The organism is Pantoea sp. App145 (assembly GCF_047947045.1).
Classification (GTDB): domain Bacteria; phylum Pseudomonadota; class Gammaproteobacteria; order Enterobacterales; family Enterobacteriaceae; genus Pantoea.
In genome coordinates this window covers 4,091,065-4,145,551 of sequence record NZ_CP133290.1, presented here as the reverse complement: position 1 = coordinate 4,145,551, position 54,487 = coordinate 4,091,065, and the positions used below count along the sequence as shown (strand labels likewise).

58 protein-coding genes, 7 tRNA genes and 2 pseudogenes (2 of these 67 running past the window's edge) are annotated in these 54,487 nt (G+C 54.4%); 30 read left to right on the top strand and 37 right to left on the bottom strand.

Translation table 11 applies throughout. The annotated features are described in order from the left end of the window. The 3 genes from fadJ to RCF31_RS19205 all read right to left on the bottom strand — a co-directional run. Positions 1-1,285: the 5' portion of a fatty acid oxidation complex subunit alpha FadJ gene (gene fadJ, locus RCF31_RS19215; RefSeq protein WP_416411994.1), read on the bottom strand. 845 nt of this gene lie to the left of the window's left edge; 1,285 of the gene's 2,130 nt are visible here — the first part of the coding sequence; its start codon is at positions 1,283-1,285; its stop codon lies beyond the left edge, outside the window. After that, complete coding sequence (fadI, locus tag RCF31_RS19210; RefSeq protein ID WP_416411993.1) at positions 1,285-2,595, bottom strand: acetyl-CoA C-acyltransferase FadI; 1,311 nt, start codon at positions 2,593-2,595, stop codon at positions 1,285-1,287. Before fadI ends, fadJ begins: the two co-directional genes overlap by 1 nt. A 171-nt stretch (positions 2,596-2,766) precedes the next feature. Beyond that, the gene (locus RCF31_RS19205; protein ID WP_299449188.1) at positions 2,767-3,063 is read right to left on the bottom strand and encodes a YfcZ/YiiS family protein; all 297 of its coding nucleotides are present in this window, start codon (positions 3,061-3,063) and stop codon (positions 2,767-2,769) included. A 357-nt stretch (positions 3,064-3,420) separates the two neighbouring features. Here RCF31_RS19205 and fadL point away from each other — a divergent pair, with 357 nt between their 5' ends. After that, positions 3,421-4,701, top strand: coding sequence for a long-chain fatty acid transporter FadL (fadL, locus tag RCF31_RS19200; protein WP_299449186.1), 1,281 nt, complete (start codon positions 3,421-3,423; stop codon positions 4,699-4,701). A 66-nt stretch (positions 4,702-4,767) separates the two neighbouring features. Here fadL and mlaA read toward each other — a convergent pair whose 3' ends face one another. Genes mlaA through ccmA form a run of 10 tightly spaced genes read right to left on the bottom strand, consistent with a single transcriptional unit; the run spans position 4,768 to position 12,527 of the window. After that, entirely contained in the window at positions 4,768-5,535 is a 768-nt protein-coding gene (gene mlaA / locus RCF31_RS19195) for a phospholipid-binding lipoprotein MlaA (protein ID WP_299449183.1), read from the bottom strand. Positions 5,536-5,570: 35 nt separating this feature from the next. Continuing rightward, positions 5,571-6,785 (bottom strand): c-type cytochrome biogenesis protein CcmI, encoded by a 1,215-nt coding sequence (ccmI, locus tag RCF31_RS19190; protein ID WP_416411992.1) that lies wholly within the window; start codon positions 6,783-6,785, stop codon positions 5,571-5,573. Then, positions 6,785-7,240, bottom strand: a complete 456-nt coding sequence (locus RCF31_RS19185; protein WP_084876180.1) for a cytochrome c-type biogenesis protein — start codon at positions 7,238-7,240, stop codon at positions 6,785-6,787. Before RCF31_RS19185 ends, ccmI begins: the two co-directional genes overlap by 1 nt. After that, complete coding sequence (locus RCF31_RS19180) at positions 7,237-7,794, bottom strand: DsbE family thiol:disulfide interchange protein (protein WP_299449175.1); 558 nt, start codon at positions 7,792-7,794, stop codon at positions 7,237-7,239. The genes RCF31_RS19185 and RCF31_RS19180 overlap by 4 nt, the downstream gene beginning before the upstream one ends. Next, a complete protein-coding gene (locus RCF31_RS19175) occupies positions 7,791-9,749 on the bottom strand; it encodes a heme lyase CcmF/NrfE family subunit (protein WP_299449173.1) in 1,959 nt (652 codons plus the stop codon). The genes RCF31_RS19180 and RCF31_RS19175 overlap by 4 nt, the downstream gene beginning before the upstream one ends. Further along, the gene (gene ccmE / locus RCF31_RS19170; RefSeq protein WP_299449172.1) at positions 9,746-10,231 is read right to left on the bottom strand and encodes a cytochrome c maturation protein CcmE; all 486 of its coding nucleotides are present in this window, start codon (positions 10,229-10,231) and stop codon (positions 9,746-9,748) included. The genes RCF31_RS19175 and ccmE overlap by 4 nt, the downstream gene beginning before the upstream one ends. Beyond that, positions 10,228-10,461 carry a heme exporter protein CcmD gene (gene ccmD / locus RCF31_RS19165; protein WP_084876184.1) on the bottom strand — a complete coding sequence of 78 codons (234 nt, stop codon included), beginning with the start codon at positions 10,459-10,461 and terminating at the stop codon, positions 10,228-10,230. Before ccmD ends, ccmE begins: the two co-directional genes overlap by 4 nt. Then, positions 10,458-11,198, bottom strand: a complete 741-nt coding sequence (locus RCF31_RS19160; RefSeq protein ID WP_416411991.1) for a heme ABC transporter permease — start codon at positions 11,196-11,198, stop codon at positions 10,458-10,460. Before RCF31_RS19160 ends, ccmD begins: the two co-directional genes overlap by 4 nt. 55 nt (positions 11,199-11,253) lie before the next feature. Further along, positions 11,254-11,913: a heme exporter protein CcmB gene (gene ccmB / locus RCF31_RS19155; protein WP_299449225.1), complete on the bottom strand. Its 660-nt coding sequence runs from the start codon at positions 11,911-11,913 to the stop codon at positions 11,254-11,256. Further along, a complete protein-coding gene (gene ccmA / locus RCF31_RS19150) occupies positions 11,913-12,527 on the bottom strand; it encodes a cytochrome c biogenesis heme-transporting ATPase CcmA (RefSeq protein WP_416411990.1) in 615 nt (204 codons plus the stop codon). Before ccmA ends, ccmB begins: the two co-directional genes overlap by 1 nt. 244 nt (positions 12,528-12,771) lie before the next feature. Here ccmA and RCF31_RS19145 point away from each other — a divergent pair, with 244 nt between their 5' ends. Next, positions 12,772-13,674 carry a formate/nitrite transporter family protein gene (locus tag RCF31_RS19145; protein ID WP_416411989.1) on the top strand — a complete coding sequence of 301 codons (903 nt, stop codon included), beginning with the start codon at positions 12,772-12,774 and terminating at the stop codon, positions 13,672-13,674. A gap of 87 nt (positions 13,675-13,761) precedes the next feature. Continuing rightward, a tRNA-Arg gene (locus RCF31_RS19140) sits at positions 13,762-13,836 on the top strand. Positions 13,837-14,003: 167 nt separating this feature from the next. Here the strand turns inward: RCF31_RS19140 and RCF31_RS19135 are convergent. Both RCF31_RS19135 and RCF31_RS19130 read right to left on the bottom strand, forming a co-directional pair. Then, positions 14,004-14,192, bottom strand: a complete 189-nt coding sequence (locus RCF31_RS19135) for a hypothetical protein (RefSeq protein WP_084876187.1) — start codon at positions 14,190-14,192, stop codon at positions 14,004-14,006. Positions 14,193-14,393: 201 nt separating this feature from the next. Beyond that, on the bottom strand, positions 14,394-15,263 hold the full coding sequence (locus RCF31_RS19130; RefSeq protein ID WP_299455214.1) for a helix-turn-helix domain-containing protein: 870 nt from the start codon (positions 15,261-15,263) through the stop codon (positions 14,394-14,396). 180 nt (positions 15,264-15,443) lie between these two features. Here RCF31_RS19130 and RCF31_RS19125 point away from each other — a divergent pair, with 180 nt between their 5' ends. After that, positions 15,444-16,343 carry a DMT family transporter gene (locus RCF31_RS19125; protein WP_416411988.1) on the top strand — a complete coding sequence of 300 codons (900 nt, stop codon included), beginning with the start codon at positions 15,444-15,446 and terminating at the stop codon, positions 16,341-16,343. Between the two features lie 38 nt (positions 16,344-16,381). On the opposite strand, the gene RCF31_RS19120 is transcribed toward RCF31_RS19125, so the two are convergent. Further along, positions 16,382-16,621 (bottom strand): hypothetical protein, encoded by a 240-nt coding sequence (locus tag RCF31_RS19120; protein WP_416411987.1) that lies wholly within the window; start codon positions 16,619-16,621, stop codon positions 16,382-16,384. 269 nt (positions 16,622-16,890) lie between these two features. Here RCF31_RS19120 and RCF31_RS19115 point away from each other — a divergent pair, with 269 nt between their 5' ends. Then, positions 16,891-18,108, top strand: a complete 1,218-nt coding sequence (locus RCF31_RS19115; RefSeq protein WP_299455207.1) for an MFS transporter — start codon at positions 16,891-16,893, stop codon at positions 18,106-18,108. Between the two features lie 43 nt (positions 18,109-18,151). Here the strand turns inward: RCF31_RS19115 and RCF31_RS19110 are convergent, their stop codons facing one another. After that, the gene (locus tag RCF31_RS19110; RefSeq protein ID WP_416411986.1) at positions 18,152-19,030 is read right to left on the bottom strand and encodes an SMP-30/gluconolactonase/LRE family protein; all 879 of its coding nucleotides are present in this window, start codon (positions 19,028-19,030) and stop codon (positions 18,152-18,154) included. Between the two features lie 285 nt (positions 19,031-19,315). Between RCF31_RS19110 and RCF31_RS19105 the strand changes: the two genes are divergently transcribed. Continuing rightward, complete coding sequence (locus RCF31_RS19105) at positions 19,316-19,471, top strand: hypothetical protein (RefSeq protein WP_299455202.1); 156 nt, start codon at positions 19,316-19,318, stop codon at positions 19,469-19,471. 66 nt (positions 19,472-19,537) lie between these two features. On the opposite strand, the gene RCF31_RS19100 is transcribed toward RCF31_RS19105, so the two are convergent. Continuing rightward, on the bottom strand, positions 19,538-19,819 hold the full coding sequence (locus tag RCF31_RS19100) for a lipoprotein (RefSeq protein ID WP_299455200.1): 282 nt from the start codon (positions 19,817-19,819) through the stop codon (positions 19,538-19,540). Positions 19,820-19,850: 31 nt separating this feature from the next. Here RCF31_RS19100 and RCF31_RS19095 point away from each other — a divergent pair, with 31 nt between their 5' ends. Then, positions 19,851-20,012 carry a hypothetical protein gene (locus RCF31_RS19095; RefSeq protein WP_416411985.1) on the top strand — a complete coding sequence of 54 codons (162 nt, stop codon included), beginning with the start codon at positions 19,851-19,853 and terminating at the stop codon, positions 20,010-20,012. 58 nt (positions 20,013-20,070) lie between these two features. Here RCF31_RS19095 and RCF31_RS19090 read toward each other — a convergent pair whose 3' ends face one another. From RCF31_RS19090 to RCF31_RS19080, 3 genes are read right to left on the bottom strand one after another with little or no spacing between them, the layout of a single operon-like run. Then, entirely contained in the window at positions 20,071-20,874 is an 804-nt protein-coding gene (locus RCF31_RS19090) for a hypothetical protein (protein WP_416411984.1), read from the bottom strand. Between the two features lie 10 nt (positions 20,875-20,884). After that, positions 20,885-21,337: a universal stress protein gene (locus RCF31_RS19085; RefSeq protein WP_313682246.1), complete on the bottom strand. Its 453-nt coding sequence runs from the start codon at positions 21,335-21,337 to the stop codon at positions 20,885-20,887. A gap of 6 nt (positions 21,338-21,343) precedes the next feature. After that, entirely contained in the window at positions 21,344-22,129 is a 786-nt protein-coding gene (locus RCF31_RS19080) for an IclR family transcriptional regulator (RefSeq protein WP_416411983.1), read from the bottom strand. A gap of 146 nt (positions 22,130-22,275) precedes the next feature. Between RCF31_RS19080 and RCF31_RS19075 the strand changes: the two genes are divergently transcribed. The 3 genes from RCF31_RS19075 (at position 22,276) to ypdK (ending at position 25,184) form a co-directional block, all read left to right on the top strand. Further along, complete coding sequence (locus RCF31_RS19075) at positions 22,276-23,877, top strand: MFS transporter (protein WP_299455187.1); 1,602 nt, start codon at positions 22,276-22,278, stop codon at positions 23,875-23,877. A gap of 5 nt (positions 23,878-23,882) precedes the next feature. Next, the gene (locus RCF31_RS19070) at positions 23,883-24,911 is read left to right on the top strand and encodes an HlyD family secretion protein (RefSeq protein WP_416411982.1); all 1,029 of its coding nucleotides are present in this window, start codon (positions 23,883-23,885) and stop codon (positions 24,909-24,911) included. A gap of 201 nt (positions 24,912-25,112) precedes the next feature. After that, complete coding sequence (gene ypdK / locus RCF31_RS19065) at positions 25,113-25,184, top strand: membrane protein YpdK (RefSeq protein ID WP_128178783.1); 72 nt, start codon at positions 25,113-25,115, stop codon at positions 25,182-25,184. 54 nt (positions 25,185-25,238) lie between these two features. Here ypdK and alaC read toward each other — a convergent pair whose 3' ends face one another. Next, on the bottom strand, positions 25,239-26,471 hold the full coding sequence (gene alaC, locus RCF31_RS19060) for an alanine transaminase (protein ID WP_084876196.1): 1,233 nt from the start codon (positions 26,469-26,471) through the stop codon (positions 25,239-25,241). Positions 26,472-26,589: 118 nt separating this feature from the next. Continuing rightward, the gene (locus RCF31_RS19055) at positions 26,590-27,114 is read right to left on the bottom strand and encodes a GNAT family N-acetyltransferase (protein ID WP_416411981.1); all 525 of its coding nucleotides are present in this window, start codon (positions 27,112-27,114) and stop codon (positions 26,590-26,592) included. 256 nt (positions 27,115-27,370) lie between these two features. Here RCF31_RS19055 and RCF31_RS19050 point away from each other — a divergent pair, with 256 nt between their 5' ends. Together RCF31_RS19050 and RCF31_RS19045 are read left to right on the top strand one after the other, a co-directional pair. Continuing rightward, entirely contained in the window at positions 27,371-29,059 is a 1,689-nt protein-coding gene (locus RCF31_RS19050) for a sensor histidine kinase (protein ID WP_299455268.1), read from the top strand. Then, on the top strand, positions 29,056-29,784 hold the full coding sequence (locus RCF31_RS19045) for a LytR/AlgR family response regulator transcription factor (RefSeq protein WP_084876199.1): 729 nt from the start codon (positions 29,056-29,058) through the stop codon (positions 29,782-29,784). The genes RCF31_RS19050 and RCF31_RS19045 overlap by 4 nt, the downstream gene beginning before the upstream one ends. Before the next feature lie 37 nt (positions 29,785-29,821). Here RCF31_RS19045 and glk read toward each other — a convergent pair whose 3' ends face one another. Continuing rightward, positions 29,822-30,787 carry a glucokinase gene (gene glk, locus RCF31_RS19040; RefSeq protein WP_084876200.1) on the bottom strand — a complete coding sequence of 322 codons (966 nt, stop codon included), beginning with the start codon at positions 30,785-30,787 and terminating at the stop codon, positions 29,822-29,824. Positions 30,788-30,949: 162 nt separating this feature from the next. After that, on the bottom strand, positions 30,950-32,602 hold the full coding sequence (locus RCF31_RS19035) for an alpha-keto acid decarboxylase family protein (protein WP_416411980.1): 1,653 nt from the start codon (positions 32,600-32,602) through the stop codon (positions 30,950-30,952). Between the two features lie 210 nt (positions 32,603-32,812). On the opposite strand from RCF31_RS19035, the gene mgrA reads away from it, so the two are divergent. Next, entirely contained in the window at positions 32,813-33,802 is a 990-nt protein-coding gene (gene mgrA, locus RCF31_RS19030; RefSeq protein ID WP_416411979.1) for an L-glyceraldehyde 3-phosphate reductase, read from the top strand. Positions 33,803-33,961: 159 nt separating this feature from the next. After that, positions 33,962-34,303 (top strand): DUF2502 domain-containing protein, encoded by a 342-nt coding sequence (locus tag RCF31_RS19025; RefSeq protein WP_416411978.1) that lies wholly within the window; start codon positions 33,962-33,964, stop codon positions 34,301-34,303. A gap of 32 nt (positions 34,304-34,335) precedes the next feature. Here RCF31_RS19025 and RCF31_RS19020 read toward each other — a convergent pair whose 3' ends face one another. Beyond that, entirely contained in the window at positions 34,336-35,577 is a 1,242-nt protein-coding gene (locus tag RCF31_RS19020) for an Nramp family divalent metal transporter (protein WP_313682228.1), read from the bottom strand. A gap of 372 nt (positions 35,578-35,949) precedes the next feature. On the opposite strand from RCF31_RS19020, the gene RCF31_RS19015 reads away from it, so the two are divergent. From RCF31_RS19015 to RCF31_RS18995, 5 genes are all read left to right on the top strand, one after another. Then, positions 35,950-37,140 carry a NupC/NupG family nucleoside CNT transporter gene (locus RCF31_RS19015; RefSeq protein WP_013509976.1) on the top strand — a complete coding sequence of 397 codons (1,191 nt, stop codon included), beginning with the start codon at positions 35,950-35,952 and terminating at the stop codon, positions 37,138-37,140. 193 nt (positions 37,141-37,333) lie between these two features. Beyond that, a complete protein-coding gene (locus RCF31_RS19010; RefSeq protein WP_416411976.1) occupies positions 37,334-38,422 on the top strand; it encodes an LLM class flavin-dependent oxidoreductase in 1,089 nt (362 codons plus the stop codon). Then, positions 38,422-39,402: an ABC transporter substrate-binding protein gene (locus RCF31_RS19005; RefSeq protein WP_416411974.1), complete on the top strand. Its 981-nt coding sequence runs from the start codon at positions 38,422-38,424 to the stop codon at positions 39,400-39,402. Before RCF31_RS19010 ends, RCF31_RS19005 begins: the two co-directional genes overlap by 1 nt. Next, positions 39,399-39,989, top strand: coding sequence for a cysteine dioxygenase (locus RCF31_RS19000; protein ID WP_416411973.1), 591 nt, complete (start codon positions 39,399-39,401; stop codon positions 39,987-39,989). Before RCF31_RS19005 ends, RCF31_RS19000 begins: the two co-directional genes overlap by 4 nt. Beyond that, positions 39,982-41,589 (top strand): rhodanese homology domain-containing protein, encoded by a 1,608-nt coding sequence (locus RCF31_RS18995; protein WP_416411971.1) that lies wholly within the window; start codon positions 39,982-39,984, stop codon positions 41,587-41,589. The genes RCF31_RS19000 and RCF31_RS18995 overlap by 8 nt, the downstream gene beginning before the upstream one ends. Positions 41,590-41,675: 86 nt before the next feature. Here the strand turns inward: RCF31_RS18995 and RCF31_RS18990 are convergent, their stop codons facing one another. Both RCF31_RS18990 and RCF31_RS18985 read right to left on the bottom strand, forming a co-directional pair. Continuing rightward, positions 41,676-42,011 carry a DUF1493 family protein gene (locus tag RCF31_RS18990; protein WP_416413296.1) on the bottom strand — a complete coding sequence of 112 codons (336 nt, stop codon included), beginning with the start codon at positions 42,009-42,011 and terminating at the stop codon, positions 41,676-41,678. Between the two features lie 5 nt (positions 42,012-42,016). Next, a pseudogene (locus RCF31_RS18985) lies at positions 42,017-42,100 on the bottom strand (STM2901 family protein); the annotation flags it as partial. Between RCF31_RS18985 and RCF31_RS18980 the strand changes: the two are divergent. Then, positions 42,098-42,210 (top strand): annotated as a pseudogene (locus RCF31_RS18980) (GNAT family N-acetyltransferase); the annotation flags it as partial. The pseudogenes RCF31_RS18985 and RCF31_RS18980 overlap by 3 nt on opposite strands. A 26-nt stretch (positions 42,211-42,236) precedes the next feature. Here RCF31_RS18980 and RCF31_RS18975 read toward each other — a convergent pair. The 4 genes from RCF31_RS18975 to RCF31_RS18960 form a co-directional block, all read right to left on the bottom strand. Then, positions 42,237-42,551: a DUF1493 family protein gene (locus RCF31_RS18975; RefSeq protein ID WP_416411970.1), complete on the bottom strand. Its 315-nt coding sequence runs from the start codon at positions 42,549-42,551 to the stop codon at positions 42,237-42,239. Continuing rightward, positions 42,551-43,012 carry an STM2901 family protein gene (locus RCF31_RS18970; protein ID WP_416411969.1) on the bottom strand — a complete coding sequence of 154 codons (462 nt, stop codon included), beginning with the start codon at positions 43,010-43,012 and terminating at the stop codon, positions 42,551-42,553. The genes RCF31_RS18975 and RCF31_RS18970 overlap by 1 nt, the downstream gene beginning before the upstream one ends. A 249-nt stretch (positions 43,013-43,261) precedes the next feature. After that, positions 43,262-43,337: transfer RNA gene (locus RCF31_RS18965), tRNA-Ala, on the bottom strand. A 45-nt stretch (positions 43,338-43,382) separates the two neighbouring features. After that, positions 43,383-43,458 (bottom strand) — tRNA-Ala (locus tag RCF31_RS18960). Positions 43,459-43,796: 338 nt separating this feature from the next. Between RCF31_RS18960 and RCF31_RS18955 the strand changes: the two genes are divergently transcribed. Together RCF31_RS18955 and RCF31_RS18950 are read left to right on the top strand one after the other, a co-directional pair. Next, positions 43,797-44,585 (top strand): formate/nitrite transporter family protein, encoded by a 789-nt coding sequence (locus RCF31_RS18955; RefSeq protein ID WP_299455151.1) that lies wholly within the window; start codon positions 43,797-43,799, stop codon positions 44,583-44,585. 111 nt (positions 44,586-44,696) lie between these two features. Further along, positions 44,697-45,050, top strand: coding sequence for a YfeC-like transcriptional regulator (locus RCF31_RS18950; RefSeq protein WP_084876212.1), 354 nt, complete (start codon positions 44,697-44,699; stop codon positions 45,048-45,050). A gap of 60 nt (positions 45,051-45,110) precedes the next feature. On the opposite strand, the gene gltX is transcribed toward RCF31_RS18950, so the two are convergent. After that, positions 45,111-46,532, bottom strand: a complete 1,422-nt coding sequence (gene gltX, locus RCF31_RS18945; RefSeq protein ID WP_299455147.1) for a glutamate--tRNA ligase — start codon at positions 46,530-46,532, stop codon at positions 45,111-45,113. A gap of 273 nt (positions 46,533-46,805) precedes the next feature. On the opposite strand from gltX, the gene RCF31_RS18940 reads away from it, so the two are divergent. The 5 genes from RCF31_RS18940 (at position 46,806) to RCF31_RS18920 (ending at position 47,697) form a co-directional block, all read left to right on the top strand. Next, positions 46,806-46,881, top strand: a tRNA-Val gene (locus RCF31_RS18940). A gap of 38 nt (positions 46,882-46,919) precedes the next feature. Continuing rightward, a tRNA-Val gene (locus tag RCF31_RS18935) sits at positions 46,920-46,995 on the top strand. Positions 46,996-47,036: 41 nt separating this feature from the next. Further along, positions 47,037-47,112: transfer RNA gene (locus RCF31_RS18930), tRNA-Val, on the top strand. A gap of 4 nt (positions 47,113-47,116) precedes the next feature. After that, positions 47,117-47,192, top strand: a tRNA-Lys gene (locus RCF31_RS18925). Between the two features lie 154 nt (positions 47,193-47,346). Continuing rightward, positions 47,347-47,697 (top strand): FlxA-like family protein, encoded by a 351-nt coding sequence (locus tag RCF31_RS18920; RefSeq protein ID WP_299455144.1) that lies wholly within the window; start codon positions 47,347-47,349, stop codon positions 47,695-47,697. Here RCF31_RS18920 and RCF31_RS18915 read toward each other — a convergent pair. Beyond that, positions 47,694-48,614 (bottom strand): LysR family transcriptional regulator, encoded by a 921-nt coding sequence (locus RCF31_RS18915; protein WP_299455142.1) that lies wholly within the window; start codon positions 48,612-48,614, stop codon positions 47,694-47,696. The two genes, RCF31_RS18920 and RCF31_RS18915, sit on opposite strands and share 4 nt — an antisense overlap. 99 nt (positions 48,615-48,713) lie before the next feature. Between RCF31_RS18915 and RCF31_RS18910 the strand changes: the two genes are divergently transcribed. Further along, positions 48,714-49,718, top strand: a complete 1,005-nt coding sequence (locus RCF31_RS18910) for a bile acid:sodium symporter family protein (protein WP_313689474.1) — start codon at positions 48,714-48,716, stop codon at positions 49,716-49,718. A 30-nt stretch (positions 49,719-49,748) separates the two neighbouring features. Here the strand turns inward: RCF31_RS18910 and RCF31_RS18905 are convergent, their stop codons facing one another. The 3 genes from RCF31_RS18905 to zipA form a co-directional block, all read right to left on the bottom strand. After that, positions 49,749-49,967, bottom strand: coding sequence for a DUF3820 family protein (locus RCF31_RS18905; protein ID WP_084876217.1), 219 nt, complete (start codon positions 49,965-49,967; stop codon positions 49,749-49,751). Between the two features lies 1 nt (position 49,968). Beyond that, complete coding sequence (gene ligA / locus RCF31_RS18900) at positions 49,969-51,987, bottom strand: NAD-dependent DNA ligase LigA (RefSeq protein ID WP_416411967.1); 2,019 nt, start codon at positions 51,985-51,987, stop codon at positions 49,969-49,971. Positions 51,988-52,061: 74 nt separating this feature from the next. Beyond that, positions 52,062-53,042: a cell division protein ZipA gene (gene zipA, locus RCF31_RS18895; protein ID WP_416411966.1), complete on the bottom strand. Its 981-nt coding sequence runs from the start codon at positions 53,040-53,042 to the stop codon at positions 52,062-52,064. A gap of 228 nt (positions 53,043-53,270) precedes the next feature. On the opposite strand from zipA, the gene cysZ reads away from it, so the two are divergent. Both cysZ and cysK read left to right on the top strand, forming a co-directional pair. Next, the gene (gene cysZ, locus RCF31_RS18890) at positions 53,271-54,029 is read left to right on the top strand and encodes a sulfate transporter CysZ (RefSeq protein WP_416411964.1); all 759 of its coding nucleotides are present in this window, start codon (positions 53,271-53,273) and stop codon (positions 54,027-54,029) included. A 140-nt stretch (positions 54,030-54,169) separates the two neighbouring features. Further along, positions 54,170-54,487 carry the 5' portion of a cysteine synthase A gene (cysK, locus tag RCF31_RS18885; RefSeq protein WP_299455125.1) on the top strand. It continues 654 nt past the right edge of the window, so only the first 318 of its 972 coding nucleotides appear in the window; its start codon is at positions 54,170-54,172; the stop codon falls past the right edge of the window.

Below are 54,487 nucleotides of genomic sequence, written 5' to 3'. Positions count from 1 at the left end.
CAATCGGCAGCGATGAGGTGTTAGACGCAAAAATGGTATGTGGCTGACAATGGTTTTCAATGTCCGCCACCATTTGCTGCTTCAGCGTCAAATCTTCAAATACCGCCTCAATCACCAGCTCGCGCCGGGCGAAGCCCTGATAATCCTGGCTGCCGCTGATTAACGCCATCTGCTGCTGGCGCTGCGCAGCATTGATCTGCCGACGCTTCAGGCGTTGAGTCAGTCGATCCCAGCTGTACTGCAACGCATGGTTGATGCCGCTGAGATTAATATCGCGGATGCGTACCGGCAATCCGGCATTCAGCGCCGTTACGCTGGCAATGCCCCCGCCCATCAGGCCGCCGCCTAATACGCCGATATGCGTTAACTCACGCGGCGTGGCGGCGGCAAAAGCCTCTTTCTTCATCGCCGTGGAGGCAAAAAACAGGCTGCGTAGCGCGGCGGATTCGCGGGTCATCGCCAGCTGACCAAAAGCTCGCGCCTCTGCTTCGTGACCGGCACTGCTGCCCTGCTCCAGCCCGATACGTACCACCTGCAAAATACGATCGGCAGCCGGATAGTTGCCGTGGGTTTTGCTGTCGGTTTGACGTTTTGCCAGCGCGAACAACAGATGCCTGGCGATCGGCCCCTGCATCAGCCGGTCGCGGCAGGGTAGCGTTCGCAGCGTCTTTTTACCCTGCAGTATCCTTGCTACGGCCGTTTCCAGCAGAATAGCTTGTGGCACCGCATCATCCACGATCCCCAGCTTCAATGCCTGTTTTGCCCGCAATTGTTTACCGGTCAGGATCAACGGTAGCGCCTGCTGCACACCAATCAGCCGTGGCAGCCGCTGCGTGCCTCCGGAGCCAGGCAGTAAGCCCAGCTGGACTTCCGGCAGGCCGAGACGGGTTTTATCATCCAGCGAACAGATACGCGCGTCGCATGCCAGCGCCAGTTCGAGACCGCCGCCGAGACAGGCACCATGGATCGCCGCCACCACCGGAAAAGGCAGCGCGGCAATATTCGCCATCACTTCCTGCCCCTGACGCGCCAGCGCTTCAGCTTCTTCGGCGGTAGTACAACGATCAATCATGCTGATATCCGCCCCGGCGATAAAGTTATCGCGCTTGCCGGAAATCAATACCAGCCCGGCCAGCTGTGGGTCACGCCGTGCTTCAGCCAGCACCGCCATAATCTGCGGGACAAACTCTGCCTTCAGGGTGTTCATCTTTTCACCCGGCACATCGATGGTGATTACGCCGATATGGTCGAGGCGCATGTGCAGGTGGAATGCGGAATCACTCATTATTCGGCCTCCAGTACCATAGCTGTCCCTAATCCACCCGCTGCGCAGGCGGTAACCAGCCCCAGCCCGCCACCACGCCGCCGCAGTTCCTGCAAGGTTTGGGTGATCATGCGCGCACCGGTAGCCGCAAAGGGATGTCCATAGGCGATCGACCCGCCCAGCACGTTGAATCGTTCTTCATTCACTTCACCGAGGGCGTGTGGGCGGTTGAGCACCTCGCGCGCGAAACGCTCATCATTGAACATTTTCAGATTCGCCAGCGTCTGTGCCGCGAAGGCTTCATGCATGTCAATCAGAGTGAGATCGTTCAGGCTCACACCCGCACGTTCCAGCGCCAGCGGCGAAGCATAAGCCGGTCCCAGCAGCATATCCTGCCAGACATCAATGGCGCTGAAGGCGTAGCTGCGCAGGTAGCCAAGCGGCGTGATGCCCAGCTCACGGGCACGACCTTCACGCATCAGGATCACCGCCGCCGCGCCATCGGTCAGCGGCGTGCTGTTAGCTGCCGTCACCGTACCGTGACGACGATCGAATGCCGGACGCAATCGGGCATAATCAGCCGCGCTGGCGTTGAAGCGTACATTGTTATCCTGTTCGACCGGCGCTTTCCACGGCGGCACAAAGGCGGGCATCACTTCCTGCACCAGCACACCCGATTCCCACGCACGCGCAGCACGTTGGTGTGAACGCAGGGCTAACGCATCCTGCTGTTCACGGGTAATGCCATGGGTTTTTGCCATCTGTTCTGCGGTATCCCCCATGCGCAGACCAGTGGAATACTCCGCGACAGCGGGTGGCACCGGCAGCAGGTCACGTGGACGCAGACGGCGCAAAATCTGTAATTTCTGGCTGAAGCGACGCGCTTTGTTGAGATCGACCAATGCGCGCGCCAGGGTTTTGCTGACGCCAATCGGCAATACGGATGAGGAATCAGCACCGCCAGCGATCCCGGCATCGATGCTGCCCGCCATCAGGCTTTCCGCCACATTTGCCACTGCCTGGAAGCTGGTAGCGCAGGCACGGCTGACGCTGTAAGCATCGGTGTGCACGCTCAGGCCGCTGCTCAGCACGATTTCACGAGCGATATTCGGGGCCTCCGGCATCTGCACCACCTGGCCAAACACCAGTTGATCGATGACGTCCACCGGCAGTTCACTGCGCGCCATGAGTTCACTCACCACCATCCTTCCCAGCTCCAGCGCCGGAATGCCATGAAAATCACTCGCCTGGCGGGCAAAAGGAGTACGAAGACCGTGGGTTATGGCGATGCGTTCGCCCTGACGCGTCAGCAGCGGCTGCGCTTTGCTCATCGACTGTCACCTGTGCTATTTGACCGGGGCGTCATTGCCCAAAGAGGTCTGACCTGATCATCAGTGTTAACCAGGAGCGCGTAAGTCGCCAATATGCAGAGAGAAAAAGTGCGAGGAGAAACACGAAATTGAAAAACGCTGCCGGAAGGGTGTCCGGCAGACGAGGGAGGATTAACGCAGACCGAGCTGGAAGATCAACGCTTCTGCCTGGCAGGCAAAGGTGAAATCGATATTCAGACGCACACCGGCGGCTTCTTCATCAAAGCGTGCGCGGATATCACAGGGTTCGGATTCAACCTGGCGCGCCCGGTCACTCAAATGTTTGAGCATGACTTCCGCCGCGTGACGGTCAGCAAACAATCCAGACCAGCTGGCAGCGCAGTCGGTGTTATCCATGACGGTGCCAACATCCACACAGCAGCAGGCAGCTGTTTCGTTCGCACTACAGTTTTTAATGGCATCAGTCATCGTCTTCTCCTGATGATAAAACAGACAAAAAGGGATTATTTCTGCCTCAAAGTGTACGCCTGATACCTCACCATCGCCACGCACAGTCTGCTAAGTGACGAATATCACACTACAAATTGATCCAGAACAAATTTGACTCGCTATGCTCAAAGCTGATGGCAAAGATTTTGTTAAGCAGATCTGATTTTATCGATCAAACTGGAAATATTTTAAAAACAATATTGCAACAATGACACAGGTCCGACCTATACTCGTCGCACTGGTCTGATATGTGTCTTTGTCGTCAGTCCCTACAATCCGCCGTCCCTTGTTACGCGATGTAACAACGTTCAATAATAATCATATGAGGTTGTGGTCATGAACCATAAGAACCTGTTTGCAAAGTCGGCTGTGGCAGCTGCAGTGGCGCTCGTCTCTTCTCATGTTTATGCTGCGGGCTTTCAACTTAACGAATTTTCAGCAATTGGATTAGGTCGTGCATATTCGGGTGAAGGAGCAATGGGGGATACCGCCGCCTCCGCCAGCCGTAACCCGGCAACGATGGCATTGATGGATCGTCCTTCCTTCTCCATCGGCGCGGTTTATATTGATCCTGACGTCAATATCAGCGGCACCAGCCCTACCGGCCGCAGCCTTGATGCAAAAAATATCGCCCCTAATCAGTGGGTCCCCAATATCCATTATGTCCATCCGATTAATGATCAATGGTGGGTTGGAGCATCTGTTACCTCCAATTATGGATTGGCAACCGAATTTAATGACGGTTACACCGCAGGGGCTTATGGCGGCACTACCGATCTGACTACCGGTAATTTTAACCTCAGTACCGCCTATCGTCTGAATGAACACTTCAGCTTCGGTGTCGGTTTTGATGCGGTCTATGCAAAAGCGAAAATCGAACGTTACGCCGGTGAATCAGGCGCGGCACTCGGTATTCCGGCCGATACGCAAATCGCCCGCCTGAAAGGCAACGAATGGGGCTATGGCTGGAATGCCGGTATTTTGTACGAAGTGGATAAAAATAACCGCTTTGGCTTTACCTATCGCTCAGAAGTGAAAATCGACTTCGACGGCGAATATAAAAGCAACCTGCCAACCTATATCAACCCGATTAACCAGGCACTGGGTTTAGGTCTGCCGTATGCGACAGGCGGTTCGACCATTCCAGGTTCTCTGACACTGAATCTGCCGGAAATGTGGGAAGTATCGGGCTGGCATAAAGTCGCGCCACAATGGGCAGTGCACTACAGCCTGACCTATACCAGCTGGAGCCAGTTCCAGGCGCTGGACGCCACTAATAATGGCCAGACCCTGTTCTACAAAAACGAAGGTTTCCGCGATGCCTACCGTATCGCACTGGGTACGACCTACTTCTATGACGATAACTGGACCTTCCGTGCCGGTATCGCCTTCGATGATAGCCCGGTTCCAGCTGAAAACCGCTCCATCTCTATCCCGGACCAGGATCGCCTGTGGCTGAGCGCCGGTGCATCTTATGCGTTCAATCAGGATGCTTCGGTGGATGTAGGGGTTTCTTACATGCACGGTCAGAACGTCACCATTCAGGAAGGGAACTACACCTTCAGATCTGAAGGTAAGGCGATGTTGTATGGCGCGAACTTTAACTACAAGTTCTAATCATGATGTTTGAGGGCAAAAGCGCCCGGCAAATAAAAAAGCGGCTATTGCAGCCGCTTTTTTTATTTATTGCGCATCAATCTCGTTGAGATCACCCTGAATCGCTTTCGCGTTCGGGTTCTCTTCCGGCTTCAGCTTACCGCCACTGGCAAGGAAATCATTGCGCTGGAAATAAGCGTTACGCACAAACGCATAAGGATCCTGCTGCTGACGCAGGATGGCGTCGGAATCAAGCAACTGGGCACGGGTCTCGACCCCTTCCAGCGTCCATTTCCCGATCGACATCGGCCAGGTGAGCCAGCTTAGCACCGGATAGAGGGTATCAACATAATCCCCCCCATCCTGGCGTAAAGTAAAGCTGCCGTAAGCAGGCAGTTCTACATAAGGCCCATAACCCACGCCATAGCGACCCAGCGTGCTGCCAAAGCGATGCGGTTCTTCACGCGCCAGCTCCGGATTCGCTTTACCTGCCACATCGATAAAACCACCCAACCCTAACGTGGTGTTCAGGAAGAAACGCGTAAAGTGGATCATCGCGCGACGCGGCTCGCCAGTCAGAAAGGCGTTGAGCATGCTCGCCGGTTCGTCGAGGTTGCCGAGGAAATTACTCAGCCCGGTACGCGCAGGTACTGGCACATAATCGCGCCAGGCCACCGCTACCGGACGCACCACATAAGGATCCAGCACGTTGTAGTTGAAGTTAAACATCGTGCGGTTAAAGCCTTCAAACGGATCGCTGCGCTGCGCAGTTTGATCGTTGTCAGCCGGTTTGGAACTGGCACATCCCACCAGCAATACACTGGCCAGCGCCAGACCGGTCAGGCGGTAATTCATTCTTATCTCCCTGTGCGTGAAAATGGTGTATCGCTTCAGGGCTGCTGCTGATTAATTTCCACAGCAAGTTGCTGATGACCATCCCAGGGAGTAACCGCGCTTAAACCAAACCAATCGCCAGGCTGGGGATTGGCGCTACCATCGCGCGAAATACGTACCCGGATCTGCACCTGATGCTGCGCCGACAATAAACGGTCTGGCATCATAGCGTTACTGTCATCAAGCGTGAGCGATAACGGGAAATGGCTGAGCGGAAAACGCTTCACAGCCACAGGCACCGGTGATACACCGTCAGTAACAGAAATATACATCACTCCGCCCTGCGGCAACATTTTTTCTGCCTGCGGATTTAAACTCACCGTCAATGCCAGATGGGTATTTTGCTGTCCTGCGTCGGTTTTCGCTTGTTCAATACTGCGCTCGATCATCGCGATGCGCTTATCTCCTGCCGGTAACAGTTTCAGCATCATCTGCCAGGCACCAATCGCCTCGTCATACTGCTGCTGTTCGAAGGCGTTAAATGCCAGCAAACTCAGGGTACGCACGTTGCTGTGATCGCGTTTCAGCATGTCACGCAGCAACATGCTGGCCTGACGATTATCCTGCGGATCGCTGGAGCGCGTCAGCACCTCGGCATAATCCTGTTGCAGTTCCAGATTATTCGGAGCCAACTGCAGCGCCCGTTCGAACGCCTGACTGGCATCGCTGGCATTGTTAAGCACCATGCCGAGGCGGCCCAGCATGGTCCAGTCATTCAGGTTTTGCGGGTCAGACTGCAGTGAAGTACGCAGCCCCAGTTGCAGTCGCGCCAGTTCTTCCATGGTCAGCGGTTTGGCCTGCGGGTCCATCACGCGCGCGCGCAGCGCCGGATATTCCTGCTGTACCGATGTCCAGCCCGCCAGCTGCGCTAGCCCGCCGGTTTTCAGATACATTCCCAGCGACACCACCACCAGCAATCCCACCCCCGGCAACAGAATCCAGCGGCTGCTTTGCTGGTTGCGCGCGGCTTCCTGCTGTTGCGGAACATCGGTCAGCAAGGTTTGTTGCAGCTCGCGTACCATTTCCGGACGCTCTGCTACCACACCTTCCTCTTCATCCCGCTCCAGCTCACGCAGGCGCTGCTGATAAAAGTCAGTATTCAGACGATCGCGATCGCCATTGCTGGCCACGCGCTGACGCCAGCCCGCGCTGAGAAACAGCGCGCAAGCCGCAGCCAGTAAAATAATCAGGGTAATCCAGAATCCACTCATTACGACTTCCCGTCACGCTTCAAAATCGCCGCAAGGCGCTGTTGTTCGTTTTCATCCAGTTCGCTGCGCGTTTTACGCTGGCGACTGCGCAGGATAATGATCAGGCCGCCCAGCACCACAAACAGTGCCGGTCCAACCCACAAGATCAGGGTCGATGGCGTGACCGGGGGTTCATAGGTCACGAAGTTGCCATAGCGCGCCACCATATAATTGATGATTTGCTGTCGGCTCTGACCCTGCTTCATCAATTCGTACACTTTCAGGCGCATATCCGCCGCAATCATGGCGTTAGAATCGGCAATACTGTTGTTCTGGCATTTCGGGCAGCGCAGCGAACCGGTCAGGTCGCGGTACTGCTCCTCCTGCTGTACCGAATCGAACTGGTAAGTATCGATGGCTGCCCACAGGCTGGTGCTCAGCAGCACCCCCGCGAGCAAAAGAAGCAGCCGTTTCACGCGCCCGCCTCCTTGCTGTATTTATCCCACAGCGGTTTCACTTCCTGCTGCCAGACGCGATCGTTCATGTCGCCCGCGTGGCGATAGCGAATAATGCCTTTACCATCAATCAGGAAGGTTTCCGGTGCACCATAGACGCCTAAATCCAGACCGAGCATGCCATCCCCGTCATACAGGCTGAGGGCGTAAGGATTGCCCAGCGTATTCAGCCAGGTCACGGCTTTGGTGCGGTCGTCTTTATAATTAAGGCCCACCACGCGAATGCCTTTTTCCGCCAGCGTGTTGAGGTATTCATGCTCGGCGCGACAGGTTGGGCACCAGGTGGCCCAGACGTTAAGCAGAATCGGCTTGCCATCGGTCAGAACCTGCTGGCTGTAGATTTTGCCCGGCTTGTCGAGCGCTTCCAGCTTAAATACCGGCACCGGTTTACCGATCAGTGCAGATTCCAGTAACGTCGGGTCGTCACCGTTGGCGTTGCGCGACAACTGCCACAGCAACGCCGCCGCCAACAGCAGAAACAATACCAGCGGAATAAAAAGGATCTTCTTGTTCATGCCTGCTCCTCCCGTGGCGCTTTTTTGCGCGAACGATAACGCGGATCGAGCAGACACAGCAGGCCACCCACCGCCATAAACACGCCGCCGAACCAAATCCAGCGCACGAACGGTTTGTAATAAATACGCACCGCCCAGGAGCCATCATCCAGCTCTTCTCCTAACGCGGCGTAGAGATCGCGGGTAAAGCCGCCGCTGATCGCTGCTTCGGTCATCATGGTACGCGCCGCCGTATAGAAGCGTTTTTCCGCATGCAGCACAGCTTCCGGTTTGCCATCACGGGTCACGTCGATAATCGCCACGCCACCGCTGTAGTTCGGGCCCTGCAGGTTGTGAACATCGCGGAAAATAAAGTGATAATTATGGATATCAACATTATCGCCAGACTTCATGCGCACATCGCGTTCCACGCTGTATTGCGTGCTGAAGGCAATCCCAATCACCGTCACCGCAACACCGAGATGGCCGAGCACCATGCCCCAGTGACTGCGCGTCAGATGGCGCAGACCGGCAAAGAAGGTGTGGCGATGGGTGGCGCGTTCATGCAGCTCCATCAGCGTCAGGAGGATCACCCAAATCGACATCAGCAGCCCAATCACCGTCATCGCTTCAATACGATCCTGTAACAACCACGGCAGGGCGATAGAGAGGATTAGCGTGACCAGCAGCGCGATACCCAGACGCTTCCACAGCTTCTGCGGTTCATCACGACGCCAGCGCACCAGCGGACCGATGCCCAGCATCAGCGCGAACGGCGCCATCAGCCAGGTAAACATCGTATTAAAGAAGGGTTCACCGACGGAAATGCTGCCCAGGCCCAGCTGCTTATGCACCAGCGGCAGCAGGGTTCCCAGCAGCACCACCAGCATAGCAGCGATCAACAGAACGTTATTGCCGAGCAGGAAAGATTCGCGCGACCAGGCTTCATTTTGCACCCGGCTGCGTACCTGGCCCCCTTTAATCGCATACAGCAACAGCGAGCTGCCAATGACGATCACCAGGAAGGCGAGGATAAACATGCCGCGCGCCGGATCGGACGCAAACGAGTGCACCGACACCAGCACGCCGGAACGCACGAGGAACGTACCCAGCAGACTGAGCGAGAACGCCGTGATCGCCAGCAACACCGTCCAGGATTTGAAACTGCCGCGTTTTTCCGTCACCGCCAGCGAATGCATCAGCGCAGTACCGGCCAGCCACGGCATAAAGGAAGCGTTTTCCACCGGATCCCAGAACCACCAGCCACCCCAGCCCAGCTCGTAATAGGCCCAGGCCGATCCCAGCACGATACCGATCGTCAGGAATACCCAGGCGGCGGTGGTCCACGGACGTGACCAGCGCGCCCAGGCGGTATCCAGTCGCCCCGCCATCAGCGAAGCAATGGCAAAGGCAAACGCGACCGAGAAACCGACATAGCCCATATACAGCAACGGCGGATGGAAGATCAGACCGATATCCTGCAGCATCGGGTTAAGATCGCTGCCATCAATCGGGAAGTTCGGTAAGGTGCGGGTAAAGGGGTTCGATGTCAGGGTGATAAACAGCAAAAAGCCGAGGTTAATCATTCCCATCACCGACAGCACACGCGCCAGCGCATCCTGCGGCATGCCGCGGCTGAAAATCGCCACGGCCAGCGTCCAGCTGCTGAGCAGCAATACCCACAACAGCAACGACCCTTCATGCGCACCCCAGGTCGCTGCTATGCGGTAGTACACCGGCAGCAACGTGTTGGAGTTGGTGGCGACATAGGCCACGGTGAAATCGTTGACGATAAACGCGTGCACCAGCACCAGGAACGCCGCCGCGATACAGGCAAACATCCCCCAGGTGAGCGGTCGTGCCAGCGCCATCAAACGCGCATCCTGGCGCACCGCACCCCATAATGGATAAACACTTAACAGTAGCGCCAGTCCCAGCGCCAGGCAGAGCAGAAAGCTGCCAATTTCTGGCATCATGATTGAGCACCCGCCTGCTGGTAAGTTGCCGCAGGTCCTTTGTGGTTTTTCTTCATCGCGTCCTGAATTTCCGGTGGCGTATATTTTTCATCGTGCTTCGCCAGCACTTCTTTGGCGTTCACCAGGTTGCCATCTTCCAGCACGCCCTGCGCCACGATACCCTGCCCTTCACGGAACAGGTCCGGCAGGATACCTTCATAGCTGACACTGACCACGCCGTTGGCGTCATACAGTTTGAACGACACCGCAAGGGTTTTCGGATCACGTTTAACGCTGCCCGGCATCACCATGCCACCCACACGTAGACGCTGGCCTGGCTCAGGTTTCTGATGGTCCTCGCCCTTGCCGTACAAGATTTCACTCGGGGTGTAGAACAGGTCGATATTGGAACGCAGCGCGTACATCACCAATGCGGTGGCCAGGCCTAAGCCCACCAATACCGCCACCACCACAGTCAGGCGGTTACGACGACGGATATTCACACGGATTCTCCTGCCGCTTCACTGGCGGCTTTTTTCGATTTGGCCGCACGGATGCGACGCTCCCTGGATTGACGCTGGCGAATCTCCGCCAGTAACCGGCGGCGAAACAGCACGGTGTGCAGCACCAGACCAATCAGCGGAATCAGCGTGAGGACGACGGCGAGCCAGACATAAAAGGCATAACCGCCCATGGCAAAGAAATCCTGCCAGGAAGAGAAAGCTGGCGTCATGATTTGCGCCCTCCCTGTGCTACCTCAATCGCCCATGGACGATGACGTTCGGTAAACAAAATCATGTTGCGCAGACGCATCAGCGTCAGCGAGACGAAGACCAGCAGATAACCGAGAATGGCCCAGCGCAGCGGGGTACGCATGCTTGGCGCAATATCCTGTTGCAGGATGCCAGACGAGCCCTGATGCAGGGTGTTCCACCATTGCACCGAGAAGTGGATGATTGGCAGGTTGACCACACCGACCAGAATCAGAATCCCGGCGGCGCGACCTGCGGTACGGCGATCGTCAAAGGCGTGATACAGCGCAATCACTCCCATATAAAGGAACAGCAGTACCAGTTCGGAGGTCAGACGCGCATCCCAAATCCACCAGGTCCCCCACATGGGTTTACCCCAGGCGGAACCGGTGACCAGCGCGATAAAGGTAAACACCGCCCCAACCGGTGCCATCGCTGCCGAGACCAGGTCAGCCATCTTCATCTGCCACACCAGGCCGATAAACGCCGCAATCGCCATCGAGGCATACACACCCATTGACCACATTGCTGCGGGTACATGGATGTACATGATGCGGAAGCTGTCACCCTGCTGATAATCGGCGGGCGCAAAACCAAAACCCCACGCCCACCCCAGCAATAAGGTGGCAACCCCGAGTACCGCGAACCAGGGAATTAAGCGGCCACAAAGCTGATACAGCTTTTCAGGCTTTGCCCACTGGTTTAACCATTTCCACATTTGCATAGCTCACAATATAAGAAGAGAGATTACTGCATCTCTGTGGATGCACGATTTAATGCAGGCTGATACGCAGCGCCGCCGCCGTTGCAAACGGGGAGAGCGTAGCGCTGCCTGCCAGCATGGCGCCAAGAATCGCCAGATAGCCACCAATCGGCAGTCCCTGTCCGGCGGCATCAATCGCCGCACTGGCAAAAATTAACACCGGTATCGCCAGCGGCAATACCAGTAAACTCAGTAACACGCCGCCGCGCCGTAGCCCGACGATTAATCCGCTGCCAATCGCGCCAAGAAAACTCAGGGTTGGCGTACCCAGTAACAGAGTCAACGCCATGGCACGCCAGCTGGAAAAGTCCAGCGACAACAGCAGTGCCGCCAGCGGTGACAATAAAATCAGCGGTAATCCGGTAATCAGCCAGTGAGCAATCACTTTGCCCAGAACCGTTACCGGTAGCGGTGTGGGCAACAGCAAAAGCTGTTCCAGCGAACCGTCCAGGAAATCATCACGGAACAAGCGCTCCAGCGCCAGCAGTGATGCCAGTAAAGCAGCGACCCAGGCAATGCCAGGTGCAATGCGTGCTAACTGCTGCGGATCCGGACCAATGCCCAGCGGAAACAGCGTGATGACAATCAGGAAAAACCACAGCGGGTTAATCACTTCCGCACCGCTGCGGAAAGCAATTTTCAGCTCGCGCTGAATGACACGTCCCAGCATCATGCCCACTCCGACGTCAGGCGGATTTTGCGCACGCGCTGCGTGCTATCCGGTAAATCCTGATGCGTGGTCAGCACCACTGCACCACCGTTATTGGCATGCCAGGCAAAACGCGCCATGAGTTTTTCCACTCCGGCCTTATCAATTGCCGTTAACGGTTCATCCAGAATCCACAATTTTGCCGGGCTGAGCCACAATCGGGCCAGCGCCACACGCCGTTGTTGTCCGGCAGAAAGTTGTGCCACCGGCACCTCTTCATAACCCAGCAGGTCCACCTGCTCCAGCGCGGCAAAAATCGCCTCACCGTGGCTGTCGCCATGCCAGAAATGCAGGTTCTCCAGCGGAGAGAGTACCGATTTCACGCCCGGATGATGGCCAAGATAAAGCAGGTTTTGATGCCATGTTTCTCGTTGCTGCCGAATCGGCTGCCCCTGCCACTGCACCTCGCCCTCTTCCGCCCGACTCAATCCCGCCAGTAAACGTAACAGCGACGTTTTGCCTGCGCCATTCGGCCCTTCTATTTGCACAATATCGCCTGCCTCAACACGAAAACTCAGCCCATTGAACAGGGTACGCTCATCGCGAACGCAAGAGAGATTAATGACTTCGAGCATAGAAGGGAGAATCACAGCAATGAAATTAGGCCAGGATAATACCACAATGAATCTGTGGGCCGTAGTCTGTGAACTCCGTCACACCTCCCTCGATCGGGGTAAACGGGCGCATCAGATCAATAAACTGCTCAAAAAATCACCTCAGTTAAAGTCTTGTTACTCTTATTTTGAATTCACGTAACAAATTGGTGTTGCGCAAAACGGCTACGCTTATTGCGTACCGGCATTATCACCGGAGGAAAACATGAAATCATCATCATCAGTTTCACAAGACAAAAACGATGTAGAAAGTAAGGAAAAAGATCAGGGAACGGAGATTGAAGTAGATGAGGATGCTCTGCCCTCACGTGCCGCAGCCATTCATGAAGAGATTCGTCAGGACGGGGAAAAAGAGCTGGAACGGGATGGTATGGCGCTGTTGTGGTCGGCGATTGCTGCTGGCCTTTCCATGGGCGCATCCCTGATGGCTAAAGGCATTTTCCAGGTACATCTGCAAGGTGTGCCCGGTGGTTTTTTGCTTGAAAATCTGGGTTATACCTTCGGCTTTGTCATTGTGATCATGGCACGCCAGCAGCTGTTTACCGAAAATACCGTCACGGCCGTATTGCCGGTCATGCACAAACCCACGTCAGGGAATTTTCTGTTGCTGCTACGTTTCTGGGGCGTGGTGCTGGCGGGTAACCTGATAGGTACGGCGCTGGGTGCACTGGCATTCAATCATATGCCGATTTTCGATGATGCCACTCGCCAGGCATTTACCACCATCAGTGAAAAAGTGATGGAGAATCCACCCGCTGAGATGTTCGCCAATGCGGTGATTTCCGGCTGGATCATCGCCACAATGGTGTGGATGTTCCCTTATGCGGGTGGCGCGAAAATCGTGGTGATTGTAATGATGACCTGGCTGGTCGCGCTGGGCGATTTGGCGCATATCGTGGTTGGCTCGGTGGAAGTGCTGTATCTGGTGTTTGCGGGCAACATCGCGTGGCATGAATTTTTCTGGCCCTTTGCCCTGCCGACGCTGCTCGGTAACATTACGGGCGGCACACTGATTTTTGCCTTAATCAGCCACGCCCAGATTCGTAATGACATGAGTGAAGCGGCTAAAGCAAAAGCGCGCGCTGAGCAAAAGCGGAAGGAAAGGTGAGAAATCCCTCTGATTTGTCGAGATATTGAGCAAACGGTGGCCGCACGGTTAAATTCGTGTCGGTGGTACGTTATACTGCGCGCCGACGTTCCCTTAGTTAAATGGATATAACGAGCCCCTCCTAAGGGCTAGTTGCAGGTTCGATCCCTGCAGGGAACGCCATGAGCAGCCTTTCCTTCCTGTTAATCCCACCTGAATAACATCTACGTCACCAACGAAATGTGTGGTTAAAAGTGAATTGTGCTCTTCGGCAGATCTGATGACATCAGGGATGAGGACTTACAGGGAAGGTGATTAAAGGGCTGGTTGCAGCCCTTTTAAAACCAAATTCAAAACAGCCAGCGCGCCAGTGCCAGAGAAAGCCCGGCTGTCGTAACCATACTCGCCATCAGCCATTTTGTTTGTTTGCCAATTTCTTCATGAAGATCGCTACGAGTCATGTAATTTGACTTAATTACCGCCAAATCAATTTTCATCGCGGCAAGATCCACGTCCTGCTTTGACGTCCGTATTTCCATATCTGATCTCCTCATGTTAGCTGTCATTGTAAATTCCGTGATAATTCCTGGAGTTATCGTTTGTTATGCTAACGACATCCGCAGAAAAATCACCAAAAAAACGCAGCAAAAACGTGAAATGCCAAGAGACTCGCAGAACAAATCCCGCGTTTCATCACGTTGCAGAGTCAATTCCTTCCTGGAGGGTATCGCGAGACGATCTCACCCCTGCTGCTGCCGCCATAACGAAGGCGTCACGCCATGCAACTGACGGAAGCGGTTGCTGAAGTGGCTGGAGGAGTGAAAGCCACAGCGCAGCGCAATGTCCGTGAGGGGCAGCGCGGTATGCTTCAGCAGTGTCAGTGCTTCATCCATACGACGACGCATCACATATTGATGTGGGGCGATACCTGCGCTGGTACGGAACATGCGGGCGAAATGGAACTCGCTCAATGCCGCCTCTCCCGCCAGCTGCGCCAGGGTTAATGGTTGATCCAGATGTTCATCGATATAAGCCAGAATGCGTCGTAACACCACCGGGGCCAGCCCACCGCGCACCTGTGGTGCCTGCCACTGGACATCACTGTAGTGCTGCAACAGGTGCGTCATCAGTAAGGTTGATGCGCTGCTGAGCATCAGTTGATTGGCGGGTTGTTGCCAGTCGGTGCTGAGCAGGAAATGACGATACAGCTGGGTAATGCGATCGTCATCAGAGAACACTTTCTCATGCAGATTCAGGCGAGCCGCGTCGCGGTCCCAAATCTGTTCCGCCATCTGCCGTAAGTGCTGGTCGGTGCAATAAAGATGCACAAACGACAGGTCAGCGCGGATGTCCCATACCGATTCGGTGCCGGACGGCATCAGGCAAAAACGATCCGGCCCACCACCGTTGCGCCAGCCGTGCTGCGTTTTATGCCAGGTATCGTAGCCATCTGCGGTGTATAGGCTGAGCGTGTGGTGATCGCTGAGGTTAGTGACGCGATCGCCACTGTTAAACCAGGCCGCCAGCTTGATGCCACTATTCAGCTGCACGCTGTCACGCAGCTGTGCTTTATGTCGCTGTAGCATGTTAAAAGTCTGGTAGTCGGGCATCGTCAGGATCGCTCTTTATTTGATAACCCGCATTTTACGGATTCATCGGGACAGAGAACAGGCCACATTGGGACACCACGGGAAAAAGCGCAAGATTTTGCAATTCGTTCGCAAGGGGATGCAAGCCAGCCGGGAATCAGCACGGCACACTCAACACAAATTTGTTGTGGAGTAGGCAAAATGAACCTGATGTTGTATCTGGCGGTGGTGGTGATTTGGGGGACGACCTGGATCGCCATTTTTTTACAGCAGGAAGCGGCCAACACGCCGGTCTTTGTCGCGGTGTTCTGGCGTTTTTTACTGGCATCGCTGGTGATGCTGGTGATCCTGAAACTGATTCGCCGCCTGAAAAAGTTGGATGCGCAGGATCATCTGTTCTGCCTGTTACAGGGTTGCTGCGTGTTTGGCTTCAATTTTGTCTGTTTCTATCATGCCGCCGCCTGGATCAGCAGCGGGCTGGAATCGGTTATTTTCTCGATGGCGGTATTGTATAACGCCTTAAACAGCTGGATCTTCTTCCGTCAACGCCCCTCGTTCCGCCTGTTGCCCGCCGCCCTCCTGGGATTGGGTGGTATTGTTGCGCTGTTCTGGGGTGATATCCGCGCCGCCCATCCGGCACCACAATTATTATGGGGAGTAGGGTTAAGCGCCCTCGGCACGCTGGGTTTCTCCTTTGGCAACATGATTTCGACGCGCCACCAGCGCCGTCAGCGTGATGTCTTAACCACCAACAGTTACGCCATGTTGTATGGCGCGCTGATCATGGCGGTCCTCGCGGTACTGAACGGTGATTCGCTGGCACCAGCGTTCAATCTGCAATGGCTGGGTGCGATGAGTTATCTGGCGATTTTTGGCTCGGTGCTGGGATTTGGCGCGTACTTCACGCTGGTGGGTCGCATTGGTGCCAGTCAGGCAGCCTACAGTACCTTGCTGTTCCCACTGGTGGCACTGACCTTATCGACCCTGTATGAAGGTTATCAATGGCATAGCAATGCGATTGTTGGGTTGGTAATGATTCTGGCGGGCAATATGGTGATGTTTGTACGCTGGCCTGCGGCAAAACGCCTGCGTCTGGCGTAATACACGAGAGCGGGCATTGCGCCCGCTCTCTCGTCCTCTTAGCGCCAGCCCTGCAAGCCGATATTGAGCTGGTGAGGTTGATTGATCGCTTTTCTGGCGATCCAGTAAAGCAGTATGCGTTCATCGTCTCTGTCGCGGTCGGCCATTGCCAGTAGTTTCAACGACAGCGTGGATTTATTCACCGGTTGATGCTCATCGCTTAACTCGATCACCGCCTGACCGATGATGCAGCAAACTTCATCCTCACTGGACGCGGATTCATATGCTCGGTCTTTCATATTTCCTCCTGTTAAGTGAATTTTAAGCCTGGCAAAACTTCACCATTTTGCATCTAAAGCGTCGCTACGGACGAATCTGGTTACATTTCATCACACGGAGCAATAGCTTCACATGCGATGACATCACGCCTGTGCCTGCAATGTCGTTCATACCCGTTTCGCTGCATTTCATTCCGCCCTCACAGCCTTTCACGCCCTTTCTCCACACGCGTACGCGAGGGGGGCTTATCATCGCCTCAGTTTCCGAATTCCCGGATGGGAGAGAAAAAATGAAAAGCACAACACCGAGTTATCAACGTACCCGCTGGCTTACCCTTGCCGGCACCATTTTGACCCAATTTGCGCTGGGTTCGGTCTACACCTGGAGCCTGTTTAATGGTCAGCTGGCGCATAAGCTCGATGCACCTGTCAGCCAGGTGGCTTTCTCCTTTGGTTTACTGAGCCTGGGCCTGGCGATTGCGTCATCACTGGCGGGCAAATTGCAGGAACGCTTTGGCGTACGCAATGTCACCATTGGTGCTGGCGTGTTGATGGCGCTGGGCTTCTGGTTAACCGCCCATGCCGATAATCTGATGATGCTGTACCTCAGTGCCGGTGTGCTGGTCGGTCTGGCCGATGGCGCGGGTTATCTGATGACCTTATCCAACTGTGTGAAATGGTTCCCGGAGCGCAAAGGGGTGATTTCCGCCTGTGCGATTGGTGCCTACGGTTTAGGCAGCCTGGGTTTTAAATTTATCTGCGGCGCGTTACTCAGCACTCAGGGACTGGAAAACACCTTTATCATCTGGGGTGTTATGGCGATGGTGATGATTGTGATTGGTGCGTTGCTGATGCGTGATGCGCCGGTGCAGCAGAGCAACAATGCTTCCGTTCAGCAGGCTAAAGACTACACCCTGGCGCAGTCCGTACGCTTACCGCAATACTGGATGCTGGCGCTGATGTTCCTGACTGCCTGCATGAGTGGGTTGTATGTGATTGGCGTAGCAAAAGATATCGGCGAAGGTCTGGTACATCTCAGTACCGCTACCGCCGCCAACGCCGTGACCGTGATTGCCATCGCCAATCTGAGTGGCCGCCTGGTTCTGGGTGTGCTGTCCGATAAAATGGCGCGCATTCGGGTGATTTCGCTGGCACAGGTGGTTTCACTGCTGGGCATGAGCATCCTGCTGTTCACTCATATGAATGAATCCACCTTCTTTATCTCTCTGGCCTGTGTCGCATTCAGCTTCGGCGGCACCATCACCGTGTTCCCGTCACTGGTGAGCGATTTCTTCGGCCTGAATAACCTGACCAAAAACTATGGCCTGATTTATCTTGGCTTTGGTATCGGCAGCGTGCTGGGTTCGCTGGTGGCATCGGTATTTGGTGGCTTTACCATCACTTTCAGCCTGATTATGACCCTGCTGGTGATTTCTCTGTTCCTCTCCATCAGCATCCGCCTGCCACAGCGCCACGATGTGCAGGAACCGGTGCTGCATCGCAGCTAAGTTTTCTCCCGATGCCGTGCCCCCGGGCACGGCATCCTGCTGCTTAACCTTTGAATAACGGCTCAGCAATCCCCGCCACCGTCACATCCACCGCAAAAACATCGCCGGATTGTGGATAACGTGCCAGCTCCTCCGCAGTGCGATGCTCACGCGATGAGGTGATGTACAGCGTCTTCAGGTCTGCACCGCCAAATGCCACCATGGTCGGCCAGCGCACCGGCAAAGCAATCTCATCAACAATCTCTGCCGTCACCGGATCAATGCGCACCACGCGCCCCCCATCAAACAGGGCTGACCAGTAATAGCCTGCGCTATCCACCGCAGCGCCATCCGGTAATCCCCCTTTGGCGTCAAACTGCCGGAAACGCTGCCGTGCCCCCGGTTCCCCGCTCTGTGCATCCAGCGGGTAGCGATACAGCACCTCATTCGGCGTATCGCTGTGATACATCCATTGACGGTCCGGCGAGAATGCCAGCCCGTTGGAGATTTTGACATCCTGCGCCATCACCCGCAGCGCACCATCAGGGGTAACGCGGCACAACAGGCCACCGTTTTTATCCTGTGGTTCCCATAAGCTGCCGCACCAGAAATTGCCCCAGGGATCCACGCGTCCATCGTTAAAACGGCTTTTGGCCGCGATTCCCGGATTATCCGCCAGTTTACGCTGCGGTTTACCTTCATCATCCAGCAGCCAGACGCCACTGCGCAAAGCGGCAATCAGACCGCCCTGCTCGCGCAGTCCGATACATCCCACCTCTTCCTGTTGTGGGAAGCTGCGCAACTCACCGCTGGCTGGATCGAAACGGTGAATCGCCGGGGCCAGAATATCTACGCACCACAGCACCTGTTCCCGGGTTGACCATAGCGGGCACTCAGCCAGTTCCGCCTGCAATGCCAGTACATTTCTTACTTCGCGCGCCATGATGTTCTCCTTAATTTAAACTGCCCTGACTTTAGCTTGTATCCCACAGTTCTGCACGATGTGCGTTAATTGAGAACAGATATTATTCAGGCTTGCTTTTCGGAGTAATCGCGTTATTATCATCCTGTATTCAGCTTATTCCGATTGGTTTATATTTCTCCCCCTCTATTCCCCCACCGTTCTGTAATATTCAGAAATAGATCCAGAAATAACTCTACATTAGCTGCATCCTGGCTCCACTTTTCCGCTGTAATCTGGCCTCATTGGAAAAGAGGAGGACTCTCCATGAAAAAATTAATAAAAGTCGCGTCCGTTGTTGCCGTTATAGTCATGCTGAGTGGTTGTATTATTGATCCCGGACATGGGCATGGGCGTGGACCCGGCTGGGGACCGCCACACGGCGGCTGGCACCACGGCGGACCGGGTTATGGCCGGTGGTAATTGGGCAAAGCACACACAGCAAATAATAAAAAAGAAAAAGGGCGGGGAAATACCCCGCCCTGTTTTTTAGCTTTTTACCGCGTAATTACATTGATACCAGGCTTTCTTTAGTCCTGGAATATGACTATCTTCCGCCGGTAACGATTCCACTTTATCAAATCCACGCTTGCTGCAATATTCTGCCAAATCCATTTCCATGGCATCGCGATTAAATTTCTGCGGATCGTAGCGATACTGAACGGTATTTGAACTGGGATCTTCATCGACACGCTCAAATCCACCTGGCTGGCTGACACTACAGCCGGTCAGCATTAAAAGCGCCATGGCGCCTAATAACCACTTTTTCATTATGATGTCCTCATTCGATGCCGCAGTGTAAATGGCGGCACAGCGCCTTTCCATAGGATTAAGGCGCGAAATGTCTGCACAAAACCAAGCTTTTACCAATCAAATTGATAAAACCAAACGGTTATTCATATCAGCACAGCAGTGCCATGATGTGTTCAGACAAAACGAAGTCGGCACCACACCAGGTGAATAAATAAGAGACTGACTGATTGTGACCTTATGCCCGTGCTGAGCGGGCTTTTTTTTGCCCGCTATCCGGTAAGGCTGACCATTTTACGCAGGAGATTGGCGGCTTGTTTGGCAGGCAATGCCAGAATGCCGCTGTACAGGTCAATCGACATCGCACACATCGCTGAACGATCCACCGTGGTATCCGCTGGCATATTCAGTTGCTGCAGGCGATCGCCCCATTTGCCGTACAGGGTTTCCACCACTTTTTGCAAATCACGTTGCGCAGCCTGATTATCCACGACCTGATCATCACCGGTACTCTGCGCCAACAATTCATCCAGCGCCTGAGCATCACGCTGATTCAGCGCCGGTGACAGCACGCGTTGCAAATTAATGCCGCCAATCACCTGCGGATAGAGGAAGCGGAAACAGGTTTGTGCATCCTGCTGTTGCAGCGCCTTCATCTCCTCAACCGACACGGAAATATAATTGATGATGGCTGCATCACTGGCTCGCATCAGACGCTGATTGACCAGATCGAGCAGCCAGCCACGCATTTCGCCCAGCGCTTCATCCGGCGGCACCCCGGCCAGGCGTTTGTGCAACAGTTCATGGTTCAGCAGTTGCCACAACGCCGGTTCCTGCGTTTTCAGCAATCGATACCCCGGTGCCTGGCTGAGCTGGCTGGCAACTTCAGCCGCCAGCGCCTGTCGCTGCTGGCGCGGATGCAACCAGCTAAACCACAGCAGATTCGCCAGCAACACCGGTAACAGGAACAACACCACCCCCTGCCAGAGACGGAGTGAGGTGGTACGTATCAGCAAAATAATGATCACCGCCAGCAACACAAAGGCGGCCAGCGTAACAGGGAAAAGCGAGAGCATGGAGCGGTTATTAATCCTTGCGAACGTCAATCAGAACCGGGCAGTTAGCACGTTCAATCACGGCAGCACTGACCGAGCCTTTCAGCAGGCGGTTAAACGGCGAAAGATGCCGGCGTCCCATGATGATCATGCTGGCCTGCACCGCCGCCGACTGCGCAACAATGGTTTCTGCTGCTTCACCGGCCAGAATCACCCCTTTGGCCGCCACACCAGCCCGCAGTATGGGGGCAAGTGCATGGCGCACCACCATTTCCGCGGTATTCTGTTCATCCTTTGCCACCAGAAAATCATCCGGATCTTCACCGGCATCGATCTCGATCGGCTGATTGCAGGATGAATAAGCGGGATCAACGCAGCACAACACCACGACCTGCGCCTGGTGAGCCAGCGCCTGATCAATGGTAAGGGCGATCACTTTTTCCGCCACCGGGGAGTTATCTATGGCCATCAGCAAGGTTTTCATTCTTGGTTATCCTTCAACAGCGGTCATTTTGCCAATTTCGCGGGTTAGCGCTTCTTTACACTTCAGGATTTCCTCACAATAACGCGCTTCATGTTTACGGAAACGCGCCGTTGGCACCAGTAGTGAGATAGAAAAACGTCCAAATAACGTATCGATCGCCACCGCCATGGTGGAGATACCTTCCAGCGTCTCGCCACGATCGTAGGAGAAGCCGGTTTTACGGACTTCGCCAATCAACTCCAGCAATTGCGGCAGCGTTTTTATCGTCATTTCGGTCAGCTCTTTATACGCTTCACCGACAATAACCCGTACATCATCATCGCTCTCCAGCGCCAGCAGGGCACGTCCGCCCGAGGTGCTGTAAAGCGGCAGGTTCAGTCCCATGCGAGGCACCACGCGCAGTTCGCGCGAAGCCACCACATAATGGACGATCGCCAACTGCGTCCCGCTGGCACGCGCCAGCGAAACGGTTTCATTAGTCGCAGCAGAAAGTTGTTCAAGGAAGGGACGTACCACTTCAACCACGTCGCTGTGCACACTGGAGATCAGTTTCAGCAATGCGGGCCCGAGACGTAAGCCACCTGCGCCGCTGCTGCGCACCAGTTGGGCGTTATCCAGCGCGGCGATAATGCGTTGCACCGTTGAGCGCGGCAAATCCACCGCCTGAGCGATCTCCCCCAGGCTCATACCACCGGGATGCTCACCCAAAGCATTTAAAATTTTTGCCGCGCGGGCAATGACCTGAATGCCGCCCGCTTTTTCATCCTCACGGCAGGAGGGGAATTCAACCATATTTCGTTCCTTTGTGGCCTGGCCTACTGTAGCGCGATTACCGCACTTTTACACCCTGTATCACATTGCAATACAACATACCGGGATGTAATATGCGAGCTGTATCACATCGCAATACACTGCATCAACATAACGAGATTCCTGCTATGAACGCCCAACCTGCAGCGGCGCCGGCACCTCATCCTTTTACCCTGCGCCTTGCGCTCGGTCTGGTGGGGGTACTGATTGCCGCACTCACCTCCGGTTTAAACGATCGTGTCACCGATATTGCGCTGGCGGATATTCGTGCGGCCATCGGCATCAGTTACGATCAGGGTAGCTGGATTATTTCCGCCTATCAGGCCGCCGAAGTGGCCGCGATGATGATCGCCCCCTGGTTTGCCGTGACCTTCTCGTTACGTCGTTTTGCGCTGACGGTGTCAGCAGGCTTTATGCTTACCGGCCTTCTGTTACCACTGCTGCCCAATGCCACGCTGTTTATCACCCTGCGCGTCATTCAGGGATTATTCGGCGGCGCGCTGCCTCCGTTACTGATGACGGTAGCGCTGCGTTTTTTACCTCCGCCGATCAAACTTTACGGCCTCGGCGCTTATGCGCTGACCGCCACCTTCGGCCCCAATCTCGCTGCCACCCTTGCTGCCTTCTGGACCGATGATGTCAGCTGGATGTTTGTGTTCTGGCAGATTGTCCCCAGCATGCTGGTCGCCATGCTGCTGATCGGCTGGGGCCTGCCGCAGGATCCCCTGCGCTTCGAGCGTTTCCAGCAGATGGATCTGTTTGGCATGCTCACCGGTTGCAGCGGCATTGCCATGCTGGTACTGGCGCTGACCCAGGGCGAACGGCTGGACTGGCTCAGCTCACCGTTAATCGTCGCGCTATTATTCAGCGCAGCGGCATTGCTGATTGTGTTCTTTATTAATGAATGGTTTCACCCGCTACCCATCTTTAAGTTGCAGATGCTCCAGCGCCGCAATCTGGCGCACGGTCTGCTGGCGCTGGCGGGGGTACTGATTCTGTCGCTGTCCGGCTCTGCCCTGCCCTCCGCTTACTTTGGCCAGATTGAAGGTTTTCGCACCCTGCAATTCGCACCGCTGGCACTGACGGTGGGCTTACCACAGTTACTGATCGCCCCATTGATTGCTGCCTTGCTGAATATCCGCTGGATTGACTGCCGCTGGATGTTGACGGCTGGCGTGGCGCTGCTGGTCATCTCCTGCCTGCTGGGCATGCAGATCACCACCGACTGGGGACGACAGAATTTCTGGCTGATACAAATTTTGCAGGCTTTCGGTCAACCGATGGTCATTTTGCCGGTGCTGATGAGCGCCACCAGCGTGGTAGCCCCGCCGGAAGGTCCGTTTGCTTCGGCGATGTTCAACACCGTACGTGGGTTCTCCAGTGTCGCTGCCAGTACGCTGGTGGAGTGGTTTATCAGCCATCGCGAACAGTTTCATTCCAATATCCTGGTGGGTAATGCCGCCAGTCGTTCCTGGCTGATGACCGCACCAACCAGCGCCCAGGCTAGCAGCAGTTTTCCACTCCTCCCCGATGGCAGCGCCAGCAGCAGTGAAAACCTGAGTGGTTTCGCCAGCCTGCTCAAGCATCAGGCGATGGTGCTGAGCCTGAGTGATAGCTATCTGATGCTGATCGGTTTCGCCGCACTGATGCTGCTGCTTACCGTCTGGCTGCCAAAACGCGTCTGGCCGCCACAAACCCTGATTCAACCTGTTACAAACACGTCGAGATAAATAATATGCGTGCTTTTGCTTTGAAGAGAACGGTGCTGCTGAGCGCCTTACTGCTGCTGTTGCTGGTGATGGCTTTTTTTGTCTGGTCGGCCATGACCCGCAACGATCATCAAACCGATGATGCTTACGTCAATGCCGATTACACGCTGGTGGCACCGAAAGTCTCCGGCTATATCGCCAGCGTCAATGTGCAGGATAACCAGCGCGTCAAAGCCGGGGAATTACTGGCCACGCTGGACGATCGTGATTACCGCGTCGCACTGGAAACCGCCAGAGCCAATCTACAGGTGAGCGAAGCCAAGCGTCTGAGCAGCCAGGCACAGCTGGATCAGCAGCAATCCAGCATCGACCAGGCCAAAGCCACGCTGGCAGCCAGCCAGGCTTCTGCGCAGTATGCCGGGCAGAGTGCCGCACGTTACGACAGCCTGTATAAAAGCGGCACCATTGCGGCCGACGAGCAGCAAAAAGCGACGTCAACCCAGCGTTCAGCCGCTGCCACGGTACGCCAGAGCGAAGCGGCTCTCGCCGCATCGATCAAGGAGGTGGGAGTGTTGCATGCGGCATTACGTCAGGCTGAAGCGGATGTCAGTGCAGCGCAGGCCAGTGTCGATCAGGCGCAGTTAAACCTGTCTTATACGCGGATTGTCGCACCGGTTGATGGCATGGTCGGGCAGCGTTCGGTCCGTCTCGGGGCCTATGTCACGGCGGGTACCCGTTTGCTGGCGGTGGTACCCTTGCAGCAAACCTATATCACCGCCAATTTTCTGGAAACTCAGTTGACAGATGTTCGCCAGGGTCAGAAGGTAACGGTGCGGGTGGATGCCCTGCCCGGCAAAACGTTTTCCGGTCACGTTGACAGCATCGCCCCGGCCACAGGCGCGACCTTTTCCGCCATTTCGCCGGATAACGCGACAGGCAACTATACTAAGGTGATTCAGCGTCTGCCGGTAAAAATCGTGCTGGATCCGAACCAATCCGATCTGGCGCAATTACGGGTAGGTATGTCGGCGATCCCGCAAATTGAGGTGCAGTAAAAGCGTGATAAATATCTCAGATCCGATCACTTTCTTTTCGGAAAGATTACGCGTAAATTAACGTTCGATCCTGTTCTGAGTTTGCTCTGGACGACCTGAGAGAAAAGCGTGCAGCGGTTATGAACTTCACCTTTCTCTTATTCTGTCGCGTTACGCTGGCCTGGGATCGCCATCGTCGTAACCGCTCAGAGGAGTTGTTGTGTGAAATACGCTTTGATGGGAATCTCTTTTTTCCTGTTAATCTGGGTCGGCACCTTTGTGCTGATGCTATAGAGCCACCAGTAAGTCAGAAAGGGCGACAAATCTGTCGCCCTTTACTTAAAAATTCTACTCTTCTTCTGTTGCTTTCAGCGTTCCCGGCAAAATACCATCCGCACGAAACATCGCTTTAATGCCCCGCACCGCCTGACGAATACGGTCGCTGTTTTCGATCAGCGCGAAACGTACGTGAGTATCGCCGTAATCGCCAAAGCCGACACCCGGTGACACGCACACTTTGGCTTCCTGTAGCAGCAGTTTGGCAAATTCCAGCGAGCCAAGGTGCGCATAGTGGTCAGGAATTTTCGCCCAGACATACATTGACGCTTTCGGCATCTCCACCATCCAGCCCGCTTCATGCAGCCCTTTCACCAGCACATCACGACGACGTTTGTATTGTTCAGCGATATCACGAACGCATTGCTGATCGCCTTCCAGTGCAGCAATCGCTGCCACCTGCAACGGTGTAAAGGTGCCGTAATCGTGGTAACTCTTGATACGCGCCAGCGCTGCGACCAGCTCTTTATTGCCGACCATAAAGCCGATACGCCAGCCCGCCATGTTGTAGCTTTTTGACAGGGTGAAAAACTCCACCGCCACATCGCGTGCACCCGGCACCTGCATGATAGACGGCGCTTTCCAGCCATCGTAAACAATGTCGGCATAGGCCAGATCGTGGATAACCAGCACGTTGTACTGTTTCGCCAGCGCAATCACCCGCTCAAAGAAATCCAGCTCGACGCACTGCGCGGTCGGATTCGACGGGAAGCCGAGGATCATCATCTTCGGTTTCGGGTAGCTTTCGCGAATTGCGCGTTCCAGCTCGTTAAAGAAATCGACGCCCGCCACCAGCGGAACAGAACGCACCTGTGCACCGGCAATCACCGCGCCGTAGATATGAATGGGATAACTGGGATTCGGTACCAGCACGGTGTCACCGTGGTCGAGCGTTGCCAGCATCAGATGCGCCAGCCCCTCTTTCGAACCGATGGTGACAATGGCTTCGGACTCCGGATCGATGTCCACCTGATAACGGTCCGCATACCAGCGCGAAATAGCGCGGCGCAGACGCGGAATACCTTTCGAGGTGGAGTAACCATGGGTGTCGTCGCGCTGTGCCACCTGGCACAATTTTTCCACGATATGCGGCGGCGTTGGGCCATCCGGGTTCCCCATCGAAAAATCGATGATGTCTTCGCCGCGCCGACGCGCAGCCATCTTCAATTCAGCGGTGATGTTAAAAACGTAAGGGGGAAGGCGTTCAATACGGGAAAAACGACGGGGTGTGCTGTTATCAGCCATGATGTCCTCTGGAGTACGTTAGCGCCCGGACCGTCCGAGCGACGTGGGTCACTGCTGTGACCGAACCAAGAACATAACGCGGCGATAACCGCATTGTCGAGCGCCGAAGATAATTTTTTTAATTTTGCGGATTCAGGCGGCCGAGCACCCAATCGTTTACCCATTGGCCATTTAGCAGATAATTATCCCGCAAAATCCCCTCCAGCACGAAATCATTCTTCTCCAGAATGCGCCGTGACGGCCAATTCCCCTCCACCACCAGCGCTTTGAGTTTATGAAATTCCGCCTGGAACAAAAAGGTGCACAGCGCGCTCAATGCCTCACTGCCATAACCCTGCCCGGTGAAGCGATGCAGCATCATGTAACCCACTTCAGCCTGCCGATTCGGCTCCCATTCGGGGCTACAGCCAAACAGGCCGATGGCCTCCCCGCTGTCACGCAGACGGGCCACCAGACACAGCATATGGAAACTGGTGACCAGCCAGGGCGCAAGGCGTTCGGTAAAGCGCTGGCGGATATCCTCTTCGTCGGGGATCTCACTTACCCAGGTCATGGTGGCGGCATCTTCGTGAACCGCTTTAAAAATCTGCCAGTCTTCCGGTTGTAACCGGCTGAGGGTCAAACGAGCAGTAACTAATTGCATGGCTGCACTCCGAAAAAGGCTTAGGCCAACATAGCAAATCGGACCAGTGACAGGAAGTCGCAACCACCGGGAAAAAATAATCCTCTTTTTACCACTCAACTTTTCCCCTTTTTGGATTTTGGTGAGTAAAAATTGATCCTGGCCATAAGAAGTGCCCACAGCCTGCCAGGGTGCTGGCAGATCTCGATCACATTTTTTATCATACCCCTAACCCTTTTTCGTTAGCGACGAGATGCCTGTGCCCTCTCACTTTGACATGCTGCTGGCGGTTTTTGACCGCGCCGCACTGATGCTGATTTGCCTGTTTTTCCTCACCCGCACCCGGGTGTTTCGCCAGTTGTTGCAGAAAGATGAGCATTCACGCCAGGAAAAAGTGGTAGTAACGGCGATTTTTTCGCTATTCGCCCTGTTCAGCACCTGGTCAGGTATTGATGTCGATGGTTCACTGCTTAACGTACGCGTGATTGCGGTGATGTCGGGCGGCATTTTATTTGGCCCCTGGGTCGGCATCGCCACAGGCGTCATTGCCGGGTTACACCGTTTTCTTATTGATATTCATGGCATTACCTCAATTCCCTGTCTGATCACCAGCATCATTGCCGGTATCGCTTCAGGCGTGATTAATCGCCGGGTCAGCAAAGAGCAGCGCTGGCGCGCCGGTATTCTCGGCGGCATGTTGTGTGAAACCCTGACCATGCTGCTGATTGTGCTGTGGGCCAGACCGATGACGCTCGGCCTCGATATTGTCTCTGAGATTGCACTGCCGATGATCCTTGGCGCATCCAGCATCGGGTTAATTGTGTTGCTGGTGCAGAGCGTTGAAGGGGAAAAAGAAGCGATTGCGGCGCGCCAGGCCAAGCTGGCGCTGGAGATTGCGAACAAAACGCTGCCACTGTTTCGCCAGGTCAACAGCGATTCATTGCACCAGATTTGCGACATCATTCGCAGCGAAATTCATGCAGATGCGGTGGCAATCACCAATACCAAACAGATTCTTGCCTATGTCGGCTACGGCGAAGAGAACTATCACGATGGTGATGACGGCCTTAGCCCCACCACCGCTCAGGCGATCACCAGCCGAAAAATTATCATTAAAAATAATGACGAGGCACACCGTACCAAAGATATCCACTCAATGCTGGTTATTCCCCTTTGGGAAAAAGGGGAAGTTACCGGGACGCTAAAAATCTATTATCGCCGCGCGCATCGCATCACCGGTTCTCTAAAAGAGATGGCGGTTGGGCTGTCGCAGATCATCTCCACCCAGTTGGAAGTGTCGCGCGCCGAGCAGTTGCGCGAGATGGCAAACAAAGCCGAACTACGTGCGTTACAAAGCAAGATCAACCCGCATTTCCTGTTTAACGCGCTGAACGCGATCTCCGCCTCGATTCGCCTCAATCCCGATACCGCCCGCCAGCTGGTGATCAATTTGTCACGCTATCTGCGCTACAACCTGGAACTGAATGACGACGAGCCTATCGATATCAAGAAAGAGCTGTGGCAGGTGAAGGATTATATTGCGATTGAGCAAGCGCGCTTCGGTGACAAACTGTCGATGATTTACGATGTTGATGAAGACCTGCATTTCACCCTGCCCAGCCTGCTGATCCAGCCACTGGTGGAGAATGCCATTGTGCATGGCATCCAGCCCTGCCGGGGTAAAGGGGTGGTCACGCTCAGCGTGAAAGACCTGGGCGACCAGGTGCGGGTTTCGGTGCGCGATACCGGTGCCGGTATTAGCGATGACGTGATGGCACGCGTGGCGCGGGATGAAATGCCAGGGAATAAAATCGGTCTGCTTAATGTCCATCATCGGGTGAAACTGCTATCCGGCCAGGGATTAACCATTGTGCGTCATCAGCCCGGCACCGAAATTTCCTTTACCCTTAGCAAAAATGGCCACCGGTTGCCCACACCGCTCGTCAGCCAGGAAACCTCAGCGTGAAAGCCATCATTGTCGAAGATGAATTCCTGGCACAGCAGGAACTGAGCTGGATGATTCAGCATCATAGCCAGATCAGTATTGAAGCCTGTTTTGATGACGGGCTGGAAGTGCTGAAATATCTGCAAAACCACCGTGTCGATGTGATTTTCCTCGACATCAATATCCCGTCCCTGGATGGCATGCTGCTGGCACAAAATATTAATCAGTTCGCGCACAAGCCGTTGATCGTGTTTATCACCGCATGGAAAGAACATGCAGTGGAAGCCTTTGAGCTGGAAGCCTTTGACTACATCCTGAAGCCGTATCATGAGTCGCGCATTATCACCATGCTCAACAAACTGGAAGCCAGCTGGCAACAGCAGCAATCACCAGCCAGCAATCCGCAATCCACGGTTCCGCAGACCGTGAATCTGGTTAAAGATGAGCGCATCATCGTGACCGACATCAACGATATTTATTATGTCGAAGCGCACGAGAAGCTGACGTTCGTGTATACCCGGCGCGAAGCCTACGTGATGTCGATGACCATCAGTGAGTTTTGCAGCCGTCTGCCCGAATCGGCCTTCTTTCGATGCCACCGTTCGTACTGCGTCAACCTGAGTAAAATTCGCGAAATTGAACCCTGGTTCAACAATACCTATCTGGTGAAATTACGTGATTTGGACGCGCAGGTCCCAGTGAGCCGCAGCAAAGTGAAGGCCTTCCGGCAATTGATGCGTTTGTAAGGCGAACGGCATGTTGACACCGTTCGCCTGAGAGGAATTACAGCACGCGACCCAATGTCTGGCGCAGGTGAGCACCGGCACCGAGCAGACCCGGCTGATCGTGGGTGATCATATAGACCGGAATATCCACCAGGTAATCGCGGAAACGGCCTTTATCTTCAAAGGCCGCACGGAAACCCGAGGCTTTAAAGAAGTCGAGGAAACGCGGCACAATGCCACCAGCGATATAAACACCGCCAAAAGTGCCCAGGTTGAGCGCCAGGTTGCCGCCGAAACGTCCCATAATGACGCAGAACAGTGACAGGGCGCGGCGGCAATCAATGCAGCTGTCTTTCAGTGCGCGTTCGGTAACATCCTTCGGCTTCAGGTTTTCGGGTTCACGCTGATCTGATTTAACGATGGCGCGGTACAGGTTGACCAACCCGGAACCAGACAGCACGCGCTCCGCTGAGACATGGCCCAGCTCCGCCCGCAGCACTTCCAGAATCTCGGCTTCTTCTTCGCTGTTAGGCGCGAAATCAACATGACCGCCCTCACCCGGCAGACTCACCCAGCGCTTATCTACGTGCACCAGATGGCTGACGCCAAGCCCGGTGCCTGCACCATAGATGGCGATCGGTTTGTCCTGCACCGGCGCTTTGCCACCGAACTGAATCACATCGTTTTCTGCCAGCATCGGCACCGCCATCGATATCGCGGTGAAATCATTGATGATTTCCAGGTGGGCAAAACCGAGGCTCTCTTTCATCTGCTTCGTGGAGAAAGCCCAGTCATGGTTGGTCATTTCGACCCAGTCGCCAGTAATCGGGCAGGCGATGGCGATGCAACCATCTTTGATATCCTGTTTCTGCTCATCCAGATAGTGACGGATGACCGCTTCAAGGTTGTCATAGTCTGATGTTGAGAATGTTTTGGCCTGGGAGATGGCACCGGTCTCCACCTCACACAGGGCGAGACGGGCATTGGTACCACCCACATCGCCGACCAGGGCGTATTTTGTCATTCTTCTGCTGCTCCGCTTGGGTCATAAATAATTGCAGGACACTATAAAAGCCTGCCAATAAAACAACAACGCCCATCAGTGCGTCGGATGGGCGTATTCACTCAGGTGCGGCCACATACTGGCACGCACCTGGCTAACTGCACAGAGGCAACTGTCCGAAACTCAGCCACCGTTGCGCTGATGGAGCGAGGCTGTCACCTTACGTAGCAACGGCGGGAGGTCGTCTTTATCCAGCACCACTTCCACCAGCGACAAATGCTCGTTACGCGCCAGTAACGCCATCACGCCTTCCAGCTGCACCGTTTCGCTCACGCGCCAGCTCTGCGCGGCGCCCTCCAGACTGAGTGCCTGCGGCAGCGCGGTCCAGTTCCACTGGGCGATATCGTTGTAACGCTGATGCGCACCGTGTATCGCCCGCTCGACGGTATAGCCCTCATTATTCAGAAGAAAAATAATCGGTTGCTGACCATCGCGCTGCATCGAGCCCAGTTCCTGAATGGTTAACTGCGCCGAGCCATCGCCGATAATCAAAATCACGCGGCGATCCGGTTGTGCGGTTTGCGCACCAAAGGCTGCCGGTAAAGTATAGCCAATCGATCCCCACAGTGGCTGTACCAGCAACTGCGCATCCTGTGGTAACCGCAGCGCCGCAGCACCAAAGGCGGCAGTGCCTTGATCGGCCAGGATAATATCACCAGGTTGCAGAAACTGCTGCATCGTCTGCCAGAAAGCATTTTGCGTGATTAGCGCGTCCTCAACCGGCTCGCAGGTACTGATCGGAGTCTGCCCCAGTGCCCATTGCGCCCCGTACTGCCGGAACAGTGGCTCCAGTGTACTGAGCGCCTGTGCCATGGTCAGCGGGGCAAAAGTTTCCCCCGCCACCACTGCATGGAAAGGTTGCAGATCGATAAGTCTGGCGGCTGGCAGATGCTGAGTAAAACCGGCGGTCAAGGTATCGGTGAAGCGCACCCCGACACAGATCGTGACATCCGTCTCCTCAATCGCCGATTGCACCTGCGGCGTACTGCCTTCAGCGGCATAGGTGCCCACAAAACCGGGCTGCTGTTCATCCAGCACCCCTTTGCCCATTAATAAGGTGGCGGCTGGAATAGCACGTATCTGGCGCAATGCTGCCAGCTGTGCCTGCAATTGCCAGCGTGATGCAAGGAAGTCGGCCAGCAGCGCCACGCGCTGTGCTGGAGCCAGTAATCGTTCCACAGCCTGCGCAAACGCCTCGGCCGCCGAAGCAGGGGTGCTAACAGAGGATGGCAGCTGCGGCAGTTCCACCTCCACCTCCGCCTGCTCCACATCCACCGCCATCAATAAATAACCGGGCCGGTGCTGATGAAGTGCCTCGCTGATCACACGATCAATTTCCTGAACCGCATTTTCCACCGTCAGCACCGCAGTCGCGGCGCTGACTTCTTCCGCCATACGGCTGAAGTGGCGAAAATCGCCATCACCTAGCGAATGATGGACGCAATCACCCTGTCGTTGTGCTTCGCTGGCTGGCGCGCCAACGATATGGATCACCGGAACATATTCCGCGTAGCTTCCGGCAATCCCGTTAATCGCGCTCAGCTCGCCAACGCCAAAAGTGGTGAGCAGTGCGGCCGCACCGTTGCAGCGGCCATAGCCATCCGCAGCATAAGCCGCATTCAGCTCATTAGCACAGCCCACCCAGGTCATCTCCGGATGATCAATCACGCTATCCAGGAACTGTAAATTGTAATCGCCCGGTACCCCAAACAGATGCCGGATGCCCGCCTGCTGTAAACGCAACAACAAGTATTCGCCAACTTTAAACGTTTTCATGCGCAGCTACTCCTTTGTGGGTTATATAAGGAGTATTACCGATGAGACTGAATTGGTTGGATTTTAACCATAATTACTCAGAATGATCTGTCAAGGTAACGTTACTAAAGGGAAAAATCCGTAAGTTGCGATCCCCCGCGCGTTCGCCATTTGTGTAAACGTATACACTGCTATGCTAATGACACTTTCCCTTTGCGACAGGAACGCTGCATGAGTGCTTTTCCCCATCCCGAACGCTATCAACAGATGCAATATCGACGCAGTGGACGTAGTGGCCTGAAATTGCCCGCAATTTCTCTCGGCCTGTGGCACAACTTTGGTGATAGCACCCGGGTTGATAACAGCCGCACGCTGCTGCGTCATGCCTTCGACCGTGGCATCACGCATTTCGACCTTGCGAATAACTACGGGCCACCGCCGGGTTCAGCGGAAGAGAATTTTGGCCGCATTCTGCGGGAAGATTTTCGTGGCTACCGCGATGAACTGGTGATCTCCACCAAAGCCGGTTACACCATGTGGGACGGCCCTTACGGTGACTGGGGGTCACGCAAATATCTGATTTCCAGTCTCGATCAAAGCCTGAAACGAATGGGACTGGAGTACGTCGATATCTTTTATCATCACCGCCCGGATCCCGAAACGCCGCTGGAAGAAACCATGCGCGCGCTGGATCAGGTGGTACGCCAGGGCAAAGCGCTGTATGCCGCGATCTCAAACTATCCGGCAGAGAAAGCCGCCGAAGCGATTGCCATCCTGCGTGACCTGGGCACTCCCTGCCTGATTCATCAGCCACGTTATTCGATGTTTGAACGCGCGCCGGAACAGGGCTTGCTGGATGTGCTGGGTGAGAATGGTGTGGGTTGTATCGCGTTCTCGCCGCTGGCTGGTGGCGTGCTGACTGACCGTTATTTGCAGGGCATTCCCGAAGATTCGCGTGTGGCCAGTGGCAGCAAGTTCCTGCGTGAAGATCAGCTGACGCAGGAAAAAATGGTGAAAGTTCGCGCCTTGCACGCCATCGCCCAGCAACGTGGGCAGAAGCTGGCGCAGATGGCGCTGAGCTGGGTGCTGCGTGACGCGCGTATCACCTCGGTATTAATTGGTGCCAGTAAAACCGCGCAAATTGATGACGCTGTTGACATGCTGAGCCAGCCGGAGCTGAGCCAGGAAGAACTTCAGGCTATCGCCGCAATTTTGATGTAACCGCTTTCCCGCCCGGCCAGCGCCGGGCGACGTCCTCAGCAGAAAACTCTTATTTCAGAAATTCCTCAGCGCTTTCAGACCAGTTCTTAAAGCTTTACTGGTTCGATATGGCAAACTAGCGCAACGGCAGCAACCGATAAGTTGCCGGAAAGGAGAATTATGAAACGTGGAATTTTGTTTGCCGCTTTGCTGGCAACGCTGTCACCCCTGGCCCTACACTCAGCCCATGCCAGTGGCGCCACCATTAACCTGGCACCCGGCATCACCCTGCAATTAGGCGATCGCGATAATCGTGGTTATTACTGGGACGGTGGTCGCTGGCGCGAACCGCGCTGGTGGAACGATCGTTATCGCTACCAGGACCATCGCTGGTGGCGTCATGAAGAGTGGCGTCGTCATCAGGCGTGGGAGCGTGAACGTGAACGTCGTCGCCATGAACGCTGGCGTTATGAACATCGTCACGACCATGGTCGTGGACCTGGTCATCATGACCATCGATGATCTGTCGGGGTGCGCTTGATGCGCACCTTTTTTTATAACCCCAGCGCCTGCCCGACCAGCAGATAGATATTCAGCGCCACCACCAGCACCACAATCACCCAGCCAATAGTTTGCATCACACGTGAGTTGACCATCTCCTCACCCATCAGCTCACGATTGCCGGTGAAAAACAGCAGCGGCACCAGCGCCAGTGCGATACCAAAACTCAGCAACACCTGGCTGAGTATCAGAATCCGTGTCGGATCCCAGCCAGCCCAGATAACAATAAAGGAAGGCAGCATAGTAATGGTGCGACGCAGCCACAGCGGGATATGAAAACGGATAAACCCCTGCATCACCACCTGCCCGGCCAGCGTGCCAACCACGGTGGAAGAAAGACCGGCTGCCACCAGACTCAAACCAAATACCGTCGCCGCTGCGTGGCTTAACAACGGTTGCAACGTCAGATAGGCCTGATCAAGATCGGCAATCCCGCTATGGCCACTAAAGTGAAAGGCTGCCGCGGCGGTTGCCATCATCGCCAGGTTAACAAATCCGGCAATGGTCATGGCGATAGCCACATCCAGTTTGGTGGAGGAGTAACGCTGTCCTTTGGTGCCCTGATTACCATATTGGGTCAACGCCGAATGCAGATAAATCACATGCGGCATGATGGTCGCCCCCAGCACACCGGCCGCGAGGAACACTGCATCAGAAGTCGGCAACGATGGCAGCGCCATGCCGGTGATAAGTTCACTGACCTTCGGCTGTGAGAAGAACAACTCAACAATATAAGCCGCCGCGACGAACATCAGCAGGCCGCCAATCACCAGTTCCAGTGGCTTTTGCCCGCGATTTTGCAGCATCAGAATCAGGTAAGTGGCAATGCCTGTCAGCACCGCCCCCTGCAATAGTGAGATACCCAGTAACAACTTAAAGCCGAGTGCAGCCCCAATAAATTCCGCTAAATCGGTGGCCATGGCGATGATTTCGGCCTGAACCCAGTAGAACCACACTGCCGGACGCGGAAAGCGGTCACGGATGTGTTCCGCGAGATTTTTGCCGGTGGCGATACCCAGCTTGGCCGACATGAGTTGGATCAGCGCAGCCATAATGTTTGCCCAGACCACCACCCACAGCAATTTGTAGCCGTAAGCAGCCCCCGCCTGGATATTGGTGGCAAAGTTACCAGGATCGATATAACCGATGGCCGCGATGAAGGCCGGTCCCAGCAACGCAAGTTTAACCTTTCTGGCTCCGCGAGCGGCGCGCTCTGCGGTGCGGCTTTCTGACATAGTTTTTGACCCTGTCTTAACGCTTGTTTACCCGCACAGGTTACGGGGCATTCAAGGCAAGTGAAATATGGTTATAGTTATCGCTTTAATAGATAGTGCTATAAAGTATAGCCTTTGCTATACCTTGCGGTAAAGCCAGGTTTTGCCAAAATTTACACAACAGGATTCAATCTACCCTCGGCTTATTTTATAGACAATCCCTTTGTGGTTATTTTTCTTGTAAAGGAGGTGTGAAGAACTTGTGATGGCTGAGACTTATCCGAGAAATATGTCGATACCGAATACTTATAATGTGGTTTAGATCTCGTTTTTAAGTAACGCGTTACATAGAATACGCAGCAAAATACAACCCTCCTCAAATTTGGAGCCGACATGTCCCATATTTTGCACTTTCTTTTAGCATTGGTGGTGGTAGCCGTGCTGGCCTTGCTGGTCAGTCACGATCGTAAAAGCATCCGTATTCGCTATATCGTTCAGCTTCTGGTAATTGAAGTTCTGCTTGCCTGGTTCTTCCTGAACTCTGAAGCCGGCCTCGGCTTCGTAAAAGGGTTTGCTGGCCTGTTTGACCATCTGCTGAAGTACGCAGCAGAAGGCACCAACTTCGTGTTCGGCAACATGAATGAAAAAGGCCTCGCCTTCTTCTTCCTTAATGTTCTGTGTCCGATCGTCTTTATCTCTGCCCTGATCGGTATTTTGCAACATTTCCGCATCCTGCCATGGGTGATTCGTGGCATCGGGACCGTGCTGTCAAAAATCAATGGCATGGGCAAGCTGGAATCCTTTAACGCCGTCAGCTCTCTGATTCTGGGACAGTCAGAAAACTTTATCGCTTATAAGGATATCCTCGGCAAAATGTCACAGCGCCGCATGTACACCATGGCCGCCACCGCGATGTCAACGGTGTCGATGTCAATCGTGGGTGCTTACATGACCATGCTGCAACCGAAATATGTCGTTGCCGCGCTGGTGCTGAACATGTTCAGTACCTTTATCGTGCTGTCGCTGATCAACCCGTACCGCGTTGATAGTGAAGAAGATCTGCAATTGCAGGATCTGCACAAAGGTCAGAGCTTCTTCGAAATGCTGGGCGAATACATCCTGGCCGGTTTCCGCGTGGCGATTATCGTTGCCGCTATGCTGATCGGCTTTATCGCCCTGATTTCCGGCCTGAATGCGTTGTTTGATGTGATTTTCGGCATCAGCTTCCAGGGCGTGCTGGGTTATGTATTCTACCCGTTTGCCTGGGTGATGGGTGTGCCGTCTAACGAAGCGTTGCAGGTTGGCAGCATCATGGCGACCAAACTGGTATCTAACGAATTCGTGGCGATGATGGATCTGCAAAAAATTGCCGGCCAGCTCTCTCCGCATGCGGAAGGTATTCTGTCGGTGTTCCTCGTTTCTTTCGCCAACTTCTCTTCTATCGGCATTGTTGCTGGTGCGATTAAAGGCCTGAACGAAGAACAAGGCAATGTGGTTTCCCGCTTTGGTCTGAAGCTGCTGTACGGCTCTACCCTGGTGAGCGTGCTTTCTGCCGCGATTGCCGGTCTGGTGCTGGCATTCTGATGCACGGGGGCGAGCTGCGGCTCGCCCTTCCCTTCTTAATTATTCCTATCCGTTATATCTCATTTTTTCACGCCTCTCGCCGCGCCCGCTCCTGCTTCATCATTCCACGCAAAACCTTTGCACAATATTGAATTTCCGTTGCCACCGCCTGCGCCCGTAGCTTTTCTCACTGACGTCACATCAGGAGAACAGCATGAGCATTCAATTTCTTGGCATGATTGGCCACCGCCTCGCCTCTGAGATCATCCCGGCCAGCGGCCCGTTATTTGATAAAGATTATATTGCCCGCTTTGCCCGCGCCCATGAAGACGCTGGCTTTGACCGTATTCTGGTCGGTTACTGGTCCGATCAACCCGATGGGTTCCTGGTGACCGCCCACGCGGCGGCCCATACCAGCAAACTGAAATTTCTGCTGGCGCACCGCCCGGGCTTTGTCGCCCCCACGTTGGCCGCACGGAAACTGGCTTCGCTCGATCATCTTACCGATGGCCGTCTGGCGGTGCATATCATCAGTGGCGGCAGCGATAGCGAACAACGTCGCGACGGCGATTTCCGCAATAAAACCGAACGCTATGCACGAACCAATGAGTTTCTCACGGTGCTGAAGCAGAGTCTGGAATCGACGCAGCCCTACGACCACCAGGGGACGTACTATCAGGCCGAACAGGCCTTTTCCGCCATCAAACCCCTGCAGAAAAAGCTGCCGATTTATTTCGGCGGCTCTTCAGCGGAAGCCATTGACGTCGCCGCGCGTCATGCCGATGTGTTTGCGTTGTGGGGCGAGCCGCTTAAAGGTGCGGAAGAAACGGTACGCAACGTGCGTGCCGCTGCGGAGCAACAGGGAAGGAACATCGATTTCAATATTTCCTTCCGTCCGATTCTCGGCAAAACCGAAAAGGAAGCCTGGGAACGTGCCGAATATATCCGCGCCACCGCCGAAAAACAGCTGGCAGAAACCGGTTATACCTTCGGTCTGCCAAAACCTCAGAGTGTCGGTGCGCAACGCCTGCTGGCTGCCGCTAACGAAGGCGATCGGCTGGATAAAGTGCTGTGGACTGGCGTCGCCAAACTGGTGAAGGGGGGCTACAACTCGACAGCATTAGTGGGAACGCCAGAACAGGTGTCGGATGCGCTACTCGATTATTATCGCCTCGGCATTCACAGCGTGTTGATTCGCGGCTTCGATCCGCTCAATGACGTAGTGGAATATGGCCGCGAGCTGCTGCCGCTAACGCGGGAAAAAGTGGCTGCCCTCGATAGCAAAGAAAAAAGGAGCGCCTGATGCGCCTGGCTGCTTTATTTGTTGGTCTGACTCTGGCGTTATCGCTCAACCCGCTGTTTGCGGCGGAAAAAGTCACCCTGCGGCTGGGTGATGTCAAAGGTGACCGCTTTGCCGCGCTGAAAGCCTCTGGTGAACTCAACAACCTGCCATACGATCTCAAACTGACGGCGTTCGATTCCGGTGCGCCAGTGCAGGAGGCCCTGAACGCAGGTGCGCTGGATGTCGGTTTCACCGGCGATCTGCCGTTCCTGTTTGTCTATGCCGCCGGTGCGCCGGTTAAAGCCGTGGGGGCGTGGCAAAACAATCCCGATAGCATTGCCCTGCTCACTCGTCCCAATGCCGGGGTGCACAGTCTGCAGGATCTGAAAGGCAAACAAATTGCGGTGAACCGCGGCGGATGGGGCCACTATCTGATCCTTGGCCTGCTGGAACGCGCCGGCCTGAAACCTGACGATGTCACGCTGCGTTTTCTCGGCCCGGTTGATGGCCGTGCCGCGTTAACTTCCGGCGCGGTTGCCGCCTGGGCTCCGTGGGAACCGTACATTGCCACCTCCACTGCCGTGGATGGCACGGTGCGTGTACCGCAAGGGGGTGGTAAGGGGATTATGTCTGGCTACTCTTACGCGCTGGCGCGCGATGAAGCGCTGAACAACCCGGAAAAGCGCAAAGCCATTGCCGATTTGCTGGTGCGTTTAGCTAAAGCCCAGGTCTGGGCGCAGCAGCATCCCGAAGAGTTTGCCCGCGTGCTGGGTAAAACCCTCAACATGCCGACGAACATCACTGCCAGCTGGATTGCGGATGCGCGCATCCGTCCTTTGGTGTTTGATGCCAGCCTGATCGGCACCCTGCAAAAATCAGCGGATTTCTTCCACCGCTACCAGGTGCTGCCAAAACAGGTCGATGTCAGCAAAGCCTTTGATTTCAGCCTCGCGGCGGGAGCTAACCAGGTGGCGAAAAGTGCCCAGGGAGATAAATCGTGAGTGAGCTTCAGCATCAGCGTTTGCGAACCTTTGTCGGTAATCTGGCGCAATTGCTCGATAGCCAGCCCAATGAACAAACCATTTTACAACGCGGCAGCAACTGGCTGAGCGAGTTAATTCGTCATGATGACTGGCTGGATGAAGCCTTCACCCAACCACATGCGCAGCATTATCAACAATATTTACTCTACGCCGATGCACAGCAACGCTTCTCGGTAGTGAGCTTTGTCTGGGGGCCGGGCCAGCAAACCCCGATTCACGACCATCGCGTCTGGGGTTTGATTGGCATGCTGCGCGGTGCCGAAATTTCCCAGTCATGGCAAGCAGGACCGCAGGGATTGCAACCGGAAGGCCCGCCAGTGCGGCTTGAACCCGGCAGCGTTGAGGCGGTGTCACCCACCGTGGGTGATATCCATCGCGTCAGCAATGCCTTTGATGACCGCGTCTCCATCAGCATCCACGTTTATGGCGCGAATATTGGCGCAGTGAAGCGCGCGGTGTATCGCGAGGATGGCAGCGAAAATGTGTTTATCTCCGGTTACAGCAACCGTTATTTACCAAACATCTGGGATCTTTCACATGACTAAACCGGTTTTCCCGTTGCGCCAGGTGGCCGACATTATTGCAGCGCTGCGCCAGCAGCAGGAAGTGGCTCTGGTGGATGTACGCGATGAAGCGTTGTATGCCACTGGTCATCCGTTGTTTGCGGTGAACATTCCCTTGTCCAAACTAGAGCTGGAGTGGCTGGATCGTATCCCCCGGCGTGAGACAGCCATCACCTTGTACGATAATGGCGAAGGTCTGGCACAAACAGCGGCGGAACGTATATCCGCGCTGGGTTATCACAACGTCGCGCTGCTGGCTGGCGATTTGCAGGGCTGGCAGGATGCGGGTGGTGAGCTGTTTATTGACGTTAATTCCCCCAGCAAAGCCTTTGGTGAACTGGTGGAACATCATAACCAGACACCGTCGCTGGCGGCTGATGAGGTACATGCGTTGCTGGCAAGCGGCAACAATGTGGTGGTGCTGGATGCGCGTCGTTTTGATGAATACCAGACCATGAGTATTCCTGGTGCGACCAGCGTACCGGGCGGTGAACTGGTGCTGCGGGTACGCGACCTGGCCCCTTCACCGAATACCACGGTGATCGTGAACTGTGCGGGCCGTACCCGCAGCATTATCGGCACGCAATCGCTGGTGAATGCCGGTATCCGTAACCCGGTTTATGCGCTGCGCAACGGCACTATCGGCTGGACGTTGGCCGGGCATCCGCTCGAGACAGGACAGACGCGCCGTTACGAAACCACCAGCGAAACCGCCCAGCGACAGGCCGCAGCTCAAGCGCGTCAGTTGGCTGACCAGGCAGGCGTGGAGCGTATTCACCTCTCTGCCCTGGCGGGTCTTCAGCAGGAAAACCGCACCACCTATCTGTTCGATGTGCGTGATGCGCAGGAGTATGCAGCAGGCCATCTGCCAGGCAGCCGCCATGTCCCCGGCGGACAACTGGTGCAGGAGACCGATCATTACGCCAGCGTTCGTGGTGCGCGGATTGTGCTGATCGATGATGACAACGTACGCGCCAATATGGCAGCATCCTGGCTGGTTCAACTTGGCTGGCAGGTCGCGGTGTTGGATGGATTACAACCCAGTAACTTCAGCGCTAGCGGTCCATGGCAGCCGCAGGTCCCCCCCGTCGCCCATCCCGAGTTTGTTTCACCAGAGCTACTCGCCAGCTGGCTGGATGAGGGGCAAACTCAGGTGTTGGATTTCACTACGCGCGCCAATCATCTCAACAGTCATATCCCCGGTGCCGCCTGGCTGCTGCGCTCAACTCTGCAACAACAGGGAAAAGCGTTGCTTCCCGAGGCGCGGCGTTATGTGCTGACCTGCGGTAGCAGCTTGCTGGCGGGGTATGCCGTTGAACAGGTCGCTGAACTGACCGGGAAGCCGGTCTATGTCCTGGCGGGCGGGAACGCCGCCTGGCGTGCAGCGGGTCTGCCGACTGAGCAGGGAACGCAACTGTTGCTGTCACCGGCGATAGACCGTTATCGCCGCCCGTATGAAGGCACCGATATCGCACCCGAGGTGATGCAGGCGTATCTCGACTGGGAATATGGCCTGGTGGCACAGCTGGATCGCGATGGGACGCATGGGTTCCGCGTACTGAAACCGGTCGCACAAGGCTAGCGTTGTGCAAGGGTAGCGGCGGGATTTTCGACTTTGCGCGATAAATCGCGCCGCTACGATCAGGCAGACGCCAGGATGCGTTTTGGCTAATCGAACAGCCAGCGTCCGGCTCTGGCGGAATCAATCAACATCTGGATTGTCAGCGGTTTAGGGTCAGCTTGAGAAATTTTTTGCGATTTTGGACGAATAAAGTTAGGCAGTATGCCTTTTTCATAGGGCCAGTATGAAAGGAAGTTGAAGTCACTACTGTCAACATTGAAGTGCTGAAAGTAGTCTTTCATGATTTCGTCACCTGTCTCTCTCGCCCAGGGATATTTACCTGTGTTCAGACTCGTTTCTGGTGTTAATACGGGTGCCGATTTTGCGAAGAAAGGCTTAACGTTGTAACTCGTTTCATACCATTCGGTAACCGCGTTTTCGATATCCGTTACCCTATACGATCCTCCTCTCTGGCAACGTCATTCATCACAAAGGCAATACTGAGAATTGGTATCCAGCGGCCAGCGAAAGCGTAAAATTTCAGGCTCCAGGTTTTTATGAAAACACGGCTGGCAGGAGTTCGGCAGAATTGCTTGTTTACCTGAAGGAACCAGCCGTATTTTTATGATCAAAAAGCTGTGAAAATTCATGACCTGCGATTGGTCTCGTCAGTCATACAACCAGCGCCCGGCTTTTGCTGACTCTGCAAGCATTCTTAATGTGAGCGGTTTGTGCGGGTCCGGTTCTTTTGAGCCTAAATACTCTGGATTAAAGTAGTTGAGTACTTCAAAGTTCACACGGTCAACATTCCAACGTTGAAAGTACTCATCCATCAATTCTACGTTATCTTCAAACACCAGTTTCAGATCATCCCTGATACTCATAGCAAGAGTGATTTCTTTCTTTGGCCCGAAGATGAAGAACTTCTTAGTGTTATACCCTTCATCAATGAAATGGATAATCTCTTGTTCATAATCTCTCATCAGAAATACGTCCATTGTATACGGTCTTTTGGTAAAGCAATCTTGTTGTACGTGTACTTAATGTCGTTCTGAATCTGGTAGATAGTCATGAAGGATAGTACCCAACCAAGCCATGGAACATTACGACCAACGAAACGCCCCAGATTATTGGTACTCGTCCATTTAAGAGTAGCGATTGATTTACCAGTGAGAGTAGGAAGACGATAACCGCGTGGTAGTTGGTAGTTCAACCACTTACTAAGGTACTTAGAAGCAATAGAAGTGCCTGGAGTTGCATTGCCGGGTTTTGCTCTGGCTCCAAGTATTGGTTGTCCTGAGATGATAAGAGAAGCATCTACTACCGTGATTTCAAGATAGTCACTAACCACTACGGCAGTGATAGCCCACCATAGCTGTTGTGGCGTCAGATTGGACATGCCACCATAAAAATATGTCCCGTTTAGCTGTTCCGTAGTATCCATATATGAAACTCCCTTTCATTAAGAATCTCTTATACTACAGACCATTTTTCGACCAGTCCAGTTTGACCAAAGGCAGGAGTTAGGCAGAATTGCTTGTTTAACTGAAGGAACCAGCCGTATTTTTATGATCAAAACGCGATAAAACCGGCTATAGCAGCGTATGCCCGCCAACGAATATGCGTGCAAAAATTTAGCAACTTACAGGAATGGATGAATTTTAACGAATTGATTGCAATGAATCAGGATGAATGGTGGAGATAAGCGGGATCGAACCGCTGACCTCTTGCATGCCATGCAAGCGCTCTCCCAGCTGAGCTATACCCCCACATCTGGAATCGTTTTTTCAATGCCAAACCCCTGGGAAGAAGTTTGGTGGAGCTAAGCGGGATCGAACCGCTGACCTCTTGCATGCCATGCAAGCGCTCTCCCAGCTGAGCTATAGCCCCGCACCGAAAAAACCGCCGAGTCACCTCGACGGACGGCATAATATGAAACCCATTCCTGGGTGTCAACGTCAAATTTCGGTTCTGTGTTCAATCGCTGAAAAAGGCGGCAAACCCGCGCCGCGCTGGCTTTTTTTTCATCATCGCCGGGCTTTTGCCAGATATCCCCCTTCCCCCGTTCACAACCCGCGAGGTTAACCATGCGTTAATCATGTTAGGAGAAATCTTGTTTTCGTTAAAAGGGAGTGTAAACTTAGCGCGCTAATTAACCGGTCACCGACCAGGGTTTAACCTTTTGCCGGTTAGCACCTTCCCTTTGCCAATAAAAGAAAAGTGAGTTTATGTCGCTGCATACACCAAAAGAGATCGCCCAGCTGGCGATTCAGTCTGGCGTGGTCAAAAGCCAGGCATCCGTTTCAACTTTATTGATTCTCGGCTTTATGGCGGGTGCATTTATTGCAACCGGCTTTCTGCTCGATCTCCATGTGATTAACCAACTCCCTGCCGACTGGGGTTCCTTTGGCGGATTTCTCGGTGCGGCAGTGTTCCCCGTCGGGCTGATTCTGACCGTGCTGGCCGGTGGTGAGCTGCTGACCGGTAATATGATGACCATGCCGATTGCCTGGTTCGCACGTCGCGTTAGTGGCTTTAGCGTGCTGCGTAACTGGTTCTGGGTCACCATTGCTAACTTTCTCGGCAGTATCGCTGTCGCCTGGTTCTTTGGTCATATGCTCGGCATGACAGAAGGCGACTACCTGAAGAAAACCGTCGCGATTGCTACGGCCAAAGTGAATGCCGACTTCCTGCATGCCTTTATCTCTGGCATCGGCTGTAACTGGCTGGTGTGTCTTGCCGTCTGGCTGGCTTTCGCCAGTAAAGATGTGGTGGGAAAAATTTTCGGCATGTGGTTCCCGGTGATGGCATTCGTCGCGATTGGCTTTCAGCACGTGGTGGCAAACATGTTTATCGTGCCTGCCGCGATTTTTGCCGGACAGCTTAGCTGGGCTGAATACCTGCCGAATTTCGTTGCGGTGTTCCTGGGCAACGGGGTTGGCGGTGCGATTTTTGTCGGCCTGACCTACTTCATCGCCTTCCGTCCTGCACAAGCGGCAGCAACCGAAGCCTCTTAATCGATTTATGCCTTTTGCCGGATGGCAGGAGGCATTTTCCTTCGTGATTACTTTTTCCTGTAACGTTTTGTTGTAATATGTAGAGCTAATGTATTTAACAGGGAAAGCGTCGTGAAAAAGGAATGGCTAACACCCGAAGAACTCGCGCTGGAAACGGGCTACAGTCGGCAGACTGTTAACAAATGGATTAAACGCGAAAACTGGACAACCACGCCCAAGCCCGGTGTACAGGGCGGTAAGGCACGATTGATCCATATCGATGAACGCGTGAAAAGCTTTATCCAATCCACCCGCCATGCGAACGAACCGGCAGCTCATTACGGTGCACAGCAAAATACGTTACCTGCGTTATTAATAAATTCTGTCCAGCAAATGACAGCAGCCGAACAGGAACAACTGGTGGCGCTTCTGCTACGGGAAGGGATCCGAGGCGTGTTACAACGGCTGGGAATTCAGGAAAAATAAAAAAGCCGGGAGCAGATGCTTCCGGCTTTTTTTATGCCTGTCAGAAGTTAGCGCAGAACATTATGCCTGGGCTTCGCGCTCGGCAATAAAGGCCAGCGCTTTTTCGATACGTGCCACGCTGCGGCTGCGGCCAATAGCCTGGACAGTCACATCCAGCGCCGGAGACTGACCCGCACCGGTCACGGCAACGCGCAACGGCATACCGACTTTGCCCATCCCCAGCTCCAGTTCGTCTGCTGCGCCCTGAATGGCGTGATGCACATTCTCTGCGGTCCAGTCGTTGTCGCTGATGGCAGCCAGTTTGTCACGTACCACTTCCAGCGGCTGACGCGCAACCGGACGCAGGTGTTTCTTCGCGGCGTCGGCATCAAAGGCATCGAATTCTTCATAGAAGTAACGGCAGGATGCCGCAATCTCTACCAGTGTCTTACAACGCTCGCCCAGCAGGGTAACCAGTTTCGCCAGTTCCGGACCGGTACGGGTATCGATGTTCTGTTGTTCAATATGCCATTGCAGATGCGTCGCCACATATTCCGGCGGCAGGGTATTAATGTAGTGATGGTTCAGCCACTGCAATTTTTCAGTATTGAAGGCACTGGCCGATTTGCTCACCGCATCGAGGGTAAACAGTTCGGTCATTTCCGCCACGCTGAAGATTTCCTGATCGCCATGTGACCAGCCCAGACGCACCAGATAGTTGAGCAGCGCTTCCGGCAGGTAGCCATCATCACGATACTGCATCACCCCTACCGCGCCATGACGTTTGGACAGCTTTTTACCGTCATCACCGAGGATCATTGATACGTGCGCGTACACAGGAACTTCAGCACCAATCGCTTTCAGGATGTTGATCTGACGCGGCGTGTTGTTGATATGGTCTTCGCCTCGGATAACGTGGGTGATACCCATATCCCAGTCGTCCACCACCACACAGAAGTTATAGGTCGGCGAACCATCGGTACGACGAATGATCAGGTCATCCAGCTCCTGGTTGCTGAACTCAATCGGTCCACGAATCTGATCATCAAAAATGACAGAGCCATCCTGCGGGTTGCGGAAACGCACCACACAAGGTTCGTCAGCAGCATGATGTTCATGGCTGTCGCGGCAACGGCCGTCGTAACGCGGCTTTTCACCCTTCGCCATCTGTTCTTCACGCAACGCTTCCAGGCGCTCTTTGGAGCAGTAACATTTATAAGCAGTGCCAGCCACCAGCATCTCATCGATCACCGCATTGTAGCGATCAAAGCGTTTGGTCTGGTAGTACGGACCTTCGTTCCAGTCGAGGCTCAGCCAGTTCATGCCATCCATAATGGCTTCGATGGCTTCCGGTGTGGATCGCTCCAGATCGGTATCTTCGATACGCAGAACAAATTCGCCCTTGTTATGACGAGCATAAAGCCAGGAGTAAAGAGCAGTACGAGCACCGCCCACATGCAGATAGCCAGTGGGGCTGGGTGCGAAGCGAGTTTTGATTTTCATTCAGCATTGCCTTAAATGCGCGGAGGTTCGTTGTCTGGATGACAAAAAACAGGTTAACGCGAAAAAACAGTGGGCATATTCTAGCAGCTGACCGTGATTCCTCAATGATTGTCGCGGTGGGTACTGCCGGAGAGAGCCAGTTTTCTGCTAATAAAACCAGCACATTGGCTAAAAGCCCTGCAGGATGTTTAATTTTAAAGCGAACGCACATTTATGTTTTAAAAAGCGTTGACTCACTTCGAAGGATCCCTATAATGCGACTCCACACAGCGGGGGTGATTAGCTCAGTTGGTAGAGCATCTCCCTTACAAGGAGGGGGTCGGCGGTTCGAGCCCGTCATCACCCACCACTCTTAAGGTGGCCCGCAGTGAACAAGAGATAAGATATGGGTGATTAGCTCAGTTGGTAGAGCATCTCCCTTACAAGGAGGGGGTCGGCGGTTCGAGCCCGTCATCACCCACCATATCTTAGTCAGATGACACTCTTGTTAAGTAGTACCGAAGTGGGTGATTAGCTCAGTTGGTAGAGCATCTCCCTTACAAGGAGGGGGTCGGCGGTTCGAGCCCGTCATCACCCACCACTTCGGGTCGTTAGCTCAGTTGGTAGAGCAGTTGACTTTTAATCAATTGGTCGCAGGTTCGAATCCTGCACGACCCACCAATGTAGAAAGGCGCCCTAAAGGCGCCTTTTTGCTATGCGACGAAAACCTCGTCGCCCCCTTTGCAAATTCCTTTCGCAACCTTAACACTTTGTGCCCTCATGTGATTTTATCCCCTTGCCGATAACGACTGTGAACTATTGCAAGGAGAAAACCATGAGTACCATTTCAAGTGTGTCCAGCAGTGTCAGTAGTAGTAGCAGTGCCGGCAATACCTCACAAATTGCCAGCCTGAATAAACAAATCCAGAGTCTCACCAAAGAACTCAAAGATCTGTCCAGTGATGACACCCTGACTGATGAGCAAAAATCAGCGCAGGAGCAAATGATTCAGTCGCAGATTCAGATGATTGAGGCGCAGATCACGCAAATCGAGCAGCAGGCGACGCAAAAAGCACAGCAACAGCAGGAGCAGCAACAAAAGCAAGATACCTCCTCCTCCACCAGCACCAAGGCTGATGGAATCAACCGTCCTACCGATACCAATCAAATCAACGTTTACGTTTAAAACGCTGGTTTGAGGGAACGTTGTTGCGTCAGCAGCTCTGCCTGCTGACGCACTTCCTGCCAGATGGCTTCTGCCGCGGGTGTCAGCGAGCGGTTTCTGCGCTTAATCAACATCAGGCTGCGATTGATTTCAGGATACAGCCGCCGCACCGTCAGTTTCCGTCCGGAAGGCAACGGTAACGCCAGCGCCGGTAAGATACTGATGCCAATTCCTGCCTCAACCATCGGATACAGCGTCGCCGGGTGACCAATCTCCTGCACCACATTCACCGCAATCGACTGCTGCTGCAAAGCGGCATCAATCAGCGCACGGCTGCCGGAAGCATAATCCTGCAACACCATCGTTCGCCCCGCTAACATCGCCCATTGCGGCTGAGTATCCTGAGCCAGCACATCATCTTCCCGGCATAGCAGCAAAAATGGTTCATTCATGATGGTCTGATAATCAAAATCGCTATCGCTGATCGGCCCAATAATCAGGCCAAAATCGACCTCCGCGTTACGCACGCTTTGCAGCACCCATTGCTGGGCACGATCATGCAGAATCACGCGAATGTCTGGATAGTGTTGCTGACAGCTGGCGAGGCATTGTGGCATCAGATGGGCAGACGGTGTCTGGCTGGCAGCGACCCGTACCGTCCCACTGCGTTGTTCGCCATAGCTGCGCACATCCTGCACCGTGGTGTTTAGCTCCTCCAGCAGACGCTCAAGCCGCGTTGCCAGTTGCTGCCCGGCTTCAGTCAGTTGCACTTCACGGGTGGTACGATCCAGTAACCGCACTCCCATCTCCGCCTCCAGCTCTTTAATACTGTGGCTGACCGCCGACTGGCTAAGGCCAATCACCTGCCCCGCCTGGCTGAAGCTGCCGTACTTCGCAACGGCGACAAAGGTGCGCAACTGGCGTAACGTGTAATTCATCGATAGCGCTCATAGATTGATGCAATAAATCAATTTTATTTCTAAACCCAGCTAGCGCACAATCAGCAACATCATTTTTTGCTTAACCGGATTGTAACAATGGGATTTTTACGACTCGACCCGATGATGGTCAAACTTATCATCACCGTGCTGCTGGCCAGCTTCTTACCGGCCAAAGGCGGGTTTGTCGATTTCTTCGAATGGCTGACCACCGCCGCCATCGCCCTGCTGTTCTTTATGCATGGCGCTAAGCTGTCACGCGAAAAAATCATCGCCGGTAGCAGCCACTGGCGGCTGCATTTATGGATTATGTGCAGTACCTTTGTGCTGTTCCCGATCCTCGGCCTGTTGCTGGTGTGGTGGCATCCGGTTGATGTGGGCACCGATATCTATACTGGCTTCATTTATCTGTGTATTTTGCCTGCTACCGTACAGTCGGCGATTGCCTTTACCTCGATGGCTGGCGGTAACGTCGCCGCGGCGGTATGCAGCGCCTCTGCCTCCAGCCTGCTGGGTGTTTTTGTCTCACCGCTGCTGGTTAACCTGGTGATGAATGTGCACAGTGATGCACCGAGCAACGGTCTGGAGCAGATTGGCAAAATCATGCTGCAATTGCTGGTGCCTTTTGTGCTGGGTCACATCTCACGCCGCTGGATTGGTGGCTGGGTAGAAAAACATCGCAGCCTGATTGGCAAAACCGATCAGACCTCGATTCTGCTGGTGGTTTACTCCGCCTTTAGTGAAGCGGTGGTTAACGGCATCTGGAATCGTGTCGGCGTGGATACCCTGCTGTGGATCCTGGCGGGCAGCCTGCTGCTGCTGGTGGTGGTTCTGCTGATCAACCTCGGAGCTTCACGTCTGTTCGGCTTCAAACGTGCTGATGAGATTACGGTATTGTTCTGCGGCTCGAAAAAGAGTCTGGCAAACGGCGTGCCGATGGCCAATATCCTGTTCCCGGCCAGCAGCGTGGGGATTATCGTGCTACCGCTGATGATCTTCCACCAGGTACAGCTGATGGTCTGTTCATTCATCGCACAACGCTACAAAACCAGCAACGAAAAACATCTGGCGCAGCAGCAACAGGCTGAAGCACAAAAATCCTGATAAAAAGGCCCGCATGCGGGCCTTGTTCTTTTATTCACTGCGTTTCAGCGGCTTCACCAGACCTTCCAGTCCTTCGATCTTGATCGCCAGCGTTATCTGCATCAGCTCCCCGAGTTTACCGGCGGGAAACTCACCGCCACGGGCAAACCACAGCAGATACGGCTCTGGCAGGTCGATCAGCATTCTGCCTTTGTATTTGCCAAATGGCATCGGCGTGTTGGCGATCTCAATCAGCTGCTGCTTTTCCATATCAGGCTCCGAGCAGGCGAATCATCTCTGCTTCGTCAATCACCGCAATGCCCAGTTCCTGGGCCTTCGCCAGCTTAGAACCTGCGGCTTCACCGGCAATCAACAAGTCGGTTTTCTTCGATACGCTACCGCTGACTTTAGCACCCAGCGCCGTTAGTCGCGCCTTCGCATCATCACGGTTCATCTGCGACAGCGAGCCGGTTAATACCACAGTTTTGCCGGCGAACGGGCTATCAATTTCTTCAGCATTGACCACTTCAACCTGCGGCCAATGTACGCCTATCTGTTCCGTCAGCTCGCGGATAACCTCACGGTTGCTTTCCTCATCCATAAAATTACGTACGTGGCTGGCGACCACTTTGCCGACATCCTGTACCGCAATCAGCGCATCCAGATCAGCATCCATCACCTTTTCCAGCTCGCCGAAATGGTTTGCCAGGTTAGCGGCCGTGGCTTCGCCGACTTCACGTATGCCGAGCGCATAGAGGAAGCGTGGCAGCGTGGTGAATTTGGCTTTCTCCAGTGCATCGACCACATTCTGCGCCGACTTCGGCCCCATACGGTCCAGCCCGGTGAGTTTACCCGCCGTCAGACGGAACAGATCGGCAGGGGTTTTGACGTATTCTTTTTCCACCAGCTGGTCGATGATTTTGTCACCCATGCCATCAACATCCAGCGCACGGCGCGATACAAAGTGCTTCAACGCTTCTTTGCGCTGGGCACCGCAAATCAACCCGCCGGTACAGCGTGTCACTGCTTCGCCTTCGACACGCTCAACATCAGAACCACATACCGGACAGTGGCTGGGGAACACGATTTCACGCGTATCGTCCGGACGCTCGGATTCCACCACATTCACCACCTGCGGGATGACATCGCCTGCACGACGAATCACGACTTTGTCGCCAATACGCAGCCCGAGTCGGGCGATTTCATCGGCGTTATGCAACGTCGCATTGCTGACGATCACCCCGGCGACCTGCACCGGCTCCAGACGCGCCACCGGCGTGATGGCCCCGGTACGACCTACCTGAAACTCAACATCGCGCACGAAGGTCAACTGCTCCTGGGCGGGAAATTTGAACGCTACGGCCCAGCGTGGTGCACGTGCGACAAAGCCCAGCTGCTCCTGCAATGCCAGCGAATCGACCTTGATAACCACACCATCAATATCAAAACCCAGCGTGGGGCGATCCTGTTCAATCTGACGATAAAATTCCAGCACCTGATCGGCATTGTTAGCCAGACGGATACGGTTGCTGACGGGTAAGCCCCAGGCTTTAAACTGCTCCAGACGCCCAAGGTGGCTGGCCGGCATTTCACCGCCTTCCAGCAGGCCAAGGCCGTAGCAGAAAAAGGTCAGTGGACGCTTAGCGGTGATACGCGGATCGAGTTGGCGCAGTGAACCTGCGGCCGCATTACGCGGGTTGGCAAAAACTTTGGCTCCGGTGCGACGCGCTTCCTCATTGAGTTTTTCGAAACCGCTTTCCGTCATAAAGACTTCACCACGGACTTCAACACGCGCCGGAATGTTGTCACCACGCAAACGCAGCGGAATCGCATGAATGGTACGCACATTCGCGGTGATATTTTCCCCGGTGGTGCCGTCGCCACGGGTCGCGGCACGCACCAGTACGCCCTCTTCATACAGCAGGCTCACCGCCAGACCATCCAGCTTGAGCTCACAGCAGTAGACCAGATCATCGCTGCTTTTCAGACGATCCTGAACGCGTTTGTTAAAGGCGAGGAAGCCCGCTTCGTCGAAAGTATTATCCAGCGACAGCATAGGCACTTCATGGCGTACCTGGTCGAAAGCCGCCAGTGGCTCAGCACCTACACGTTGCGTCGGCGAATCCGGCGTGACCAGATCGGGATGTGCTCCCTCCAGCTCACGCAGCTGCGCCATTAATCGGTCATACTCTGCATCCGGGACTTCCGGCGTATCCATCACATGGTAGAGATATTCGTGGTGACGTAACGTGGTGCGCAGCGCGGTGATCTGCTCCTGAACCGATTTCATAGTGCCTCATCCGATAAAAAACCCCCGACAGGCGGGGGTTATAAGTAGAGATTTTTTGACGCCTGTGCAGGTTATCAGCCGATAACCTCACGAATACGCGCTTTGTAGGTTTCCAGCTTTTGCGGCGTCATCATACGACGCTCATCATCCAGCACCACGCCACCCACGTCATCCGCGATGCGTTGCGCAGATTGCAGCATCAGTTTGAAGTTCTGGTTCGCATCCCCGTAAGACGGCACCATCATAAAGATAGAAACGCCAGGGGTGCTGAAATCGCCCATCTCATCCGGATTGAACGAGCCAGGCTTCACCATATTGGCCAGGCTAAACAACACCGGACCACTGCCTGCCGGGCTGAGGTGGCGATGGAAAATATTCATTTCACCGAACTGGAAGCCTGCCTGCAGAATCCCCTGCAACAACGCTTCACCATTCAGTACGCCACCCGCATGGGCAGCAACATGCAGTACCAGCACTGCTTCTTTCTTACTGCCAGCTGCAGCAGGCTGCGGCTGTTTTTCTTCATGGGCAACTGGCGCAGCTACATGCGGCTCAGGTTGTTCTGCAGCCTGGAATTCAGGTGCCGGTTGTGTGGCGGCGAGCGGATCCTGATCCAGCAACGGATCGGCCTGAATCGGCTGAGGCTGCGGTGCCGGTCGTGCCACTGGCGCTACTGGCGGCTCAGGCTGCTGGCGCACTTCAGGCTCCGCATCAAACAGCGGATCACGCGCGACTGGCACTTCCTGACGCGGTGCAGGCTGACGAACAGGTTCCGGCGCACGCGGCGCGCTGGCAGGCTTCTTATCCGGATAGCCGCCAAACTCAGGTTCATCGTGCGTGTCATGATCGCGACGAACACGAACTTCGCCGACGCCTTCATCATCGTCGCTCAGCAGATCATCATCCGCTTCTTCGCGTTGTTTCAGACGTTTGTGCGGGCGATCGCGAAACACAGAAGAGCGCTCTTTACGGCTGGTCCACAGTCCGTGAAGTAGCAGCGCTATTATGGCGATCGCGCCAACAACGATTAATATCAGACGCAAATCCTGCATCATTGTATTCTCTGTTGTTCCAATACCTTGCCACCACGGCAAACTTTACCCTCTAACTGTATTTGCCCAGCTACACAAGTGCAAGTCTGTGCAGTATTTTCTGACAAATAAGATAGCTCCCCCACGCTTTTTTGCTGTTTTTTCGCACAAAGCGCCCCGGTTGCCGATAAAAAGCCAGGAAAAGCCAGGTTATGATGTTTGCGCCCGCACACATATGGAGAAAGGCCCGTTATGCCCGCTGAGAATTCGGTCTCATCATTTAATGGTATTCATTACTTCGCCGAGGGATGGAAACTGGTGCGTCTGCCCGGCATTCGCCGTTACGTCATCATCCCCCTGCTGGTCAACATTCTGCTGCTGGGTGGTGCCTTTATCTGGCTGTTTAAGCGCCTCGGGCAATGGATTCCGCAATTCATGGCGCACATTCCAGACTGGCTACAGTGGCTCAGCTATCTGCTATGGCCACTGACCGTGATTTCGATTGTGCTGATATTCAGTTACTTCTTCTCCACCATTGCCAACTTAATTGCGGCCCCCTTTTGTGGCCTGCTGGCGGAGCAATTGGAAGGACGTTTAACCGGGAATCCGCTGCCCGATAGCGGCTGGGTCGCCATGCTGAAAGACGTCCCACGCATCATGAAACGTGAAATACAGAAGCTGGGTTACTATTTGCCACGCGCATTTGGTCTACTGTTGCTCCACTTTATCCCGGGCTTTGGTCAAACCGTGGCACCACTTTTATGGTTCCTGTTCAGCGCCTGGATGTTGTCAGTGCAATACTGCGATTATCCCTTTGATAACCACAAAGTGAGTTTTGCCCGCATGCGCAGTGCGTTACGCCAGCATAAAACCGCCAATATGCAGTTTGGTGCGCTGGTGAGCCTGTTCACCATGATCCCGATTGTCAATCTGGCCATTATGCCGGTCGCCGTATGTGGTGCCACGGCAATGTGGGTGGATCGTTATCGCCTGCAACATCAGCGTCATTAATCCATCAAAGAGCCTTATGCTTTTTTGCATGGGGCTTATGGTTGTGGGCTATATAGATATACGATTTCTTTCCTTCCGCACTCAGGCAGAAAAGGTATGCTCTGAGGGTTCCCAATATTTCATACAGTTAAGGACGAGCTATGAGTAAGATCTATGAAGACAACTCGCTGACAATTGGTCATACGCCGCTGGTTCGACTGAACCGCATCGGTAACGGCCGCATTCTGGCGAAGGTCGAGTCCCGTAACCCGAGCTTCAGCGTCAAATGCCGTATCGGTGCCAATATGATTTGGGACGCAGAAAAACGCGGCATCCTGAAACCTGGCGTAGAACTGGTTGAACCCACCAGCGGTAACACCGGTATTGCCCTGGCCTATGTGGCAGCGGCGCGTGGTTACAAGCTGACGCTGACCATGCCGGAAACCATGTCGATCGAACGTCGTAAACTTTTGAAAGCG

Excerpts from the sequence above, each read along its gene's own strand:
- RCF31_RS19055 (WP_416411981.1), bottom strand. The coding sequence starts at position 27,114 with ATGCAATTAGTTACTGCTCGTTTGACCCTCAGCCGGTTACAACCGGAA.
- gltX (WP_299455147.1), bottom strand. The coding sequence starts at position 46,532 with ATGAAAATCAAAACTCGCTTCGCACCCAGCCCCACTGGCTATCTGCAT.
- mlaA (WP_299449183.1), bottom strand. The coding sequence starts at position 5,535 with ATGAATTACCGCCTGACCGGTCTGGCGCTGGCCAGTGTATTGCTGGTG.
- RCF31_RS18915 (WP_299455142.1), bottom strand. The coding sequence starts at position 48,614 with ATGAATTACACGTTACGCCAGTTGCGCACCTTTGTCGCCGTTGCGAAG.
- cysZ (WP_416411964.1), top strand. The coding sequence starts at position 53,271 with ATGCCCGCTGAGAATTCGGTCTCATCATTTAATGGTATTCATTACTTC.
- RCF31_RS19120 (WP_416411987.1), bottom strand. The coding sequence starts at position 16,621 with ATGAAAGACCGAGCATATGAATCCGCGTCCAGTGAGGATGAAGTTTGC.
- RCF31_RS18910 (WP_313689474.1), top strand. The coding sequence starts at position 48,714 with ATGGGATTTTTACGACTCGACCCGATGATGGTCAAACTTATCATCACC.
- RCF31_RS19130 (WP_299455214.1), bottom strand. The coding sequence starts at position 15,263 with ATGCCCGACTACCAGACTTTTAACATGCTACAGCGACATAAAGCACAG.
- RCF31_RS19160 (WP_416411991.1), bottom strand. The coding sequence starts at position 11,198 with ATGTGGAAATGGTTAAACCAGTGGGCAAAGCCTGAAAAGCTGTATCAG.
- RCF31_RS19085 (WP_313682246.1), bottom strand. The coding sequence starts at position 21,337 with ATGAAAACCTTGCTGATGGCCATAGATAACTCCCCGGTGGCGGAAAAA.
- RCF31_RS19110 (WP_416411986.1), bottom strand. The coding sequence starts at position 19,030 with ATGGCGCGCGAAGTAAGAAATGTACTGGCATTGCAGGCGGAACTGGCT.
- RCF31_RS19005 (WP_416411974.1), top strand. The coding sequence starts at position 38,422 with ATGCGCCTGGCTGCTTTATTTGTTGGTCTGACTCTGGCGTTATCGCTC.
- RCF31_RS19075 (WP_299455187.1), top strand. The coding sequence starts at position 22,276 with ATGAACGCCCAACCTGCAGCGGCGCCGGCACCTCATCCTTTTACCCTG.
- zipA (WP_416411966.1), bottom strand. The coding sequence starts at position 53,042 with ATGATGCAGGATTTGCGTCTGATATTAATCGTTGTTGGCGCGATCGCC.
- RCF31_RS19175 (WP_299449173.1), bottom strand. The coding sequence starts at position 9,749 with ATGATGCCAGAAATTGGCAGCTTTCTGCTCTGCCTGGCGCTGGGACTG.
- fadI (WP_416411993.1), bottom strand. The coding sequence starts at position 2,595 with ATGAGCAAAGCGCAGCCGCTGCTGACGCGTCAGGGCGAACGCATCGCC.
- RCF31_RS18905 (WP_084876217.1), bottom strand. The coding sequence starts at position 49,967 with ATGGAAAAGCAGCAGCTGATTGAGATCGCCAACACGCCGATGCCATTT.
- ccmI (WP_416411992.1), bottom strand. The coding sequence starts at position 6,785 with ATGAGTGGATTCTGGATTACCCTGATTATTTTACTGGCTGCGGCTTGC.
- RCF31_RS19100 (WP_299455200.1), bottom strand. The coding sequence starts at position 19,819 with ATGAAAAAGTGGTTATTAGGCGCCATGGCGCTTTTAATGCTGACCGGC.
- alaC (WP_084876196.1), bottom strand. The coding sequence starts at position 26,471 with ATGGCTGATAACAGCACACCCCGTCGTTTTTCCCGTATTGAACGCCTT.
- ligA (WP_416411967.1), bottom strand. The coding sequence starts at position 51,987 with ATGAAATCGGTTCAGGAGCAGATCACCGCGCTGCGCACCACGTTACGT.
- ccmD (WP_084876184.1), bottom strand. The coding sequence starts at position 10,461 with ATGACGCCAGCTTTCTCTTCCTGGCAGGATTTCTTTGCCATGGGCGGT.
- RCF31_RS19025 (WP_416411978.1), top strand. The coding sequence starts at position 33,962 with ATGAAACGTGGAATTTTGTTTGCCGCTTTGCTGGCAACGCTGTCACCC.
- RCF31_RS18995 (WP_416411971.1), top strand. The coding sequence starts at position 39,982 with ATGACTAAACCGGTTTTCCCGTTGCGCCAGGTGGCCGACATTATTGCA.
- RCF31_RS18955 (WP_299455151.1), top strand. The coding sequence starts at position 43,797 with ATGTCGCTGCATACACCAAAAGAGATCGCCCAGCTGGCGATTCAGTCT.
- RCF31_RS19095 (WP_416411985.1), top strand. The coding sequence starts at position 19,851 with ATGGCGGCACAGCGCCTTTCCATAGGATTAAGGCGCGAAATGTCTGCA.
- ccmB (WP_299449225.1), bottom strand. The coding sequence starts at position 11,913 with ATGCTGGGACGTGTCATTCAGCGCGAGCTGAAAATTGCTTTCCGCAGC.
- RCF31_RS19035 (WP_416411980.1), bottom strand. The coding sequence starts at position 32,602 with ATGAAAACGTTTAAAGTTGGCGAATACTTGTTGTTGCGTTTACAGCAG.
- glk (WP_084876200.1), bottom strand. The coding sequence starts at position 30,787 with ATGACAAAATACGCCCTGGTCGGCGATGTGGGTGGTACCAATGCCCGT.
- RCF31_RS19015 (WP_013509976.1), top strand. The coding sequence starts at position 35,950 with ATGTCCCATATTTTGCACTTTCTTTTAGCATTGGTGGTGGTAGCCGTG.
- RCF31_RS19050 (WP_299455268.1), top strand. The coding sequence starts at position 27,371 with ATGCTGCTGGCGGTTTTTGACCGCGCCGCACTGATGCTGATTTGCCTG.
- RCF31_RS19180 (WP_299449175.1), bottom strand. The coding sequence starts at position 7,794 with ATGAACAAGAAGATCCTTTTTATTCCGCTGGTATTGTTTCTGCTGTTG.
- RCF31_RS18975 (WP_416411970.1), bottom strand. The coding sequence starts at position 42,551 with ATGAGAGATTATGAACAAGAGATTATCCATTTCATTGATGAAGGGTAT.
- ccmA (WP_416411990.1), bottom strand. The coding sequence starts at position 12,527 with ATGCTCGAAGTCATTAATCTCTCTTGCGTTCGCGATGAGCGTACCCTG.
- RCF31_RS19105 (WP_299455202.1), top strand. The coding sequence starts at position 19,316 with ATGAAAAAATTAATAAAAGTCGCGTCCGTTGTTGCCGTTATAGTCATG.
- RCF31_RS19070 (WP_416411982.1), top strand. The coding sequence starts at position 23,883 with ATGCGTGCTTTTGCTTTGAAGAGAACGGTGCTGCTGAGCGCCTTACTG.
- RCF31_RS19090 (WP_416411984.1), bottom strand. The coding sequence starts at position 20,874 with ATGCTCTCGCTTTTCCCTGTTACGCTGGCCGCCTTTGTGTTGCTGGCG.
- RCF31_RS19080 (WP_416411983.1), bottom strand. The coding sequence starts at position 22,129 with ATGGTTGAATTCCCCTCCTGCCGTGAGGATGAAAAAGCGGGCGGCATT.
- RCF31_RS19125 (WP_416411988.1), top strand. The coding sequence starts at position 15,444 with ATGAACCTGATGTTGTATCTGGCGGTGGTGGTGATTTGGGGGACGACC.
- fadL (WP_299449186.1), top strand. The coding sequence starts at position 3,421 with ATGAACCATAAGAACCTGTTTGCAAAGTCGGCTGTGGCAGCTGCAGTG.
- RCF31_RS19010 (WP_416411976.1), top strand. The coding sequence starts at position 37,334 with ATGAGCATTCAATTTCTTGGCATGATTGGCCACCGCCTCGCCTCTGAG.
- RCF31_RS19205 (WP_299449188.1), bottom strand. The coding sequence starts at position 3,063 with ATGACTGATGCCATTAAAAACTGTAGTGCGAACGAAACAGCTGCCTGC.
- RCF31_RS19145 (WP_416411989.1), top strand. The coding sequence starts at position 12,772 with ATGAAATCATCATCATCAGTTTCACAAGACAAAAACGATGTAGAAAGT.
- mgrA (WP_416411979.1), top strand. The coding sequence starts at position 32,813 with ATGAGTGCTTTTCCCCATCCCGAACGCTATCAACAGATGCAATATCGA.
- RCF31_RS19020 (WP_313682228.1), bottom strand. The coding sequence starts at position 35,577 with ATGTCAGAAAGCCGCACCGCAGAGCGCGCCGCTCGCGGAGCCAGAAAG.
- RCF31_RS19135 (WP_084876187.1), bottom strand. The coding sequence starts at position 14,192 with ATGGAAATACGGACGTCAAAGCAGGACGTGGATCTTGCCGCGATGAAA.
- RCF31_RS19115 (WP_299455207.1), top strand. The coding sequence starts at position 16,891 with ATGAAAAGCACAACACCGAGTTATCAACGTACCCGCTGGCTTACCCTT.
- RCF31_RS18920 (WP_299455144.1), top strand. The coding sequence starts at position 47,347 with ATGAGTACCATTTCAAGTGTGTCCAGCAGTGTCAGTAGTAGTAGCAGT.
- RCF31_RS18970 (WP_416411969.1), bottom strand. The coding sequence starts at position 43,012 with ATGGATACTACGGAACAGCTAAACGGGACATATTTTTATGGTGGCATG.